The following is a 56,350-nucleotide window of genomic DNA, read 5'->3' as shown; positions in this document are numbered from 1 at the left end:
CTGGATCGGTATTCAATTCACGTGCATGCAGCTGGCTGGAAGCGTAAATGTAAAATTGCCCTCGTGATGCAATGTAGCTCCAGCCGTAAGATTCATTTAATGCAATCACTTCATCAGTAGGCTCATTCTCATTTTCTATCAAAATTCGGGATTTTTTAGAAATCGGTTCTAAGCGATAACGAATCGTGCAGGGTTTTGCTTTTTCAAAGATTGCAAGGCCGGCGAAGAATCCGTCTCTGCTTAAAAGGAATCCTTTTTTTGCCATATCAGAAAGCCAGCTTTCAGTTCCTTCTACATCATAATTCGGACAAGGTGGCAGGCGGTAAGTATATTTTTTTCTTTGTAAATTCTTGATTTTCATAGTTTCTCCTCGGTGGAATTCTCGCTTTCGGCATCTTCCAAGCATCGGCGCAGTCGAATGATTTCTGTCTGATATGCTGCGATCCCTATCTTTGTAATGTGGTAAGTTCGTTTGCGTCCAACAACTTCAGTTTCTCTTATATATTTTTCACTTTCAAATTTTCCTAAAATAGTGTATAAGGTTGCAGGACCAATTTGTAATTGCCCCTTTGTTTTTTGATCAATAAATGCGGCAACATCAATACCGCACATTGGTTTTTGATTGAAAGCCATGAGGACATAGAACATGGATTCTGTTAAACCTTCCAATGCCTTTCTTGGCATATTTATTCCTCCTGCTCTTACATTTTTTAATATCGTTATATGATATCAATTAATGATATTGTATGAAAGCATAGAGTCTTTGTCAATCTTTTTTTGCTGCTGAAATAATGGAGTTTCTCTCATTTTAGATTGCTCTAATGGTATTTTAACAAAACGATTTTAGCCGTTAGGCATGAAGTAAGGGAATCAGACATAGCATATAAAGAAAGAAGGTGAGTAGATAGAAATGGAAGAAAATCATCTTACAATTGGAATGAAGGCTCCTGATTTTTATGCAGATACGACAATGGGGCCGATGCAGATGTCTGATTATAAAGGAAGCTGGCTTGTTTTTTTCTCTCATCCCGGGGATTTTACTCCGGTATGTACTACTGAATTCATTGCATTCGCCAATGCAAATCCTGCATTTGAAAGCCGGAATACAAAGCTATTAGGTCTAAGTATTGACAGTAACCCGTCCCATTTGGCTTGGGTTTATTCGATTTTTGAAGATACAGGGATTGAGATACCATTCCCGGTTGTGGCAGACCGCATGGGGGATGTGGCAAGATTGTATGGTATGATCGCACCAGATGTCAGTGAAACGCAAACAGTGCGGAATGTGTTTATCATCGATCCGGATCAAATCGTTCGGGCGATACTTACTTACCCTTTAACAAATGGCAGAAACATTCCAGAAATTTTACGTTTGGTGGAGGCATTGCAGACAACTGATGAATACCAGGTAGTGACTCCCGCAAACTGGGTGCCTGGTCAGCCGGTCATGGTGCCGCCACCACGGACGTATGAGCAGCTATTGGAACGGGTTAACAATCCGGGCGGTATGGGTCTGACCTGTGAGGATTGGTGGTGGTGCTATAAGGACATAACAGAGTAAAACAGATTTCGTTACAGCTAGGGTTATATGTGTGTAAAAAATTTGCAAGTGCAGAAGCACCTGCAAATTTTTTTATGTGCTATGGATTACATAGGATTCAGGTTAAATAAGCGAAAGTATATTATTTTAAATAGTAGATTGATTCATAATTTCATAATATGACACACTGTTGTTTGGTTTTATTGGCTATAATAAAGATAGGCTGAAAAGCGCAGAAAAAATTAAATAAGTATCGATCTAAGGGACCGGACGACCGTGGAGTAAAACGAGATACGGTTGTGGCTGCTGAAAGGAGGCTTAGGCATGGCATTTGATTTTAAAAAAGAATATAAAGAATTTTATATTCCGCCGAAGAAGCCGGTTATTGTGGAAATTCCGAAAATGAATTATATTGCGGTAAGAGGGAAGGGAAATCCGAATGAAGAAATCAGTAAATACCAAGAAGCAGTGGAAATGCTGTACGGAATTGCTTATACGATTAAAATGAGCAAAAAGAGTCCATATGAGATAGAAGGCTATTTTGAATACGTTGTACCACCGCTAGAAGGTCTTTGGTGGCAGGAGGGCGTTTCGGGAGTTGATTTTTTGCAGAAAGAGAGATTTCAGTGGATCTCTATGATTCGTCTGCCTGATTTTGTGGACAAGCAAGATTTTGATTGGGCAGTTAAAGAAGCAGGAAATAAAAAGAAAAAAGATTTTTCCGAAGCAGAATATTTTACCTATGACGAAGGCATTTGTGTCCAGTGCATGCATATAGGCTCTTATGACGAAGAGACAAAAACGATACAGGGAATGACGCAAATTAAAAACAGTTTTGCGGCATCCGATTAAAAAGGCAAAAAAATAAATAATAAAATATTTTTTAGAATAGGAGACTATTAAATGAATCATAGATATATTAATTTAACAGAAGAAAACCTTGAAAACGAGCATGTTTGCTGTGCGATTTCGGATAAAAAGCATCAATGTGGTGTCTCTGTAAAAAAACAATGGTTGAGGGAACGCTTTGACGAAGGACATGTTTTTAGAAAGCTCGATGCAAAGGGAAAAGTCTTCATTGAATATGCGCCACTTGAAACCGCATGGGTTCCGGTTGAGGGGAAGAATTATATCTACATTTACTGCTTATGGGTTTCCGGAAGTTTCAAAGGGCAGGGATGCGGACAGGAGCTTTTAGAGTATTGCATAGAGGATGCAAAGAAGCAAGGAAAATCCGGGGTATGTATCATCAGTTCGAAAAAGAAAAAACCATACCTTTCTGACAAAAAATTTATGCAAAAATATGGCTTTCAGGTGGCTGATACGATAGGAGATATGTATGAACTCTTAGCATTGTCATTTGAAGGGACGAAGCCAAATTTTACAGAAAGCGCAAAGGCACAAGCAATTAAAAGTAAAAGGCTTACTATTTATTATAGCAAACAATGCCCTTTCATTTTAAATTGCATCGAGCAGGTTACAGCATATTGCAAAAAGAATGAGATCCCTCTTGACATGATTGAGGTAGATACACTTGAGAAAGCAAAGCATGTTCCCAGTGTATTCAATAATTGGGCTATTTTTTATAGAGGGAAATTTGAAAGTGTCCAACTGATGAACGAAGGCAGCTTAAAAAAACTGCTTCATAGCTTAGAAGAAAATTAAGTAAAATGCATACAGCGTGAAAGAATCCTCAGGTACGGATTGAAGCAAATATGGGATCAAGAATAAAGAAATTTCTAAGAAATGGATAAGTAATTGAACCCGAGGTGGCAGAATGTTATTATTATAACAAAGAGAGGGAGGGGCGGCTGTATGATAAAATTTGAGACCATATTAAATGCTATGGATGAAGGCGTTCTTATCGTCAATCAAGAAAACAAAATTGTGTATTTTAATCGTGCTTACGGCGATTTTATCGGCCATACTTTAGAAGAAGTAAAGGGCTCGGTTTTGACAAAAATTCGTCCGGGAGCAAGAATGCCTCAGGTTTTAAGAAAAGGAAAGCCGATGGAAGTCGTCTTTCGGGAGGAAAAGGGGGAGGAATATTTTGCAAACATTTATCCGATCTTTGAGGATGGAACTCTGAGAGGCGGAGTTTCAACGGTTACTTTCTTAAGAAATGCACAATTTATTATGGATACGTTAAAAGAGCTTGAAAAAAAGCAATCGGATTTGAAAGAAAGAATGAGACATACAAATGGGACAAGATATGAGTTTCAGGATATCATTTGTCAAAGTGCGGCTTCTTTAAAATGCATAGAAGATGCTAAGAAAATTGCAAAGTCGGATATTTCTGTGCTCATTGATGGAGAAAGCGGCTGCGGCAAAGAGTTATATGCGCAGGCAATTCATAATGAAAGTCTGAGACAAGAATATCCTTTTGTAGCGATTAATTGTGCAGCTCTTAACGGAAACATACTGGAGAGTGAGCTTTTTGGATATGAGGGCGGTGCCTTTACCGGAGCAAATAAGAACGGAAAACCGGGTATTTTTGAAATTGCAGAAAAAGGAACCATTTTTTTAGATGAAGTTTCTGAATTGGATTATAATCTTCAGGCAAAACTACTTCGGGTTATTCAGGAAAGGAAAATAAGACGCGTAGGAGGAACTTCCGAAATCGGGATTGATGTGAGACTCATATGTGCCTGTAATGTTGATTTGATAAAATATATAGAAGAGAAAAAGTTCAGAAAGGATTTGTATTATCGGATTTCCACGTTTCCTCTGCACCTCCCCCCTCTCAGAGAGCGCAGGGAAGATATTATTCCCCTTGTGGAAAAGCATCTTGGGGTACTTGGAATTCAACAGAAGAGAAACCTTTCCATCAGTGCAGAGGCAAAAGGAATTCTCTATAAATATAACTGGCCGGGGAATGTAAGAGAGTTAAACAATGTGTTGGAATACAGCGCAGTAGTCTGCCACGACAATGAAATCGGAGTTTCAAGTCTGCCTCCTTCCGTACTAGAGGACTTAAATCAAAGTGATTACTATTTTAAGCCGCTGGCAGAGGCAGTACGGCTGTTTGAAAAGGAGCAGATAAAAAAAGCAGTTGAATTTTACGGAGAATCGGTAGAAGATAAAAAAAATGTCGCTGAGAAGCTTGGAATCTCACTGGCGACTCTTTATAATAAATTAAACGATCAATAAGAAACAGGACAATTTCTAAGAAATTAGAAATTGTCCTGTTTCTTTCTAATTCTTTAGAAACGCATAATTCTCATTGTTTGGGGTATTATTTTATAACGAATCGAATTATACTTTCTAATATTTTAGAAAGATATTGATAATTTTTTAATTAGCAGAGAGGGTAAATGGTAACATTTCAATGAATATACAGTTGGCATGCAAATTGCTATATATTATGGTACAAAGGTGAAAGCCCCAAAGGCCAAGGGGTTTCACTTGTAAATCGTATTACTTAGTAAAGAAAAGGAGAATGGTTTATGTCATTAGCGCTTATTGGATTTTTAACAATTGTCATAATGCTTACCTTGATTATGACGAAAAAGCTGCAGACACTTCTTGCACTTATCATTGTACCTATTATAGGCTGCCTGGTCGCGGGTCAGGGTTCCCAATTGGGGACTTTTATCACAGACGGGCTGAAAAATATTGCTCCTACCGGTGTAATGTTTATTTTTGCTATTCTGTTTTTTGGCGTCCTGTCAGATGCAGGCACATTTGATCCGATTGTGAAGGGGATTTTAAAAGTAGTGGGAAAAGACCCGGTTAAAATCTGTATCGGCACTTTCCTGCTTGCAGCGATTGTTCATTTAGATGGTTCGGGAGCAGTTACGTTTTTAATTGCGATTCCGGCATTGCTGCCTTTGTATCAGAAATTGGGGATGCGTGCAACGACACTTGCAACATTGGTTGCGCTTGGTGCAGGTATTATGAACATGCTCCCGTGGGGTGGCCCTACGTTAAGAGCGATAACCGCATTAAAATCTGATATTAATGGTATTTTTAATCCGATGCTCATTCCAATGATTTGCGGATTTATTACAATACTAATCATCGCGGTATTCTTAGGAAGAGCGGAGAAGAAAAGACTGGGAGATACGTTGAACGACATTCATTTGGATGAGTCGGAGAGTGAAGAAACTCCAGAACAGGCAGAGTTAAAAAGGCCAAAGCTGTTTATCGTCAATCTTATTTTAATTATTGCTGCGGTTGCCGTTATGCTGAAATCAATCCTGCCGCCTGCCGCTGTATTTATGATTGGAACTGCATTGGTATTACTGATAAATTATCCGGATATTAAAATGCAGAAAGAAAGAGTGGATTCTCACGCAAAGGCTGCGCTGATGATGGCATCGATGTTATTTGCGGCCGGTTCCTTTATTGGAATCATGCAGGGTTCTGGCATGCTTACTGCTTTGGCAGAAGCCATTGTGACCTTTATACCGACATCTTTAGGTGGGTTTATACCAGTTTTGGTTGGTATATTAGGTGTTCCTTTGAGCTTGGTATTCGATCCGGATTCCTATTACTATGGAGTGCTTCCGGTATTATCTCAGGCTGTAGAGATGATGGGAGGAGACCCACTATCCATTGCAAGAGCATCCATCGCAGGCCAGATGACTTTAGGATTCCCGATCAGCCCGCTGACCGGAGCGACTTTCCTTCTTACCGGTCTTACAGGACTCGATTTGGCGGAACATCAGAGAAAAACGTTGCCATTAGCCTGGGGTGTATCTATAGTAGTCGTAATTGTTGCAGCAGTAACTGGTGCAATTGCTTTTTAATAAATGTAGCTGGCGTGAGTATATTTTACCAGCAGTGAATGAGGAGATGGTATAGAAATGAAGAAGATTAGAATCGGGAGCGGAGCCGGATATGCCGGTGACCGTATTGAACCGGCAGTTGAATTGATGGAAAAAGGAAATTTGGATTACATCATGTTTGAGTGTCTTGCGGAACGAACGATTGCAATCGGACAGCAGGACAAAATGAAAGATCCGAAAAAAGGCTACAATCAGCTGCTGGAAGCAAGAATGAGAAAAATTCTTCCCTTAGCGAAAAAAAATGGAATCAAAGTAATCACAAATATGGGTTCAGCGAACCCTCTTGCGGCTGCAGAAGTAACCGTTGCATTGGCGAAGGAACTAGGGGTAAGCGGATTGAAAATAGCAGCAGTAACCGGTGATGATATTTTTGATGACATAAAAAAGTACTATGACAATCATGTATTGGAGTTAGATTGTTCTTTAGGAGAGATTCAAGAATCGATCTTATCCACAAATGTATACTGTGGAGCCGATGGAATTATCGAAGCACTCAAAAATGAAGCGGATATTATTATTACAGGAAGAGTGTCAGATCCCGCACTTGCGATTGGACCATTGGTGCATGAATTCGGATGGAATCTGGAAAAGAATCCGGAACAAATGGGGCAGGCCGTGTTGGTAGGGCATCTGCTGGAGTGCGGAGGCCAGGTCACCGGAGGATATTATGCAGACCCGGGATATAAGGATGTTCCGAATTTGGAACGTTTGGGATTTCCGTTGATAGAAATTGATGAAACAGGTGAAATTATCGTGACTAAGGTAGAAGGCTCCGGTGGAATCGTGAGCACGGATACCTGTAAGGAACAGATGATTTATGAAATTCATAATCCGCAAAAGTATATGACACCGGATGTAATCGCTGATTTTTCTCATGTTACGTTTACACAAGTAGGAAAAGACAGAGTAAAAGCGATGCATGCTACTTCCCATGGAAAGCCGGAAACATTGAAAGTAAGTGTTGGATATAAGGATTGCTTTATCGGAGAAGGAGAAATCAGCTACGGCGGATCGAATTGTATGAATCGAGCGAAGCTGGCTGCGGAAATTGTTGAAAAACGGCTTCAGTTGATAGGCGTTGAGATGGAAGAATACAGAACCGATTTTATTGGCTATAACTCCTTATATAAAAGCGAGATTTCAGATCAATTTGCTCCCGATCATTTTTCGGAAATCAGAGTTAGATGCTCGGGCAGGACAAAAGACAGACACAATGCGGAATTGATTGCCAATGAAGTGGAAGCACTTTATACTAACGGACCGGCAGGAGGAGCAGGGGCAACTAAGAAAGTTTCCGAAGTCGTTTCAATCTGTTCCATTTTCGTTCCAAGGGAAATTGTGGACATAAAAGTTTCATATCAGGAGGTGTAAAAAATGAAATTAAAAGATATAGCACATTCTCGAACCGGAGATAAAGGAGATATTTCAAACATTTCGCTGATCCCGTATGATGAAAAAGATTATGCGATGTTAAAAGAGAAAATTACACCGGAAAGAGTAAAGAAGTATTTTGGTGAGATTTGTAAGGGAGAAGTTGTACGATACGATATAGACAGCATTTGTGCCATGAATTTTGTTCTGGATAAAACCTTAGGGGGAGGAGTTACCAGATCTTTGGCACAGGATAAACATGGGAAAGCTCTTTGCATGGCTCTCATGGAGATGGAAATTTAACCGTTTTATAATAGAAAGCCGCTGCATCCTTGTTGATTGGATGCAGCGGCTTTTTTTATCAGATAGAAAAAGTCGTTTGACACAACTTTATTTTATTAAGTCTTTTACGACTTCACTTGCAAGGATCAATCCGGCTGTGGACGGAACGTAAGCAATGCTTCCGGGAATTTGACGTTTTCCGGTTTCTTCGGATACCGCTGGTTTTAATGCTTCCTCTTTGGAATACACAACCTTCACATCTTTAATTTTCCGTTTTCGTAATTCCGAACGAATGACCTTTGCGAGGGGACAGACAGAAGTTTTAGCAATATCTGTAACTTCAAATCGTGTCGGGTCCAGTTTGTTTCCTGCTCCCATAGAGCAGATGATGGGTATGTCTGCATTTTTTGCACATTCAATTAAAAGCAGTTTAGAAGCTACGGTATCAATCGCATCTACGATATAGGAATAATGAGACAAATCAAATTCGTCTGCGTTATCCGCAGTAAAAAAGACGGAATGTATCTTTACATCCGCTTTTGGATTAATCTCTAAAATCCGCTCTTTCATCACCTCAACCTTTAGTCTTCCCAGTGTTTTGTGGGTTGCAATAATCTGTCGGTTTATATTTGTAAGCGATACGGTATCGTTGTCAAATAAAGTGAAATGACCGATTCCACTTCTTGCCAGACTTTCTGCGACATAACCTCCGACTCCTCCGACCCCAAAGATAGCGACAGAAGCGTGGCTGAGCCGGTCGATGGCTTCTTCTCCAATCAAAAGTGCGGTTCTTGAAAACTCATGTAACATAAAATTCTCCCAATCTATTTATCATATAAGATATTGTATCAAATAATAAAAAGGATCGCAATAAATTAATGAAAAACAGTATATTTTTATTGAAAAACGATAAATATATATTGACAATTGATATATTTTTTTTTATGATAGGTAGGAAAGGATATTTATGGTATAAATGGATGAGAGAATCATTAACGATCTCTACGAGATGGATACAAAAAAACTTTAAATGAAAATTTTGATTTGTCGTTTGATCCTTTCTAAAAAATCAAGATGAAAGAATAGGGGAGAAGAAATTATATGTGGAATGCAGTGAAATCAGTAAACCTTTCCTCAATTTGCACAAAGGTGGTTATGGCGCTTATTGTCTTGTTTGGTGTGGGAGCGCCTCGCCTCATCAAGCTGTACATGGCTTATACTGCGAAGAATCCGGACTTGATTGTACCACTTTTAATGACAGTGTATGCGTGTTGTGTACCGTCTTTGACCGCACTTTACTGCTTAAATCGTCTTTTAGACAACATAAAGAGAGATTACGTTTTTATTGATAAAAATGTGCAGTATCTCCGAGCGATTTCTTGGTGTTGTTTTGCTGTGGCGGGGATATTATTCCTGTCAGGCTACTATTATCTCTTATTTTTAATAGTTGCTGCTGCGGCGGTTTTCTTTGGATTGATTTTAAGGGTGGTGAAGAATGTAATTGAACAGGCAGTTAAATTAAAACGAGAAAATGAATTGACAATTTGAAGGGAGGAACAATATGGCAATCATCGTGAACTTAGATGTTGTGATGGCAAGAAGAAAAATGTCTGCCGGAGAGCTTTCTGAACGTATTGGCATTACTCCTGCAAATTTGTCTATTTTAAAAAACAATAAGGCAAAGGCGATCCGTTTTTCTACTTTAGAGGAAATTTGCAAAGCTTTGGAATGTCAACCGGGAGATATTTTGGAATACGTGAAGGATTAACTTCTTAGATGAACTACATGAAAAAGGGGATAAAAGGTAATTGATAAAATAGGTTAGCGTTTGAGAGATTAGAGTATAGGGGGAAAAGATGGACGAAATATTGAAAGTAAAGGAAGAGGTTCGGGTGCTTACAGAAGTAAAACCTAAAAAATTTGAAGGAAAAGACATAGGATTTGCATTATTTATGCCAGTGATCGGGTTCTTATACTGGCACTGGATTGGATTTTCCGATTTGGGATTAAGTGTGACTTGTTTTGTTCTGTTATTCTGTTTGAGCGTGGGATTATATATGTACAAAAGTGGATTTCCTCAGACGAAGCAGAGCATTCCATACTTGATATTGACACTCATTAGCGCATTGCCGTTTTTCTTATTTGATAATCTATTTTTAAAGCTGTTGAACGTATTATTTGTCACGATCCTTGCGGTGTACTGGGTTTGTGTGACAACAAAGCGAAGATTGGAAGGCCGGTTATCTGTGTACATTCTTTGGGATTTAATAACACAGTTCTTCTTTATACCGTTTTCCAACTTTACGTGCCAATTTGCAGGATTGAAGCAGATGGGAAAAAAGAGTCAAAGGGGAAGGAATCTTTTTATGGCAGCCTTAGGCCTTCTCTTTTTTACGCCGATTCTGATTTGGGTTATGCAGCTTTTGATGAATGCGGATGCAGTTTTCGAGGCGATGATCGGGAAATTATCGTTTACGTTTTTTAATCATTTTTTAAACTATTTAGTTCAGTTTTTACTTGGGATACCGGTAAGCTGTTATTTATATGGTTTGCTTTATGGAGATGCGACTGGCAGATCTCTAGAAGAATACTCTACGGAATCGGTTAAAGAATCGATCTTATTGTTTCAATTTGCACCAAGTGCTGCTATTTTTACGGCATTAACGGCTTTAAATGCAATTTATCTTTTATTCTTCTTTTCGCAAGGTACATATCTTTTATCGGCATTTGACAATATATTACCGCAATCGATGACTTATGCAGAATATGCACGCAGAGGTTTTTTTGAGTTGTGCACCGTTTCTGGAATTAATCTAATGACTATTGCTGTTGCATATTTAATTATGAAGCGAAGCACTTCGGATGAAGCAGTAAAGGGAGAAGAAACTAAAAAAGATAAAGAAAATAGAAGCGGGCTGGGCTTGAAAATTGAGATATCCATACTTTCTGTTTTTACTTTACTGCTGATTTTAACGGCGATCAGTAAAATGGGTATGTACATTCATTATTATGGATTGACCTTACTTCGGGTGTATACAACGTGGTTTATGATTTTACTATTTGCTTTTTTCTGTATCATTTTACTGCGACAATTTATTCGATTTGAAGCAGGAAAAGCCATGGTCATTTCTTTCATCGTGTGCTTTCTCATTCTTTCATTTGGGAATGTAGATGGACAGATTGCGAAATACAATATTGAACGGTATCAGCAGGGAACATTGGAACGCTTAGATATAGCGAGCTTTTACCGCTTATCTTCTGCCACCGCGCCGTATTTAAGTGATTTATATTTAAAGGAAGAAGACACCAGGGTAAAATGGCAGATCCGAAAGATACTGATGAACCAGCCTTGGGATAGTCAGAAGGGATATAAATTGACTTTGCAAAATTATAATTATCAACTTGAACAAGCTCGAAAGGAGTTTGAAAAGCTGGGGATTTAGAGAAATACGAATTGTTATTAGGCGAAAGCTTTGTGTTATGATAGGCTGTCAGCATCAAAACTGACAGCCTATCATGATTGCGGGGCAATAGGAATTGTGATGAGAGAAAGCAGAAGACAGTGTATGCAGGTTATGGTATACTAAACTGGTAGCAAAACAGAAACAATACATTGACGATTAACGATGGTGTAAAATACAGGCCGTGAATTTCAACCTTTGTGAGTATTGATTTGTTTTTATATTATGTAGATAAAACGCAGAAGATCGTATGGGGAATAACCGTTATTTCCATTTTTTTATGAGTGTTTGAAAGGAAGATAAAATTGAATTTAGGTGAAGAATATAAAGTACAAATCATTGATATGGGAACAGAGGGTGCAGGCATCGGAAGAGTAGAGGGCATGACTGTTTTTGTCGAAGGCGCCATTACGGGCGACTATGCGGAGGTAGAAATTACACAGGTGAAAAAGAGCTTTGCGAAGGGACGAGTCTTGGAGCTGATTCAGGAATCACCACATCGTATTTCACCGGAATGTTCTTATGCAAAGGAATGTGGAGGCTGTTTATTTCAAAGTATGGATTATGAGGGACAGCTGGAGTTGAAGCAAAAATGGGTCTCAGACCGTTTGCAGAGAATCGGCGGGATTACTGATATAGTGGTAAAACCAACTTTAGGAATGAAAGAACCTTACCGTTACCGAAATAAAGCACAGTTTCCGATTCAGGCAGGGCGCCTAATAAAAAATCATGAAGGTAAACTGAGAAATAACAAACCATGCAGCATTGGTTTTTATAAGCCAAGGACACATGATGTCGTTCATTGCGAACATTGTATGATCCAGGCGGAACCTGCGGAGGTCCTTGCAGGTGCAGTAAAAAAATTTGTAGAAGAGCAAGGAATTAGTGTTTATGATTCCCAAAATGGAATGGGGATATTACGCCATTTAATCGTGAAGTCAGGATTTTCTACAGGGGAAGTTATGGCGATTGTGGTTGTGAACGGGACACATCTGAAGAAGGCAGAACGCCTTGTTGAACTGATGGATGATGCGGTGAATTCTCTGCCCATGGATGAATTGGGGCAGCAGCGCTGGTCTTTGGAAAGCGTTGTTTTAAATATAAATAAGCACAAAGGAAGCCAGATTTTAGGCAAGGAATGTATCACGCTTGCCGGAAAACCAACGATTACAGATCGAGTGGGTAATTTGTCTTTTGAAATTTCACCGCAGTCCTTTTATCAGGTAAACCCAGTTCAGATGAAGGTGTTATATGATAAAGTGGTTGAATTTGCGGATTTGACCGGAAAAGAAACCGTTCTTGACTTGTATTGCGGAGTCGGAACAATCGGTCTGTATTGTGCATCCAAAGCAAAACGAGTCATCGGAATTGAGAGTGAAAAATCCGCTGTGCTTGATGCGAATCGGAATGCAGTGATTAATGGAATTGTAAATGCCGAATATATTTACGGTAAAAGTGAGGAAGTTTTACCGAAACGCTTAAGAGATGTAAAGGCGGATGTCGTAATTTTAGATCCACCACGCTCTGGATGTGATGCTGCGCTTTTGGATGCTGTGCTCAAACTGAACCCGGAACGTATCGTATATGTATCCTGCGATCCAGCTACACTTGCGCGAGACATCAAAACACTCGGTGAAGGTGGGTATGCGGTGAAGGAAGTGCAGCCTGTCGATATGTTCCCTTGGACCGGACATGTTGAAGCAGTGATAATGATGACGTATTGTGGTTCGGACAAGAAAAATAGGAGTTAGACCACAATATATTGTGGTTTTTGGCTCGAAAATGACCGGTTTCAGAGCTCAAAAAATGCGATTTTTGACCCCGTTTTTTTGCCCCTTCCACAGATGACATAGATGATTTTAAGAAAATTCGATAGTTTTGGGTTAAGAGAAGGTAGCTAAAAAAACCGGGATAATATTCTTCGTAAGGGTGTCATACGACCATAATAAGATGATGAAATTACAAGACGGTTCAGAGCTTACACAACTATGAAATGAAATTTTATATTGATTTGCAGAAGTGAATATATTATCAGTTGAAAATTAAGAGGCTAAGGTTCAGGTCAACTTTAATGACCTGCAGACTTAGCCTCTTTTTTGTTCCCATTTTTTATGACACAGAAACTATAAAATGTAGGAGGTCAAATTCATCATGAGCAAAATTTTTTCTATCATTGGTCTGGAAACCAATACAGGAATTCGCGATGCTGGAATTATGAGCGGTATTCCGGAGGTAGATGACATACAACGGTCCAATCTATACACGGAGCTTCTTGAGGACTGTGGTGCATCCGAGTACATCGCCGTGATCGTAAAATCTTTTCGTTATGGGCACGGTCCTCCCAAACCTGCTGGTGCGGAGGATTTAAGTTGGATTGCTCTGCATCGTGAAATGATTGAAACTGGTGAAGTGGTAGAGCTGCAAACCTCTCGCCTCGCCATTCTCTATCCCGATCAAGGGATGCAACTCAATATGTAGCACCCATCAGTATGAATTGAAACAGAAGGGTGCTTTTTTTATTTCAGAGAAAGAGTGCAAGTCGTTGATTAGACTATCAGGTAGAGGATATTAAAGATATGCCTGAAAAAGCTCACCTTCGATTTCGATGATCGCTTCAATCGGTATCTTTGTCCCATCCATCATGAGAAGAACTCTCTCGTATTCATCTATTTTCTTTATTGTACCGATTGCATTGATATATGCGCCGCCGCCTTTTTTCGCATCGGCTTGGAAGTAAGTGATCTCGACCTTCGGATGGTTAAAAAGTTCATTCGACAGAATACGTAGCTTCATTTCCAAAGCAGCCTTGGAGTCCTCATCCAGCTCTACCTGTTCATCCGTCAGCCGAGCAGTTTCTTTGACTGCTGCTTCATAACCAGTCAGAGCGGCAAAGGGAGAAAACTGTGCTGCGCGGTCGAGGGCAAGCATATGGGGACGGGTCGCAGAAACATGATGAGGTAAATTGATAATATCGTCATAAGAATTCTTCATGCCTTATGCCCTCCAATCTGGTTATTTCGGTCTATGGTCGTTGCACCTTCCTCCAGGTTGGTGCCTTTCAGGATTGCATTCTTTCCAAACTTTTTTTTGATCGCCAGCATCGCACTCTGCATTTTCTTTTCCCGTTGGAGCTCGGTTTCTTCTTCGGCTTGCCTTTCACGGACTGCTTCATAGTCCGTAAATAAATCAAGCTGCTCAAAGGCATCGGGTTTTGGCATTGACGCTTCATCAATCACATGGTTGGCAGTGATGTTGATTCTTCTGATCAGAAGTTTTTTGTCAACGATGCGGTCAAACAGTTCCATAACAGCCTTCATGATCAGTTTTGTCGAGGAGGTGTGTTTACCAAGATTGCCTGTGCCATGGGCGTGCTTTGGTATGACGCGACCATAATGATCTGTGGTTACCTCGCCATGATAGGACTTCCTCAAATCCGGGTCCTGAAGGTTTTGAATGTCATAACCTATTGTTAAAACCAGCTGGTCGGTCACAAGCCCTTTGTCAACCAGATCCAGTACCAGCAGCTCGGTCATTTCACGAACAATCAGTTTTGCCTTGTCAAAGGAATAAGGACAATGCAGTACCTGACCAGATCCAATGCTGTTTGTGCTGGGCTTATATGCCTTGACGTCGGCAATGGTGCATGGCTCCCACCCCCAGGCATGATCGATCAGCAATTCCGCATTGATGCCGAACAGTTTATATAACAAGGCTTCATTGTAGTAATCAGTAGATTTACCAATGGAACATCGTGCAACATCGCCCATTGTATAGAGTCCATGTTCCTCAAGTTTTTTTGCATAGCCTCTCCCCACACGCCAGAAGTCAGTAAGAGGACGATGCGTCCATAGGGAGCGGCGGTAAGCCATCTCATCCAGTTCCGCAATCCGAACACCGTTTTTATCTGCCTGGATATGCTTTGCCCCAATGTCCATTGCAATTTTACAGAGGTAGAGGTTTGTCCCAATACCAGCGGTTGCTGTGATGCCAGTGGTGTCCAGGACATCAAGAATGATCTTCATGGCAAGCTCATGCGCTGTGAGCTGATAGGTATTTAAATATGCTGTAACGTCCATGAACACCTCATCGATGGAGTAAACATGGATGTCCTCGGGTGCAATGTACTTAAGATAAACATTGTAAATGCTTGTGCTATATTCCATATACAGAGCCATACGTGGAGGCGCAACGATATAATCAAGGGAGAGAGTAGGTGATGCTTTCAGTTCGGCATCATGATAAGATGCGCCAGTAAAACTGCGGCCAGATACTTTCTGTTGTCTTCGAGCATTGGCTTCCTTTACTTTTTGTACGACCTCAAACAGCCTGGCTCTTCCCGGAATGCCATATGCTTTCAGAGAAGGAGAAACCGCAAGGCAAATTGTCTTTTCTGTCCGGCTGGCATCAGCGACCACAAGGTTTGTGGTCATTGGATTAAGATTGCGTTCAATACACTCTACGGAGGCATAGAACGACTTCAGGTCGATAGCAATATAGGTTCTATTTTCTGACTTCATCGTTCATTACCTCCTTTTAGTGTTTATCTGCGCCGATTAAAATTAACCTGTTTTCATTGCTCTCGATTCCCTGTAAACATCCTGCAATGCCTTCATAACTGTATGTTTATCCTGCTCAGACAAAGTATCGCCAGCAAATAAACTGGCTAATCCGTCAATGATCTCCTGCGCTTGCTTCATGCCCCGGCTTCCATACTGCTCAGTGGCAACGACAGTAAGCTCCTGATCTTCGGACAGCAGGTAGTTAACATCCACTCCGAAAAAGCCGGCAATCTTTTTATAGGCATCTCTGGAGCGGGGAAACGAGATCCCGGTTTCATATCGTGTGATCATGCGGCGGTTAATTTGCAGACCGTCTGCTGTTTCCTGTTGTGTTAAGCCAAGCCTGCTTCTTTCCTGCTTGAATTTATCCCCGAAGGTCATCCTGATGATCACTCCTTATACAATAAGAACACTGAACTGCTACAGCTTTCATTGAGCAGTTCAACTGCTCGTATTGTACGCAATATTTCGCTTTTTGTAAAGCGGTAACATTTGCATAGGATGTATGAACCTATGTTATCGTTAATGATTTCGCTGCGAGAACCCAAAGGTGCAGTGGAACACATCTCAATATGTAGCGCCTTTTTAGTTTCACCTGAAACTGAGAGGGGCTTTTTCTTTTTTCCGAATCAACTATCATTAACAGAATAAGAAAACATGAGGCATCGTCTTTGGAAAAAGGCGGCGCCTTTTTTGTTTTCAACGAAAGGAGCATAAATCATGAATCAAAAAGCAAATCCATTAGAAAAGCCGGGTGCGGGAGCAACCAGTCCACCAAAACGTTATGGCGTTCCACTGCCAGCCGAGCGTTCCCGGTGCGAGGGCTGTCCTTATCCCCGTGTCGGTTTCATTTGCTGGAGTCCGGATGGAACATGTATGAAAACGGATGTTGATGCCATCAACCGCCGCAGTAAAGGCAGGTGAAAAAATGAACAGCATCATCAGCTGGGTGGGTGGAAAAAAAGCATTGCGGGAGCTAATCTATCAGCGGATGCCCAAAGAGTTCGGGCGGTATATTGAGGTTTTCGGCGGCGGTGGATGGGTGCTGTTTGGTCGGCCGGTTGATACCGCCATGGAGGTGTACAACGATTTTAACTACGACCTCACGAACATGTTCCGGTGTGCTAAGGAGCAAACCCTTGCACTGATTCAGGAACTGAATTTCCTGCCGCTGAATGGGCGAGATGAGTTTGGTGTGCTTCGCAGATATTTGGAGAAGCAGGAATTCACTAGTGAGTATCTCGCAAAGGAGTTAGAACTTGCCGAGCGATATATCTCCCCACTTGAGTACGAAGACATCCGGCAGATTCTTACAGAAAAGGCAGTCATGAATGATGTCAAGCGTGCCGCCGCCTTCTATAAACTCATTCGATACAGTTACGGAAGCGGATGCACCAGCTTCGGCTGTCAGCCCTTTGATATCCGGAAAGCCTTTCACCTGCTCTGGCAGGCAAATGTTCGTTTAAAGGATACGGTCATAGAGAACAAGGACTTTGAAGACCTCATCCGACAGTACGACAGAGAAAATGCTTTCATTTATTGCGATCCTCCCTACTATCAGACAGAAGGACATTACGCTGTTGAATTCAGAAAGGAGGATCATTACCGTTTGCGGGATACGCTGACAGCCTGCAAGGGTAAGTTTCTGGTCAGCTACAATGACTGCGAATTCATTCGGGAGCTGTATAAAGACTTTCAGATTGAATCGGTCAGCCGTCTTAATAATCTGGCACAGCGCTATGACAATGGCAGTGAGTACGCCGAGGTGCTGATTTCCAACTATGATACCGGCGAAAGGTTGCTGGATATGCCATCACAGCTCAATCTTTTTGACGCCGGTTTTTTCTTTGACCAATAACCCAACTCCCGCAAGGGATATTTATGAAGGAGGAAACATCCTATGAAAATTATGAAAACAAAAGCGGTCGTCGATACCCATGGACTTCTGACGCTTCCTGCTATTCCCGCAGGACTGATGCCCGGTGAACAGGTCGATGTCATTCTTGCATCCCAGGCGGAGGAATCAGCACCTTTGCTTTTACTTACCCAATCCGGCATCGAGGTTGCCGTACCATTGTGTGCTTTGTCGGATGCACCGGAGGATGAGGATGAATCAGATGACGAGAACAGTTTGAATCTACCAGCAGAGCTGCTGGAGGATGCAGGGATTTCCACCGACAGTGATCTGGAAATCATCTGTGGGGACGGTGCCATTGTCATTTTTGCCTCAGATATTTTGAATCAGCTGCCAGAGGATCTGACCGGGCTTTTTCAAGAGCTTGGTATTCACCCCGATACCGTTCGGGAGGTTATGAGAAAGGAGGGTTACTTTGTATGAACGCTAAAAACACATACCGCATTATCGACAGTAAGGGCAGAGTACTGATTCCCAAGGACATGCGCTCTGCATCCGGATTGGACTACGGCGATATCGTGAAGCTGAATGTCCGTCAGGGTGCAGTCAGCATTCAGAAGGTGGCGCTTATCGAGGTAGGCGACCAGTCGCCTGAAGCGGTGGAAGCCTATGTTCGTGCTGCCATTAAGCGTATGCCGGATGAAACTCAGCTTAGCCTCATCACCGATTTAACGGAGCTGCTCAAGCAAAGGAAGGAGAATTAATTCGTGGAAGATAAAAAGCTTTTCACTTCGCAAGACTGCCGGCAGACAGGATATGATCTCTCACTGGAGGGAAAGGTGGTTGTACTGAGCGCAGCCGCACTGCCTGAATCCCATCGCAGTGCAGATCATCAGCTGTATTTCTGTACCGGTGGCTTTGGCAGCAAGCAAAATCCCAGTGGACGTGCAGTCTTTGCCGTATCTCTGGCAGATGGCGAACAGATACGCTGGAACCGCAGTGACATTCTCGGCATTGCGAAGCCTGAAATTCTTACGGATCATGCCAGACTCCAGCTGTCACAGATTCGTCCGGCAGGAGCGCTGGACTTGAAAAATCATGAGCCTCAGTACAGCGGTTATTGCTTTCTGCCGGATGACCGCTATACCTCCGGTGTGTGGCTTTGCAGCCCCAAGGAGGTGCAGGACTACATCGACCTGCAGAAGGAATATCAGCATCGAATCATGGTCTGCGACCGGGATGATTTCTGCGTTTTTGATATGGTGGATGGTAAACTCATCTATCCAACGCAGGAGATACTGGATGCACATCGCAAAGAACAGGAACAAAATAGCGGCATGGAGCTGAAGCTGTAACGCGTTGCAGACTTTGGCTCCTTTTATAAAAAATTGAAAGGAAGGTATTCTCATGGCAGAAAAGAAAAAGAGAAGGGTTGGCATAATCGTCATCCTCATTCTCCTCCTGCTGCTGATCGGCGGCGGGATTTTTGTTTTTATGGAACAGCGTCCCGATTTGTTTATCCCGGAGGATGAGATCCTAACCCGTGGTGAATTCGCTACTATTATGGTGCGGGATATCCCGCTGGACACAAAGGACGTGGAGAAAGACCCGGCCAGTTTCCCTGATATTGACGGACATTGGTCGGAAAAGTACATTGAGGCGCTGATTGATGCAGGCATCATTGATCCTGCGGACTATCCGGATGGCTTCCATCCCGATGATTCGATCACCCGTGCCGAAATCATCAAGATGCTGGTGCGTATCAGCGGAAAGAATGAGGAAGCGAAAAACACCCAGGGACACAGCGGCTATGACGATGACAAGGACATCAAGGATGGCGACAAGGGCTATATCATCATCGGAAAAGAGGATGGTATTACCGGAGAAAATTCTGACGGAAAATTGAAGCCGAATGATCCGGTTACCAAGGGTGAGGCCAAGGATCTGATTGATAAAACGAAACCTCTTCCAACACCTACCCCCACACCGGAAATACCCAAGCCAACACCCGCACCTAATGCGCCTGATCCTGTGAAGCCAACACCGACACCCGGCGGAAATTCGGATGACGATGATGATTCAGGAAGCTCCGGCGGCGGCTCCGGTGGTAGTTCAGGGGGAGGTTCCTATTCCTACCCGGATGCGCAGGTGCGTTTTGAACTTCCCGAAACTACACATACCGATACTGAAATCAAGATTATGCCGGTATGGAAATATATGCAGAGCTTTACATGGACGTTGAGTAAAACTGCCGTGGACGGCTCAGAACAGCCGGCAGAACTGACAGATGCCGGCACGCTCAGTCTGGAGGGCGGTATACTCCAGTTTAAGGAGCCGGGTAAATATACCCTGACCGCAACAGCGAAAAACGTCAGAGGAAAGGAAACCGTGCTATCCAAAACGGTGACGGTCTACCCGGTGGTTGACCTGACCTTCGCCCTGCCGGAAACCACTCACACAGACAAATCGGTTACGCTGTCGTATTCACCGGAAGCGCTCTATGGGCATGACATTGTGTGGACAGCAGAAAAAGACGGTGAAACAACAGCTCTTACCGATATGCTGGATGGTGCGCTTGGAAATGAGGGCGGCACCTTTGTGTTCAAGAGTTCCGGACAACAGACACTTACAGCATCCCTGACCGATGAAACTGGCCGCAGCTTTACCCATACGGAAAGTACAACAGTCTATCCCGTTGCAGAGATTACCTTTGGACTTCCTGAAGCAGCCCATACCGATACGGAGCTGGACATCTCTACCACACTGCTAAATGCAGATGATATGCCTGTGGTGTGGAGCCTTATGAAGAATGGAGAAACGGCTGAAATCGCAGAGGAACTGGAAGGCTCCCTGACCGATGAAGGCGGCAAAGTTCGTTTTAAGGACAAAGGCGTGTACCGTCTTACCGGAACGCTGACGGATGAAACTGGCAGAACCTTTGAAGCATCACAGGCTGTTACCATCTACCCGGTGGGCGCTGTTGGCTTCTATCTGCCGGAGATTTCCCATACAGACAAAAGTGTTCAGGTGCAGGCATCATTCCAACATCTTGGGACTGCTGAAATTCAGTGGTCATTGACCCGAAACGGTGAAGCGCTCACGCTCTCGGACTATGTGGAAGGAACTCTGACCGGTACCGAAAGCATCGTGCGCTTTAAGGAAAAGGGCGAATATGTGCTGAAGGCCGCCTTTACAGACCCTGCTGGCAGAAGCTACAGCTATACTGCACCTATTAAGGTCTATCCGGTACCGGGTATCACCTACAAGTTGCCGGAAACTGCCCATACGGATACCCCCGTATCCATTATTCCAGAAATCTTGGAATTGGGGGATCTAAAGGTGGAGTGGCTGTTGGAGAACAGCTTCGGATTCCAGGATCTTGCAACTTATCTAGACGGCACGCTTACAAACGGCGGCGGCACTATCCGGTTCAAGCATGCAGGAATCTATGAGCTTATTGCCCGGATTACCGACGAAACCGGTCGTGTGTTCCTGTATGAGGATGGCGGGAAAATTGAAGTCCTGCCGGTGCTGACGCTTTCTTTCGAGCTGCCGGACGCCACCCATACCGACCGCACCATTGATCTGCGTACCCGCGGCAATAACAATACACTGCCGGTAGAATGGGTGCTCACAAAAGATGGGGAACCGGTGGAACTTACCAATGCATTGGAAGGCAGTCTGAATGCTTACGGCGGGAAAATCCGCTTTCAGGATGTCGGAACCTACACCCTGACTGCTTCCATGACGGATGCGCTTGACCGTGTATTCTCGTACAAAGCAGCTACAACAGTCTACCCGGTACCATCTGTTACGCTGAATGTGCCGCAGGTATGGTATGCAGGAGAAGCTGGAGCGGTTAGCATTACCGGTACAGATCTGGATAACCTCGCTGCTTACTGGACAATCAGCAAGGACGCAGGCGAAGCCAAGCCTTATGCTGCTTATGCTTCCGGTACGTTGACAGAAGAAGGCGGCTCCCTCATTTTTCCTGCAAAGGGAACCTATGAGCTGACCCTGACCATGACGGACCCTGCCGGCCGTACCTACGAAAGAAAATGGAGCTTCACTGTCTATCCTATCCCAACTATGAACATCAGCGTTCCGGCATTGACCTACAGCGGGGATTCCATGGCAGTTACCGCTTCGGGTTCCGAGCTGGCGGAAATGGACATGGCATGGCTCCTTTCTGTCGATGGCGGAGCCGCCAGACCTTATACTGAGTATGCAACAGGTGCTCTGACCAAGAATGGTGGAAATCTGCATATCTCTACCAACAAAACGATCTCCGTTAAGTTGATTGCAGAAGCAACAGATACAAACGGCCGCAAGTTTACGTTTGTTTCAAATGCAGGAACAATTAAGCCTGTTGCCAGCTTCCCGTTTACCATTCCGTCCTCTGTTCATATCGGCGCTGGTTTTAATGTATCCCTGCCGGCAGCCACCGGACTGGATGGCAGAAATCTTGTGTGGGCGCTGACTAAGGGCGGCAGTCCGGCAGCTTACACCGGAAGTCTCACCAATAGTGGCGGCAATATCACCATCAGTGCCACAGGCAGCTATGTTCTGACTGCCAGTACCACAGACAGCACGGGGCGCGCCTTTAGTTACTCTCAAAATGTCACCATTACCAACAATGCACCGAACAAACCTACCGGAAGTGCTTCCGTTACCCGCACGGCTCAAAATGCCAAGCTGCGGGTGAATCTTACTGCATCGGCTACCGACCCGGATGGGGATACTGTCACACTGGAATACTCCGGCAACACCGCCGACGGCTATTATGCCGTGGGAACTCACACCGTGAAGGTCCGTGCCAAGGATGTATGGGGGTTATATTCTGACTGGACGAATATCACCTTCACTGTAAGCAATTCTGCACCCAGTACTCCGGTGATTACCCGCACACCGAATGGAAACAGCATAGCCCCGGGCGTGTCCATCACCATTACTGCTTCCAGCAGTGATCCGGATGGAGATGCCATCACCTATATTTGGGAAGGGCGTCCCGCACAAACAAGTACAGCTTATCCGCTTGGCAAGAACGTGGTTCGCGTGAAAGCTGTGGACTCCACCGGCGCCGAATCGCCCTGGGCCGCAATTGTTTTCTTTGTAGCCGACCCGAATCGCGGTGGTGGTATGACTTTGACAGGTCCGGAATCAGTTATTCTGGAGCAGGGTATCTCCGGTGCGACCATTACCAATTACACCTTCACAGTGCCGCCAGTTTCCGGGCATTCCGGCAGCGACTACGGACGTGTCCGCGGATATAATACCTTGACCAGACAGTGGGATCAGCTCGACTACGGAACTACCACTAACGGCATCACCTTCAGCCGTTCCCTTTCGCCCGGCATCTACAGTCAGTTGGAGTTTTACTATTACACAAATCACGACTGCATGTATAACAAGTCCAACATCACCTACAGTGTGGAGTTTTACTTCCAATAATCAGCCTCACCTGGAAAGGAGGGCTTTTCATGAGTAACATTCAGATTAAAAATAACCTCATTCTGTACTACGGAAACACGGCAGGCTATCTCTCCGGGGAAAATGCTGTGGTTGATCCTATGTTCCAAACCGACGAACTGAAATCCTATCTCACAGAAAAAAAGGGACTGGAAGTGGAATGGAGCCCTGGCACCTTCGAGCGTCTGGCGGCGGGAACCCTTGATCCGGAGGGCAACGCTGCACTGCTAAGGCGCTGCCGTGTGTGGCAGATTGCACCTGAAACGGATGTGATGATGAAATTCATCAGCTATGACGACTTTACAAGACGCTTCGGAGAACCGGACCCCGCCAGCTATCAAGTGGTGTACGACGGCGAGGTGGACACCAATGATCTGGAAGCACTCTATACCAAATTTAATGTCGACCACCCACCCGGCTATGAAGGGCACAGTCTGTCTATGTCAGATGTGCTGGAGCTGTATGATAAAAGCGGCAGCACCTTTCATTACTGTGATACCTTTGGTTTCAAGGAAATCTCATTTCAAGCGCCGGAGCAGGAACAAATTGAAGGGCCGCAAATGAATCTGTAGCCATAAACCACACAGCCATAGGGCTGTTTTTTTATTGCCTGAAAATGAAGGAGGAAAACACATGAACCAGCAATTAACATCCATCAGAATCGATGCCCGTATCAATACGATTCACTTGAATGGCAGAGTAAGAGCCTTTGCATCCATTACGCTGGCAGACTGCTTTGTTGTCCGGGGCGTGAAGGTCATCGAAACACCCACCGGTCTGTTTGCCGCTATGCCCAGCCGCAGAAGTACCTCCGGCGAGTACCGGGACACCTGCTTTCCTATCGTAAAAGAGCTTCGGGAGCAGATCAACGAAGTGGTACTGGAAGCATACCGACAGGCACTCTTGCAGGCCGGGGAGCAGACACTGCAAGTAGAAGAATCTGAAGAAGGAGGATTCCCCCATGAGTAAAACACAAACTGCACCGAAAGCCGTACCAACCGCCGCTGAACAGCCGCTCCCTATGAAGATCGATGTAAAAATCGGCTCCATTCGTCCGGATGGAAATGTCAGAGCGTATGCATCGGTCAACCTAAACGACTGCTTTGCTATCCGCAACGTTAAAATCGTGGACAGCACCAAGGGGCTGTTTATTGCCATGCCCAGCTATAAGGCGGGCAATGGCGAGTACAAGGATATCTGCTTCCCGGTCACCAAGGAGTTCCGCGAGCAGCTGAATCAAGCGGTTGTTGATGCCTACCAGCAGGCACTGACACAGAGTCAGACCCAGGGCAGACAGCTGATGGAACAGGCTTCCCAGCCGGAACAGCAGCCCGGTATGCAGATGGCAGGGCTGTAGTTTTGCCATGTCACCCATACACCAATATTAAAAACCAAATCAAATAAAATGGAGGTCATCTCAATGAAAAAATTCGTATCCAAGGTAAGCAATAAGCTCACCACAAAGGCGCTGGAAGCACAGGCTTTGCTCCGCAGAAAGGACGGGGAAAATTTCGTCGACACGGCAATTAAGATCCTTATGGCTGTTGTCATTGGGGCTCTGGTGCTGGCCGGACTGTATGCCCTGTTCGGGGAGACCGTCTTACCTACATTAAAACAGCGTATCGTTGATATGTTCAATTATGGTGGCTGATCCGTGGCTCCTGCTGCAGGGCGGCTTTTTTATTGTCCTGCTGACTGCGGTATCCGCTTGGGATATCCGCAAACGGATCGTCCCCGACCTGCTGTGCCTATGCATCGTCCTGACCGCTCTGCTTGATTTTACGCCGGAAAAACTGCTTGGACTGATTCCCAGCCTCGTCCTGCTCAGTGCCGCCCTGTTCTGGGGCGGCATGGGCGGCGGGGATATCAAGCTCATGGCGGCTTCCGGTCTGGTGCTGGGCTTTTACAACGGAATGACAGCGTTAGTGGCAGGACTTATCCTGCTTCTTCTGTTTCATAAGCTGTGTTTTATCATCCAAAAACTGCGGGGGAGGACTGTGCCAAGGGCATACCCCCTCGCGCCTTTTCTATCCATTGGCTGTCTTGCAGCCTATTTTTTATTTTGAAGGAGGACTATCCCATGAAAAAAACATTAGTTACTGTCGCTTGTGTTGCCGTTCCGGTTGCTGCAGTTGCAGCACTGCTTATCCGCAGATTCCGAAACCGCCGCTTTTTTTAATTCTAATCCGAATGTTAATAGAAAGAAGGAGGAATTGACTCTATGAGTTTTCTAAAAAACCGCACGATGCTGGGGGTACTCTGCATCGTGCTTTCGTTACTCATCTGCTTTGCGCTTACTCCGCTGTTTAACCAAAGCGTATCGCAGAAAACAAGTATTGTCCGGGTGGTAAAGGAGATCAAAGCCGGCGACCAGATCACAAAGGATACTGTGCAGACAGTGGAGGTGGGCGGATATAACCTGCCGGAGAACTTACTGCGCCAGCCTGATTCGGTGATTGGCAAATATGCCGAAGCGGACCTGTTTCCCGGAGATTATATCCTTACTGATAAGCTCTCAGACGTTCCAGCTGCTGAAAATGCATATCTGTACAGCTTAAATGGAGATAAACAGGCCATTTCGGTCAGCATCAAAAACTTTGCCCAGGGGCTTTCCGGCAAGCTCATCTCAGGCGATATTGTCTCGGTCATTGCACCGGACTATAAAAAGCAGGGAGCCACAGTCATCCCCCCGGAACTGACCTATGTAGAGGTGATCGGCGTCACGGCCAGCACTGGGTATGACACAGACACTGGAGAGATTTCTGAAGAGGAAGAGGAAAAGGAAAAGGAGCTTCCCTCTACTGTGACATTGCTGGTATCGCCCGAACAAGCAAAAATTCTTGCAGCGCTGGAAGCGGATGGAAAGCTTCACCTTTCACTTGTTTTCAGGGGTTCCAAGGAAAATGCCGTTCAGTTTACTAAGCTGCAGGATGAGGTTATCGCCAAGCTGTATCCCGTACCCGCAGTATCGGACGATACTCAGACAGCACAGCCTTCCGGCACAGAACCATCTGCTGAAACGGAGATGCCTGCCACAGAAGCAGGAGGTGAATAACATGCTGAACTTTATGAAGGGAAGCCTGTTCTCCCGAGAGAAAAAGGAAGCCCTGCCGGAGGAACCGGAACAGGATGTGCAGGTGCTGGCAGTATGGGGCAGCCCCGGCAGCGGAAAGACCACCGTCAGTGTGCGTCTTGCCAAATACCTTGCCGAACAAAAAAAGAATGTGGCGCTTTTGTTGTGTGATATGACCGCCCCCATGCTTCCCTGCATCTGCCCGCCCGGTGACTTGGAATGCGAACGCTCTCTTGGCAGTATCCTTGCCGCCACCCATGTAAGCAATCTGCTCATTGAACAGAACTGCGTGACCCATAAGAAAATCGGCAACCTGACCATGATCGGTATGCTCAAGGGAGAAAATGTGTTTACCTATCCGCCCTACAGCCAGGAGCTGGCGGCAGAACTGATCGACCACCTGCGAGACATCGCGCCTTACATCATCATCGACTGTGGCAGCTATATTGCTCACGACATTCTGTCAGCGGTTTCCCTGCTGGAGGCCGACTCCGTTCTTCGCCTGGTAAACTGCGACTTAAAATCCATCAGCTACCTATCCAGCCAATTGCCCCTGCTGAAGGATCAGAAATGGGATGCGGATAAGCAGTATAAGGTGGCATCCAATGTACGCTCCAATCAGGCAGGAGAGCATATTGAACAGGTGCTGGGCAATGTGGTGTTTCAGCTCCCGCATTCCGATGAGCTGGAAAATCTGGCTCTGTGCGGAAATCTATTTGGGGAGCTGAGCCTCAAGGATAGCCGGGGGTTTCGCAAGGAGATTGAAAAAATAGCAAAGGAGGTGTTTGGCGTATGAGCCGAAAGAAGCCTGGAAATGTAGACCGGAAGACGGTGTCTGCTCCGGTTATGAAAATAGATAAGACACGAACTGCGGCAGGCTCTCAGAGTCTGTTTTTTTCATCCTCAAATACCCGTGAATTTGGTTCCGTCCTCCGGGAGGTTCAGGCCCATATTTCCTCCCATTATGCGGGACTCATTACGGATGGCAGCAACGGTGAGCGAAAAGAGCAAATCAAACGGTATATTGCCAAGTACCTCCAGGATAACCGGGTAGCAGTAGCGGGAATGACCGAGGCACAGCTCACTGACGCACTTTATACCGAAATGGCCGAGTTTTCTTTTCTGACCAAGTACATCTTTGGGGAGGGCATTGAGGAAATTGACGTAAACGCCTGGGACGATGTGGAGGTCCAATATAGCAACGGCATCACCAAGAAGCTTACGGAACACTTTGAAAGTCCCGAACACGCAATCAATGTGGTGCGCCGCATGCTGCATGTCTCCGGCATGGTGTTAGATAATGCCAGCCCTACTGCACTTGGGCATTTAAGCAAGAATATCCGTATTGCGGTTCTAAAGTCTCCAGTGGTGGATGAAGATGTTGGCGTAGCCGCCTCTATCCGTATTGTAAACCCGCAGTCCATGCAAAAGGATGACTTTACCGGAGGCGGCACAGCCACCGAGCCGATGCTGGACTTTTTATCGGAATGCCTGCGATACGGCGTGTCCACCTGCGTGGCAGGAGCCACCAGCTCCGGCAAGACCACGCTGGCAGGATGGCTTCTGACCACTATCCCGGATGGAAAGCGCATCTTTACCATTGAAAACGGCTCCCGCGAGCTTGCATTGGTAAGGCGCAGGGATGGGCAAGTCGTAAACAGCGTCATCCACACCCTGACCCGCGACAGTGAAAATGAACGGCAGCGGATTACGCAGACCAGTCTTCTGGATATGTCTCTGCGCTTTAACCCGGATTATGTAGTGGTGGGAGAAATGCGAAGCGCCGAGGCAAACGCAGCCCAGGAAGCAGCCCGAACCGGTATCACGGTATTGACCACAATTCACTCTAACAGCTGTGAGGCCACATGGCGCAGAATGGTATCCCTGTGCAAGCGCGCGGTGGATATGTCTGATGAAACCCTCATGGCCTATGTGACAGAAGCCTATCCCCTTGTGGTGTTCTGCAAGCAGCTTGAGAATAAGGCTCGCCGCGTCATGGAAATCATGGAGTGCGAGATCCTGCCGGACGGCACAAGAAACTTCCGTCCGCTGTTCCAGTACCACATCACCGAAAACCGTATGGATAACGGAAAATTCATTATTGCTGGACACCATGAGATCGTACAGGGCATCTCAGGGAGCCTGCAGAGAAGGCTGCTGGAGAACGGCATGCCGCAAAGTACCTTGAAGCGCATTCTTGCGATGGGAGGTGCCGCATGACAGGAATCCTTTTAACTGCCTGCATCGGTTTGATTGCAGGTGCTTTTCTCATCCTCGGCCTTTCTCCTCTGGAATTTACAGATGGTCTGTTCGGGTTTCTGACCCGAAAGGATCAAAGCATCCGCGCGCAGATCAACGAAAGCACGAATCGGAAAAAGGCCCGTTTTCTGCGCAGGGAGATCATTGAAGTGCAGGAGATCTTAAAGCTTACTGGTCGTGCAAGCCGCTTTTCGATGGTGTGCGCGGTGTCGCTGTTACTTTTCGCGGCAGGGGCGGCCTTTGCTATTCTGCTAAACAATGTGTTTCTGGTGCCGGTGCTGGCGGCGGGGCTGATGTTCCTGCCCTTTTGGTACATCCGACTGACAGCAACTCATTACAAAAAAGCAGTGGCGGCTGAGCTGGAAACCGCGCTTTCCATTATCACCACATCTTACTTAAGAAATGAGGACATCCTCACCGCCGTGGAGGAAAGCGTACAGTACTTAAATCCGCCGGTAAAAAACGTGTTTACAGAATTTCTGGCACAAACCCAGCTCATTGACCCGGATGTGGAAGCTGCACTCCATGCCATGAAGCCAAAGATTCAGAACGATGTGTTCCACGAATGGGTGGATGCCATCAGCTCCTGCCGCTATGACAGAAGCCTAAAAACCACCCTGACGCCCATTGTATCAAAGCTCAGCGATATGCGGATTGTCAATGCGGAGCTGGAGTATCTGGTATCTGAGCCACGCAAGGAATTCATCATCATGGCGATGCTGGTGGTGGGCAATATCCCCATTATGTATATGCTGAACAGGGACTGGTATCATACGCTGATGCACTCCATGGTGGGACAGATTATTCTGGCAATTTGCGCTGCCGCTATCTTTATTTCTGCGGCATTTGTGATACGGCTGACCAAGCCTATTGAGTACAGGAGGTGACCGGGATGATGACACAGTTATTTTTTACCGGAATCCTTATTGCCGCGGGGTTATTTCTGATATTGGCAGATGTACTAAAGCTTCCCGCCATGGGAGCCGGAAAGGCCATGCTGGGTGCCGGCAAGGAAAATAAGAAAGCTGCTAAAACAGTGGAAGCGTGGTTAATGACAGGTGCGGTAAAGCTCTCGAAATACATCCGGATGGATGAGTACAAGCGAAGCCGGATGGCAAATATCCTGAAGGCTTCCGGCATTTCCATGACACCGGAGGTGTATACGGCCTATGCCATTACCAAATCCGGAGCCATAGCATTTGGTGCGCTGCCGTGCCTATTCCTGCTTCCGCTGCTGGCTCCGGTACTGTTGATTCTGGCAGTGCTGACCTATTTTCAGGAAACGAAACGTGCTGACGAGCAGCTTCGGGAAAAACGAGAACAGGTAGAAGGTGAGCTCCCCCGATTTGTGGCAACCATTGAGCAGACCCTAAAGGCCAGCCGGGATGTGCTGGGGATGATTGAAACCTACAAGAAGAATGCCGGACCTGCCTTTGCCCATGAACTGGATGTGCTAACAGCCGACATGCGCTCCTCCAGCTATGAAGCGGCGATGACCCGGTTTGAGTCAAGACTTAATTCGCCCATGCTTTCTGATGTGGTCAGAGGTCTCATTGGCGTACTGCGCGGCGATGACAGCGCTGTGTATTTTCAGATGCTGGCGCATGATTTTAAAGCGCTGGAGCTTCAGAGACTCAAGGGGCAGGCACAGAAGATCCCGCCGAAGATTCGGATATTCTCCTTTATTATGCTAATGTGCTTTCTTTTTACCTATCTCGCCATCATCGCCTTGGAGATTATAAATTCTCTTGGAACAATGTTTTAGATTGGAGGTGTAACTTTGGAAGACAAATATCAATCCCTGCTGTTTGACCGCCTGCAGGAGAATTACAATGCATTTACCGCAGAATGGGCAGCACTTGCACCGGAGGAACTGATTGAAAAAGCAGAGGAAATCTATGCGGTTCAGATGACAAAAAAACACCTCATGAGCTGTGTGGATGAGCAGCAGGCCGCATGGCTGCTGCGTTATGAAAATCCGCTGGAAATCATGCGTGACAGATGGATTGAAGAGAACGGCATGGGGATGGTGCATGATGAAGATTTCTCCCATGCGCTATGGGTGGTAATGGACAGCCAGGATACAGAAAAACTCTATGCGTTGTCAAAAGTCGCAGAACCGTCCACAAACCGGGATCGCCCTGTAACTGTTCGGGAGTTCATTGAAAAGCACCAAGGCGTTGCCTATGATATGATGACGCCAGGCGGATATGTGTATCTGACACCGGAAAAGGCACAACTTCTGCAGGATGGGCAGAGCACGAAGGGGCATCCGGGAAGCCCAGAGTATGCAGTGGAAATTCCTGCAGAAGAGCTGCTGGAACAGGAGGTTGTAAATGCCCGTTTCAGTGATGGTGCATGGCATCTGCTCAGTGATTACATTCATGAAATGGATATAGAGCAGGAGCAGACTCCCATGGAGGGGGTGACCCTGTGCTGAAGAAAATTCTGAAAAACAGGCGCGGTGAAGGTTATATTGACGTAGCCGTGCTGGTGTTGTGCGTGATGCTGGTCATCGCGGTGGCAGTCAGCGTCCTGCCTGTATTCGTTACAAAGAATAAGCTGGACACCTATGCCGCCGAGCTGTGCCGGGAAGCGGAAATCGCCGGATGTGTGGGAAGTGAAACAAACTTACGAGCGCAGGTATTGACCGAAAAGACCGGGCTTAATCCCAATATCTCATGGTCGAAAAGCGGAAAAATCCAGCTAAATCAGGATGTTACTGTGACAGTGACCGTGCAGACAGACCTTGGATTATTCGGCGGATTCGGGAGCTTTCCGGTTACGCTCAAAGCACAGGCCAGCGGGAAAAGCGAGGTGTATTGGAAGTGACAAATGGAAAAAAATATGCTATTCTAAAAGATAACAAAGGAACCTCGTTTCCCTTAATTATTGCAGTAGCCTTGGTGCTGCTGATGGTGCTGTGCGGAGCCGCCGAGTATATCCGACTTGCGATTATTGCCCAGGGCGTCCGGGACGCGGTTCAATCCGCTGTCATTTTTACCGTGAATGACAGCTATGACGATGTATATCACGGTGTCCGGGAAGGTTATGCCGGAGCGTATACACCATCTGCAGACGAATTTGAGGAAAGCCTTGACTACGGCGACATCTATGGGTATCTGGACGAGCTGTTGGGGCTGCGCTACGAAGGCGGATATCATGTGAAATATGCCGGAGATGGCTTGGAATTCAAACTCTCACGACTATCTGTAAACTTAGAAAATATGCCGCTGGCACCGGGCAGCCCAAACAACAGCCGTGGATTTCTGGCTGATGCAGTGATTCGATTGGAGGTTCCGGTACGGTTTGGGGGCAAACTGCTCCCACCGATGGTGATTAACCTCAAAACGCAGGCGAAATATATGCCTTTATTTTAGCTGTTTTCGGATTATCCATAGACTTCCGAAAACTTATGTAGTATGGTGTGTCATTGAAAAACATACCATCAACCATTCACGAAAAGGAGGTCATCCTACATGAAACTGACAGAAAAAACAAAACGCAGACTTACAGTTGCAGGACTCGGTGTTGTGGGCATCGCCCTTGTAATAGCAATTGCCTCACAGTTTAAAACAGAGGTTCCCAACGAACCGGAGATACTGCCAACGCAGGCGGTGTCCAGTGAGGTCACCCCTAGCGCAGATATTCCTGACCCTTCCACGCTGCCTTCGGAAACGCCGAAGATCAGCGTACCATCAATTGATCCGACAGAAACACCAGCTGTGACGGAGGGTGCGGATACCGGAAAATCCACTGGTACCGAGCAGAGCATCCAGGCAGAGCCTACGAAGCCACCTGCTCCTACAGAAGCACCTAAACCAAAGCCGGAAGCTTCCAAAGAAGAACAATCTGCCGCTAATCCAAGCAAGCCTCCTGAGAATAAGACGGAGGGCACGGTAAAGACAACGCCGCAGGAACCGGCAGGCGGAGAAAAGAAAGATGGGAAAATATATGTGCCGGGCTTTGGATGGATTGAAGATGAAGGTGGCGGTGTTAAACAGGAGACTGTGGGTAATGAGGGCGATGAGCTGACAGGAAATAAAGTGGGGCAGATGGATTAGCCCACAAAAAAGAATATAGCATAAAAAGCACCGATTATTCGGTGCTTTTTACTGTTTCAGGGAGGTATCATATGAAACGACATCTCAGTATTTTGCTTATACTGGTGCTGCTAGTTTCTGCGTTTTTGCCGAACACCGCCCATGCCGAAGGAGATGGAAACATTGATCATGGAGGTGGCGGCATGGGCAGCGGTACCAGCGAAAACTATTGGAATTCTGGCAATGAGGGTGTTAGAATTACCGTTGTTCGTGAAAGCGATAGAGCTACTGTAACAACCCCTATAGATTTCTCAAACAAAACCCCATCGGTCTCTGTGCATTTTGGAAAAGTCTCGAAAATTGCATATACCAACGGGCATGGGGTTTCGCCAACCACATCAACGTACACTTGCTTAAAACCAGCTCTTTCCATGCCTCGAATAATAAGTTCAGGCAGTGGGCAGGCAAGCATTGTACAAATTAAAAGTTATTTTACAGATGAACTTGTTATCCGATATATCGCTCAAGTTACCGGTATGAACTATGATGTATTAATTAACGGCGAATACAAGCTTCTACTGGAACCTATTGCCTATATTACATTTCAGGGTGTAAAAATGGCAATGACAGCCACCGAAGCAGCGCTTTACGATCAGAAGCTAGGTGGTGGACTGCGAAGCAAGATGGTTTCGCTTAGCCACAAAAACCTGCCCTTAGCAATGTTTTTAGAGGTATCGGATCTCGGTTATCCCGCATGGTCAGGCTCAAGAACATCAGCGGCTTCTAATGTTGATATCATTTCATCCCTGGGAATTGGTGTTGTCAGGTTTAAGGAAAAACCTAACAAACCACCCGAAGTGACTGCATGGGATTATGAGTACCGCGTTAATACCGATGTCATCACCGCAGTCACTGTTCGCGGTGGACAGTCCGATCCTGACCATCCGGTAACAGTCCGATTCAACATAGGTGGCAGAACTTATACCGTCAGTGGCGTGTACTACCCAGATGGAGATAGCCAACTGGTATGGGTACGCTGGAGGACACCCTCCACACCACAGACAATGACCATTGATGTGTCGGTATCGGGTAGTGGCTCCGCCAGCAAGGGTACCATTACAGCTAAAATCGTTGACCTATCCGGGAATGATCCGCCTAATCCTGTGGCAGATGACCGGAACGACGGCTATACCAAACCGTCCGTGACGAGCAAGGAACAGAAGACCTCGGCCTCTTGGGGTGTCTGGCGCCCGTGGTGGCATGAATATTGGGTTTGGCACAGCGGTGATGAAGATGAGGATGGATGGTGGGAAGACGAAGGATGGTGGGAGTTCGATTGGGACGCTTATCATGCCAGTCTTTCTGCAACCATGCGCATCACGCCAGATGCAAAGATACCGACTGCCTCGGGAAAAACCATGGGAAGTGGTTACGGCATCAATCAAAGCACCACTGCTAATGTCAGTACCAATCAATCTTCTGCGGTGACCGATGCGCAGAATGCCGTTACCTATTTTCCAGAATTTCAATATCAGACGTACTGGCGGCTTTTAGAGCGTACCCAATCCGGCTATAGCTCCAAGTTTGAATTTGCTGCCAACAAGTATTCTACCTACAAACGCAGAACCCACTTCACTCCCGTATGGATGCCAAACGGAAGCTACACTCCCTACACATGGCTGATAGATTGCTGGACGCCTTCGGGAATGCTTTCTATGAATCTGACCGACTCAGTAAACATCCAGGGAAGCGTTTGGGATGACTGGCACATTGCGCCTGTCAAACCGGATTGAGAGGTACAATATGGCATATGAACGCATTGAAAAACCGGAGGGCAGCCTATATCATTACACCAAAAAGGAACGGCTGGACAGCATTTTGCAGGACGGCAGAATACGCCGGTTTGGTGACCGGGAATGCTGGTTCTGCACTTCTCTTGAGGATACTCTGTCATTGATGGAAAGAACGGTCATGCAGGAAGGTAATCCGTATTATGATGTAAACGGTATACTCCAACGGTATCCAGCCTTTGTGCCGGAGGAATATGTGATTCTTAGACTCACACCCCGATACCAGAATGGTGAATGGGTCCGCTGGAATCAGGAGATACCCCACGGCAGTCCTCCCGAGCTGCTGGCGGCGGCAAAGGAATTCAGCAGGTTAAAGGTCGGTTTCCGTAGTGACTTTAAATTTCAGGCAAATCCGGAGGTGATAGAGGTTTCTCCTATGTTGGAGCAAAATCAGCAGCCCCGGCTTTCTATGTAGCAAACAACAGCAGAAAAACAACATGGCTGTGGAGTGAAGAACTTCACAGCCTTTTTTTCTGCCCCAAAACCAATAATGAAAGGTGGTAACCCTATGAAAATGAAACGAATCCTGTCTATGCTCTGTGTCATGCTGCTGATTATCGGACTGTTCGGTACGACAGCGTATGCGGCAGGTTCCGGCGATGTGGCGGGAGCGATTGAAGGAACATGGAACGATGCCTCCGGGCAAATCAAGACCGTGGTGAACAAGGTCGTTTTTCCTGCAATTGACCTGATTCTGGCGGTCTTTTTCTTTGCTAAACTTGCGATGGCGTACTTTGATTACCGTAAGCACGGGCAATTTGAGTGGGGTGCGACACGTTCCTAACTGAAAAGGTTAGGCACTAAATAATGAACGTGTAAATGTTCAGTTTAGGAGAACTGATATTCCGACAGGTGGAATGAGGGGGTAACGCCCTGAAATGCCTGCCTTGATACTCCGACGTGCAAAATGGCGTGTAATAGCTGTACTGTACGAAGCTCGGTGAAGTCGGCAGAGAGCAACCGTAAGCAGATAAGATATTTTGTCTGTACGAAAGCTGTTCAGAGGTGAATGGTGTTGCCTATATGCCGGAGGTCAATAAATTGCCTATGGTGAGTATGTGAAAAGTGGTTCACAGACGAACACCCGATATAAAAAGTCTAAACGAATAGTGCATAGAAATGTGCATACGCCAACACTGGCGGGTATGTGAGGTAAAGTAAAACACCATTTATGAAATACCTTATGCCGTTACAGGCGGCATCCAGCATACAGGCTTAGAGGGACACCTAAGGGCGATATGAAATGATAGGAATATCGGAACGTGGAAAGGTTGGAACGTGGAGCGGATTACAACGCTATGAGGCGTTTGCAGGGAAAGCGGTATCTAAAACCGTATAACCTACATTAATCCAACTGAAAGTAGAGCCGTGGTACCGATGAAGCGGTGATAATAAGCCGTGGAGGGACGGGCTCGAGTCGTTAAGAAATAAAATAAGTAAACACACAATCTCAAAGGTTCGAGTAAGACTAAGAAAAGCAAAATCCCCTGAAAGTGAGGATAATGCTGACTTTGACAAGAGCAAAACCGACAAAACGGTCTGCCCTGCGCAATGCGGAATATTACGATTTTCAAGATGTTTTAGACAAGCTGTACGCGGATAGCGAAAAAGGCTGTCAGTTTAAAAATCTGACTGAACTGATTTGTAGTCCTGAAAATATACTACTTGCTTTTCGGAATATCAAGAAAAACAGCGGAAGCAAAACCGCAGGAGTAGATAAAAAGACCATTACCCATTTACAGCAATGGGAAAACGAACAGCTTATAGCCTATATTCAGAAAAGACTAAGCAATTACATTCCTCAACCAGTACGCCGTGTGGAAATCCCAAAAGGCAACGGAAAAACCAGACCGCTTGGCATTCCGACTATTATGGACAGGCTGATACAGCAAGGTATTCTGCAAGTCCTTGAACCCATTTGTGAAGCAAAATTCTTCAAGCGAAGCAACGGTTTTCGCCCAAACAGGAGTGCGGAACATGCGATCTCCCAATCTTACAAATTTATTCAGGGGCAAAATCTTCATTTCGTGGTAGACATCGACATCAAAGGATTTTTCGATAATGTCAGTCACGGAAAACTGCTGAAACAGATGTGGTCGATTGGTATTCGGGATAAAAAGCTATTGTCTATTATTTCTGCAATGTTAAAAGCAGAGGTGGCGGGCATTGGCTTCCCCGAAAAGGGAACGCCGCAGGGAGGGATTATTTCTCCCCTGCTGTCAAACATCGTCCTGAATGAATTGGATTGGTGGGTGGCAAGCCAATGGGAAACTCTGCCTACACGGGTAGCGTATAAATGCAGGGTGATGAAAAACGGCACTCTGGATAAAAGCAATGTCTATGCGGAGCTTAGAAATACTGGGTTAAAGGAATGTTACATCGTAAGGTACGCCGATGATTTTAAAATCTTTTGTCGATACCGCAGTGACGCCCAAAAGATGTTCATGGCTGTAAAAGGCTGGCTACACGATAGATTGGGGCTTGAAATCAGCCCCGAAAAATCCAAGATAGTCAATCTAAAACGGCAGTATTCCGAATTCTTAGGGTTCAAAATGAAGGCGGTCAAGAAAGGCAAGAAGTCAAACGGTAAAACCAAATATGTTGTGAAATCCCATATTTCTGATAAGGCAAAAGAGAAAATCAAGCAAAGGGCTGTTTCTGCTGTAAATGAGTTGAAGAAAGTAGACGCAAAAGGAAATACCATTTTAAGATACAATGCATTGGTCATGGGCTGGCATAATTACTATCAATATGCAACACACGTCAGCCGTGATTTTAGTGAAATTGCTTTCTTGGTCAAATCGTCTGCAAAAGGCAAGCTCGAACAACAGATGAAGAAGAAAATCGCAAAACCTATTACCAGTCCGATTTACATTAAATATAGTAAAAGCAGAGAAATGAGGTTTGTTGGAGAAACGCCGATACTGCCAATCGCCTATGTGCGGCACAAAAATCCCATTGACAAAAAGCGTAGCATTAACAGCTATACTGTCGAAGGACGTGCTGAAATACACAAAAAGTTGGCAACTGTCAATGTGGCTATTCTCCATTATCTTATGCGGAATCCTGTCCGTGACAGGAGCGTGGAATACAACGACAACAGGCTGTCTCTGTACTGTTCTCAGCAAGGAAAATGTGCTGTCACAGGCAGATCCTTAGAAATCACCAGGATACATTGCCATCATAAAACGGCGACATATCTTGGCGGAGATGACAGCTATAGAAATCTAATCTTGATTGACGTTGATGTTCACATTCTCGTTCACGCCACGCAGGAGAATACTATCGGGAAATACCTTTCAACTCTGCAACTGGACGAAAAGCAACGGGAAAAGGTCAATAAATTGCGAGCTATTCTTTGTCTAAATGAAATATCCAAGTAACGGTTAAAGCTACTTGTAAATTGTGTAAATTACTTTAAAAACCTTAACGATGGAACGCCGTATGAGGGGAAACTCTCACGTACGGTGTGGAGTGGGGGAAAATCCTGCGATTACTTCAAGGGATTACCTATCACTATCCGCGCCCGCGATTCTGTTCGCCTGCCTCGTGTTTGCACTAACCTGTCCTCTGTACATCTGGACGATTTTAGGGATGTAGATACAGCAAGAGCCGTTGCATCTAAGTAAGGTGCAACGGCTCAATTTCGTGGCAAGTCAGATTTGATTGTGTAGGTGAACTTAGTCACCAACAGAGGGGTTTCTCATTTGGTTCGTTCAGAATATTCATGAAGTAAAATAGGCAATAATGCTTTGCTCCATTGATTTGATCAGAACAATCTTTTCCCATCTGAAATATCAATATCGAGCTCTTTCGCCACACTGTTTTGCTTAAATGGATTTATTTTTTCCACTACACCGTCACGTTTGAAAAGTGAGCCTGTATTCTTGAACCAAAAGGTTACATCTGCTTTTACGCATTGTTCACGGATATTAAGTACCCAATCATAATCGCACATACGGGCTTCTCGTCCTGTTTCGCCGCCAACAGTAACATGGTCTACTCCATGAAGATAGGGTGTTAAATCAATCGCTTCTAAAAGTGGGGAGCAAGCAATAAAACGCCGCTTTATCGGATAGGATAAAAAGAGTGGGAGTCTGTAATCGGCTAATTCTTGATTTTCGACAGTACAGCCAATATTCACATTGTCATAGCCCGACCCCCAATCAGACGGAAGCGATTGGGGGAAGCGGTCAATTCGCTTTGTCAAAATTAAAAAATCAATATCTGTTCTTTCCTTGATGATTGCCCAAACTTCTTTACGCCACTCATCCGCTTCGGGTAGGAAAAAGTCAGTCGCAAAGCAGGTTGCAAGAATTTTGTTTCCTTTGATATTGTATTCGCCCTTTGCATTTTTCCTTGTGGGCCAATCAAATTTATCTGTTTTTTGTATGGTGCTTTGACCGTAGCGTTTTGCATACGGCCCATAAAAATAGCAATTTGTACAGCCATCACTTATTTTATAACAGCCTGTCCATGGTTCCCAGTTCATAGTGTTCCTCCTCTTGGATGAGTGAAGCCGATGATAGAAGAAATGCAGCCGCTTGTCAAACGCAGCGTTTAAACGTCACCGTCTGTGCCTTCATGAAGATCTTACCCACCTCATAGCCGTAGGAGGGCAGTTCCTTCTTGAAGTTTAAAAAGGCATGGTCAATGGGAAAGCCCAGAATCTGTTCAATCTCGGCATAGGTCAGCGTGAAGCTGTTTTCCGTGCGTTGACCTATCGCCTTCCAGAGCGGCTCATATTTACTCATTCTCCCTCTCCTCCGATCTTGTTTGGAATAATATAGCGGCTTTGCTTCACCAAAGCCGCCGTGTATCACATACCAAAGCACAACGCATATTGCTTCACGACTTTAAGGGGAAACATAGTGTGCTTGGCCACTTCCTCAGCCGACATGCCCTGACTAAAAAAGCGTTTGATAACCGTATTCATATCCTCTGCAATCTCTACGATATGCTTATCGGGGTCATATACCCGAACGTCGCGCTGCCCCCACGGGTATTCCTTTATTTCATGCACCCATTGCAAGTTGGATATGCTTTTCATTTCGGCATACACTTTGTCTAAATCTTCTACTTCAAAATAAACTTGAAAGTTGTGTGATTGTTCTTTCACACTATCGACTGCTAATCCAACGAGTTCAGCATAACCTTGTTGCAGAGAAAATCCCTCAAAGGTTACATGTACGCCAATATCCATTACAGCGTTTTGATGAAGCACATTTTCATAAAAATGCTTAGAAGCGAGGATATCCTTAACCGCTAAAAGACAACCTTGATATTTCATTTTTCATTCCTCCTTTGAGAAAATTGTATCGTATATCTCTGTTCCGTCATAGTAAAAATCCGACATTGTTTTCAGATACTTTTGAGGGGTAACACCACTGATAGCCTTGAAATCTTTATCAAAATGGGCTTGGTCGAAGTATCCGGCTTGTTGCGACAATGCCGCAAAGAAGCAAGGCGATGTTTGAATATGTTTTAACACGTAGTTAAAGCGGGTTATACGCGCATAGCTTTTAATATTCATTCCGATTTGTGTAAGAAACAAGCGGTTTAACTGTCGCTCGCTATAACCGGATTGTCGCGCGACCTCTTTCACTTGTACTTGTCCATAACTATCAGAAATCACTGTAGTAGCTAATAACAAAGCGTCGGAAATAATGTGCTTTTCCATACGCCTGTATAAAACCTTCTCACAAATATTTGCCAAATCTGTTGCGGTTTTAGACATTACAAAGGCTTGATACAGCAAATGAAATAGCTCGTTGTCAATGTCCTCAAGAGAAAGGCGTTTGTCTGCAAACTCCGCTTGGCTTTGGCGTGTGATTTGATACAAACCATAGGGTGAAAGCTGGATAAGCATCAGGACATGATAACTATTTGGTTCCATTCCTAACAAAACAGGGGTTAGGGAGGCTCCCCATAGTTCAGCAATTACAGCGGTTCCATCAAAGGCAAGCGACAATGTTCCGCAAGCGTTAGGCATAAGCGTATAGTGTGCTGTAAACGTATCATTCGACGGAAATACTATGTTGTAGTATTGAATATATTTTCTCAGCCCCACATGGGAGGGGAACATATTAAATTGCTTGTCGTTTTTAATAATCAAATCGTTCCCCCTTATTTTCAAAGTAAAGTTTTCATTATGTTTATCCGCCGAATCTAAATCAAGCAAATATAAATACACCCCTTTGGGGCAATGTTTTCCTCACTGCCATTTCAAAAAAGTTTTACTCGGTAAATATATAAAATAAGTTTACCATAGCAAAATGGAAGTTTCAATCAATCAAATATAGACAATAGGGAGGAAAGTCGGTTCTATGAAAATTAAAATCCGTTCACCGTCTTTATGCAAGTATTGACTGGCAGATTCTTGGTATGTAAGCCTATGGAAATAAAATAAAAAGGAGGAAATTAAATTATGGGATGCTGGGGAATAACGGCCTTCGAGTCTGACACCGGATTGGATACAGTGGATTTCATCAGAAGTAAACTGCCGGAGAATGGAGTACTGGAGCTTGAAAAAATCATCGAAGAGATGAGACAGAAGGAATGGTGTGTACCCGAAGTCACGGATTTAGCATCTCACACCGGACCGATGGCATTGGCTGAAATGATTGTAAAATTCCAGGATGAGGATATCGGCGATATGGACTATGACGGGGAATGGGCGGCAAACCAAAACAAATTCAACAAGGTCAAATCCTTTGCCGCTACCGGGGAGTCCGTTCAATGGCTCCGGAATTATCTTGCTGACGCACTCGAATGTATCAAGGAGGAAGCGGAGCTGGCTGCCAATTCCGATAGAAAATGGGGTGGCTGGTTTGAGGAAGAAGACTGGAACGGCTGGCAGGAGCATATGTCCATGCTGATCAACCGTATGGATTCAATTCTTACGTCTCAGGAGGTTGAACTGATCCCGTCTGAGGAGCAGACGAGCGGTCCGGTTATGGGCGAGATAAGCTGATGAACGGTGGATGGCATTCGCTGTAGGCAATGCCAGACGAAACAGGCTCAAATTTTTATAACTGATATAAGGGCAGGACAGCCACTATAAAAGGTAGTTGTCCTGTTCTTTTGATTGGAGGAAAGATATGTTTTCCTCAAGGAATTAAATAAAAATCAGTAAAAAAGGTTTTCGTATTTTATGCGAGAGCTTTTTTTTATTGGAGGTGATGCCCATGTTCATATGGGATTTTGTAGCTGATACCGTGCTGGGTCAGATTCTTGATTGGATTTACGGTCAAATTATCGGCTTTCTAGGAAATTTCTTTTCCGCAATGGGCGGCATGGGAGCAGACCTGTTCGAAATGAGCTGGGTTCAGTCCATCGTCCTGTTTTTTGTTTATCTGGCTTGGGCGCTGTATGGAACCGGGCTGGTGGTGTCTGCTTTTGAGTGTGCCATCGAATACCAGTCCGGCCGGGGCAGCATCCGTGATGCCGCGCTGAATGCCATCAAGGGATTTATGGCAGTAGGGTTATTCTCCACCGTTCCTGTAGAACTTTACAAACTGTCCGTTTCACTGCAGAGTAGTCTGACGGCGGGAATCACTGGCTACGGAAGTGGCTTGGATACCCTTGCAGGTAATATCATCAACGAGCTATCCGCAGCCGGGAATTTAGAAAGCGCGGGTAGCTTGAACGTCTTTGGCGGGCTGGGAGTGATCACCAGTCCGATTATGATGCTGTTTATCCTGATTCTGATGGGCTACGCCGTAATTAAGGTGTTCTTTGCAAATCTCAAACGCGGCGGTATCCTGCTCATTCAAATCGCTGTGGGAAGCTTATATATGTTTTCCGTCCCCCGCGGCTACATGGACGGTTTCACCAGCTGGTGCAAGCAGATTATTGGGCTGTGTCTGACCGCCTTTTTACAAGCCACTATCCTCATAGCTGGACTGATGGTCGTGAAGGATCAGGCTTTGCTTGGGCTGGGGCTTATGCTGGCGGCGGGAGAAATCCCCCGAATCGCCGGAGCCTTCGGGCTGGATACTTCTACCCGTGCCAATTTTATGAGCGCCGTCTATGCCGGGCAGACTGCTATGAACATTACAAGAACAATTGTAAAGGCGGTGGCAGCAAAATGAAGCTGGTATATATCTGTTCCCCCTATGCAGGGGAAATTGAAAGAAATGTAAGGTTTGCGCAGGATGCCTGCCGCTATGCTATATCGCAGTGCAGTGCGCCGGTGGCTGTGCATCTGTTATACCCCCAACTGTTAAATGATGCTGTACCTGCAGAACGGGAAGCCGGTATTCAAATGGGGCTTCGGGTACTGGCGGCCTGCGAGGAATTATGGGTGTGCGGTTCCCGGATCAGCACTGGAATGGGCTGTGAGATTGCGGAAGCTGAGCGGTTGAGGATTCCGGTCAGACGGATATCCGCAGAACATATACAAGGAGGACATACCATGGAGAAATACGGAATATGGGCGCGCAGGAGTGCCGCCTCGGTGTGCGGGGCTGCGGAAGCCTGGGTAAAACAGGACGGAGAACCTCTGACTTTTGATACCTATGAGGAAGCAGCCTCTGAAGCCAGGCGGCTGATAGAAAATACCCGCACACCCAATGTAGCCTACTTTGCAAAAGGAATGGACATCACGCTGGAGGAAGCGCCTTTCTCTGGCATGAAACTGCAGTATTGACCGAACCGCTGACCCTCGGCAGCCTGTTTGACGGGATCGGCGGTTTTCCGCTGGCAGGCGTCGGACAGGGTTTTACGCCTGTCTGGGCCAGTGAAATTGAACCGTTCCCTATTGAGGTGACCCAGCTGCGCTTCCCTGAAATGTGCCATGTAGGCGACATTGCAAAACTTGACGGTGCGCAGCTTACGCCTGTGGATGTGGTCTGCGGGGGCTCACCCTGTCAGGATCTGAGCGTTGCGGGGAAGCGTGCCGGCTTACAGGGAGAGCGCTCCGGTCTGTTCATGGAGCAGGTCCGTGTAATCAAGGAGATGAGAGCCTATGATAAAGCAAACGGAAGGCCAGCTAACGCTGTTCGACCTCGGTATATGTGCTGGGAAAATGTCCCCGGAGCCTTTAGCTCCTCCGAATCAGAGGATTTCCGGGCGGTACTTGAAGAAACCTGCAGAATTGCGGACAGTACCGTATCTATACCTCGACCTCCGGGAGGGGTATGGAAATCTGCTGGGGCCATACTGGGAGATCAATTCTCCGTTGCTTGGCGAGTATACGATGCTCAATACTGGCCCCGCACCCCTCAGAGAAGAAAACGTATATACCTTGTCGCAGATTTTGGAGGCCACACCGCATCACAAATATTATTTGAGCAAGACCGCCTGTTTGGGGATTCTGCGCAGGGCGAGGAAACGCGGCAAGGAACTGCCGCCTGTTCTGAAACGAGCGCTGGAGATCCAGGCAGAAGCTCCGGAGCCGTTGGAGGAAGATCCGGAGAATGCCTGACACCATGGGATGTGCAAAGCCGCCGCATTTATGAAGGCAATGGTGTGTGGCCGTCACTGTATGGCGGCGAAGGTGGAGGACATGGGTATATAACAGAAGAAAAAAGTGAACCTGTAACGATTCCAATTAATACACAGATAGCCACTAGGCATGAGCGTATGGGAGAAGGAACAGGTCTTGGGATAGGAGCCGATGATGATCCCGCTTTTACTCTCCAGGCATCGCACTCCCATGCTGTATTTCATTCTGCACCAGAAAGCGAAACCATCGCCTTTGCCTGTAACCAGCGGGATGAGGTACGAAATCTAAATGATGTATCCGGGGCAATTCAAGCTCAACCCGGCATGAAACAGCAGACCTTTGTGGCGCAGTTTTGGGAAGAATCCGGCGTTCAGCAGCCAAATTGCCTGACCCCATGGGATACCCAGCAGGAACGGATCTTTACAGAGGACAGCATTGCACCAACACTGGCCGGTGCGGATGGCGGCGGTGGAAGAAATCCGGGCGGGCTGATGTTTTCGGCAGGTGTAGTTACCAAGGGAAATGGCGAATGCTTTCTGACCCCGGAACAGCACACATCCCTCACATCGGGCGGTGGGCAGGCCGGGCAGGGCTATCCCTGTGTTCTGACAGCTGGCTTCTGTGCGGGAGCCGGTCCTGCTGCGGGAGGGATTGGTTACAGTGAAGAAATTTCACCGACGCTGAAGGCAGCGGAGAGCGGAACCAATATGGTGCCCTCCATCCTTTGCCTGAACGACCAGGGCGGCGGGCAGATGTACTGCTCTGAAAACCAGACCGGTACGCTTCGAGCACAGGAACATGGGCACCAACCATTAATCCTGGACTCCCAGCCGGAGCTGTTTGAGAACCATGGCATTGATTCGCGCTATACCGGACCTCACCCAGTAGCTCCGACAATGTCTGCCCGTTATGGAACCGGTGGCAACAATGTTCCCCTGATTTCCCAGCCAGCTGTTCTTGCCGGAGAGTCCGGTGAAGCTTTGGTACATGATTCAACTTACTGTATTGCCGGAAATATCATTGATCGACAGGATCACAATGGGGGCAATGGACTTGGCGTTCAGCCGGACATCAGCTACACCGTGACATCCACAGACCGTCATTGCGTTTTTTCACAGCAGCGGAGCGATGAGTATGCGCCAAATGAAGTAGTCAGCACGCAAAGTGCCAGACAGTATAAGGATGCAACAGACCTTATATGCGAAGCGGATGTGGCCGGACTGGATTGCCGCAATGGAGTGGAAAACGGCGACTTAAGCGGAACACTGCAATCCAAAACGAATGGTGGCTATTCCCTCAACAATGTGCATCCCATCCGCATCGGTAAGCTGATCCGCAGGCTGACGCCTCTGGAATGCGAAAGACTCCAGGGGTATCCCGATTACTGGACGGATATCCCCGGCGCTTCAGACAGCGCAAGATATAAAGCTCTTGGCAATAGTGTGGCGATTCCCTGTGTGGTGCATGTGCTCCGGGGAATCGCTTATTTTTTACGCAAATTTAAATTGGAACAGGAGGAATCAGAATGTACATCTACCCCGACAACCTAAAATCGAAAGCTACACTGTGGCTTTGGCAGCTCCGGGATATCGGCATCATTGGCGTGGGGCTTTTAATCTCTGTGTTTGCGCTGGTGCAGCTGGGATTTCTGCTGCCCATTGTCATCACAGCCCTCTACGCTTTTTTGACCATACGGTTTGACGATACCAGTATCCTTGACTTTATCCAATATGCCTGCGCATTCTTTTTGACCAAGCAACAGGTATACGAATGGGGGTATCAGCCGAGATGAGTAAAACTGAAAAGAAAACAGAAAAACAGCGCAAGGTTACCCGTCAACTCATTGGAACCAGAGAAGTGACAGATTACAGCCTGGAAACCTATCGCGGCGACCGGCTTGTGTATTTTATGATTAAACCCACTAATATCTCTGTTCTATCTGAGGAAAGTATCTCAGCGCGGATATATGCACTGATGACAGTTCTAAAAGGCATGGCGGAGCTTGAATTTCTGTGCTTGAACAGCCGTGAAAGCTACGAGGATAATAAGCGGTTTTTGCGAAGCCGTATGGAACAAGAAGACAATACAGCTGTGCGAAAGCTGTTGGAGCAGGATATTCTTCATCTTGACCGTATTCAGGTGCAGATGGCTACGGCCAGGGAATTCCTCGTCATTATCCGGCTAAAAAATGAAAAGGACAGTGAGGTGTTCCCCTACTTAAGCCGTATCGAGAAAACCCTGCGGGAGCAGGGCTTCATTGCCAAGCGTTCCGGCAAGGAGGACATCAAGCGACTTCTGGCTGTCTACTTTGAGCAGAATGTCACAACGGAGAAGTTCGAAGACTTTGACGGTGAACGTTGGATCATATTTGGGGACTAAAGTCTGCCGGTTTTTGTTGGGTATTCCATCTAGACTTGTGCAAGGTATTCATTTATTGTCTTGTGTAATACACGGGAGGTGATGAACATGGAATATGAGGAAATCATGGATATAGTGATAGCGGAACTGAGTCAGCGTGCGCTTAGCAGGCAGCGTGAGGAGGATGAAGCACTGGACCAAAAGATACTGCGGCGCATTGAAGTGCGGGGAAGAATTGAACAGTGCATTTCTACTCTTAGTGAGCCGGAACAGCAACTTTTTCAGGAGTATTTTGAAATAACGTTGGATATCTCAGGGATGCAGGAAGGGTATCTTTATATGCAGGGAGCGAAAGATTGTGTGCGTTTTTTAAAAGACCTTGGGGTTCTATGACTCCAATTTTGCTGGTGAAAGAAAAACAAAATAGGAAGCCATGGATTGCACATAGCTTCCTATTTTGCTCATGCTGAGAATACCACAAACATGTTAAAATTGTGTAACTTAATTTTAAGAAGATAAGTTTTGTAAAAACGGATTACAAATCCTGAATTCTCTTTATAAGAAATAACATATTATTTTCAATCTGCTTTATAACCGTAATAAACTCGTCATCACATTTGCCGGTCGGATCATCAAGTCCCCAATCCTCTCGGTGCTTGCAGGGTAAAAAAGGACACTGAACATTGCAGCCCATAGTGATAACAATATCAACCGGAGGAATTTTCGAAAGCAGCTTGGAACGCTGTGTTTTCTCCATGTCAATGCCGTAAAGCTGTTTCACTAATCGAACAGCGTTCTGATTGATCTGCGGCTTTGTTTCTGTTCCAGCAGAATAGCTTTCAAACACATCAGCGGCAAGGTGTTTACCGAGTGCTTCCGCAATTTGGCTTCGGCAAGAGTTGTGAACACAAATAAATGCCACCTTGGGTTTGTTTATTTCCTTATTCATGAAAGACCTCCCTTTTTATAGCTCTCTTAGCTTATCGCCCTTTATATCATCTGCGTGCCAAGCGATTAAAGCAAAATTTCCACTTGTATGTTCCGCTATCTTGTTTATCCATGGAATTTCATTGCTGGCTTTTGCAGCTAACAGGGCGTTTGTTGTTTTTGTATGATAAAGAGAAGAATTCACAAGCCACCACTTTGTAGCAATATTGGCACGTTTCAAGTCTTCTTCCAGACGTAATACTTCGTAAACTGGAGTAGCTTCAGGCAAGGCTACAATAACGACTGCTGTTTCAGCACTTCGCAAACGTGGCAGCAGCTTTCTTACGGAATCGGGGATATTGCCTTGTGTCCTCTGAACCTCTTTATGATAGCTCAATGTAGAATCCAATAATAGGAGTGTATGCCCTGTAGGGGCGGTATCAATGACAACAATTTCATTTTCGGCACGCTCCACTACTTCCGCAAAGGCTCGGAATACGGCAATTTCTTGTGTACAAGGAGAACGCAGATCTTCTTCGATATAGGCAATATCTTCTTCCGACATGGTTTCCCGTGCCTTTGTTAAAACTTCCTCCTGATAGCGTGCCAGCTCCTTATGCTCGTCAATATGGCTCATGGTAATGCCGTTGTTTTCATTGAGAACAAATTTTAAGTGTGCTGCCGGGTCGGTGGTGGTTAGATGTACCTTTTCGCCTTTTTCGGAAAGCCCTAAAGCGATTGCGGCAGCAAGTGTGGTTTTTCCAACACCACCTTTTCCCATCGTGAAAATGACTTTTTTGCCGCTATGATACAGGTCATCAATGACATCTTTTAGCTGTGGAACATGCTCTGCTTTCATGGTTTCATCACTGATGATATATCCATCCTTCGTGAGTAGTGACCTGACATTCTTCATACCAGTAATGTTGTATGCCCTCAAGGGAACCATGTAGGATTTGATTGCCTGTAACGGTTTTGGCATATTTGCAAGAGCGCTTTGCTGTTTATTGTAAAGATTTTTAGAAATGGTGTCATCATAATCAGCCAACACCCCATTGATTACCATAGACTGATTGAGTACGCCAAGCTCCGCTAATTCGTAAGAAGCCCGCTCTATTTCTTTGAGGGGGGCTGTTTCGGGGCGGGTTACAAGAATTAAGGTTGTTTGTGCACCGTCTGTCAGTGTTTCAACCGCAGCTTTATACATTTCCTTTTTACTTTCAAGCCCGGATAACTGTCCCAAACAAGAGGCACCATGTGTACTTTCGTTGATGAAATTGCTCCACGCAGAGGGAAGCTGCAACATTCTAAGGGTATGCCCTGTAGGTGCGGTGTCAAAAAGAATGTGGTCGTATTTTTCTTCCATCTCTTTATTGGTAATGAAGTTGGAAAACTCATTAAAAGCGGCAATCTCCACTGTGCAGGAACCAGAAAGCTGTTCTTCCATATTGGTGAGGACTGATTCCGGAAGCTTACCACGATAAGGCGCAAGCACGCTTTCCTTGTATTCTGCCGCTGCCTGCATAGGGTCAAGGTTTGCCACATCCAGATTGGGTACCTCTGCAATGGGCGTGGCTTTCCCTGAAAGCGGGGTGTCAAACACATCCTGCAAGTTGGAAGCCGGGTCTGTGCTGACAAGAAGAACTCTTTTGCCGCTGTCAGCAAGATTTACCGCTGTTGCACACGCTACAGATGTTTTCCCGACACCACCTTTACCTGTGTAAAACAAGTATTTCGTTAAGGTGATTTTGTTTGGGTCAAAGATTTGCATTGAGGAACCTCCTTTCCCTTTTAGCAGCAGTTCCCGTCAGAACAGCAGCAACCGCCTTGCTTTGCCGATTTTGCTTCGGTCATATAGCTTGCGGGAACCTCCAGCAAAGAAACAAGTTCCTCATTGGTTGGATAGCGGCCAGTTATCACGATTTTTTCGTCGATCATAACAGCGGGCAGTTCCTCAACACCTTTTTCATTTATAAAGGCGTTGATCGTTTTGTTATTGACAAAAGCCATCGGCGAACTGCTTAGATTAAAGCGGTCAACTGCCACTCCGTTCTTTTTCAATGCATTCAAAACAGTAGAAATGCGGAGCAGCTCCGGGTCAACACTCACACCGCAAAGGCCTGTGTCACAGCACATGGCAGGTTCAAATATTTGCATTTTTTTCATGATAAGTCTCTCCTTCTATATAGTTATATTAAATTGCTTCTTTGTTCCATAAGAACGGTATTACGCCACTGTCCCAAACGGTCTTGCCCAATTCGTTCACGGAATCCCACTTGACGGAATCCGCATTTTTCATGTAAACGAATGCTTGCTTTGTTGTCAGCCATAATTCCCGATTGCAGTGTCCAGATACCAGCTTTTTCAGATTGCTTTGAGAGAAAGTTCAGCAGTTGGTTTCCTGTACCTTTTCCTCTATGGGTATCATGGATGTAAATACTGACTTCCGCCACGCCACGATAGACACAGCGGCTTGACACAGGAGTTAACGCTGCCCAACCGGCAATGACATCACCATCGGTGATTACAAAGCGGCATTGCTTGATATGGGACTGGTCAAATTCTTCATAAGTGGGGCATTCCGTTTGAAAGGTTGCAAGGTTGGTATCCATACCTTGCTGGTAGATTTCGCTGACTGATTTCCAGTCGCCTTTTTGCATTTCTCTAATTTTGTAATTCATTTTGAGGAAACCAGCCTTTCGTTTTATTCACAAATCTTACGAGCAAGAGCATCACAGGAACTTCAGTCAGCACACCGACTACGGTAGCGAGTGCGGCCGGTGAGGATGTGCCAAACAGAGCAATTGCCACAGCAACAGAAAGCTCAAAAAAATTGGAAGCGCCAATCATTCCGGCAGGAGCCGCAACGTTGTGAGGTAACTTGAGCCATTTACTTGCAAAATAAGCAATAAAGAAAATGAGGAATGTTTGAATGATCAACGGTACTGCAATCAGCACAATATGCAGCGGGTTATTGATAATGACATCTCCTTGAAAAGAGAATAAAAGCATTAATGTAAGCAATAATCCGATGCTGGTTGAATTATTAAATTTTCCAATAAAAGTATTCTCAAAATAATCAATACCCTTATGCTTTGTTACTAATGAACGAGTCAAAACGCCACCTACTAAAGGAATCACAACAAACAGAAGGACGGATAAAATCAGGGTGTCCCAAGGCACAGCCACATTGGAAACACCAAGCAAAAACTTTACAATTGGTACGAAAGCAACAAGGATGATGAGATCATTGGTCGCTACCTGCACCACCGTGTAGGCAGGGTTTCCTTTCGTCAGCGTGCTCCAAACAAACACCATTGCGGTACAAGGAGCCGCACCCAGCAGCACAGCGCCAGCCAGATATTCGGTGGCCAGCTCCGGTGTGATGAATGCTTTAAATATCACAAAGAAAAACAGTGAAGCAATGCCATACATGGTAAAGGGTTTGATTAGCCAGTTTGTCACCCATGTAACAAATAGCCCTTTGGGGTTTTTGCTTACATTTTTTATGCTTTGAAAATCAACTTTCATCATCATGGGGTAAATCATCACCCATATGAGTATGGCGACTGGAATGGATATTTGCGCATACTCAAAGCGATTTAAAAACTCAGGAATACCCGGCAGGAACTTACCGATTAAAATTCCAGCTGCCATACAGATCAGCACCCAAATTGTAAGGTATTTTTCAAAGAAGCCAATACCAGCGTTTTTCTCCTTACTCATTGTCATCACATCCTTTGCAGCAGCCCGTATCTTCTTTGCAGATGCAGTTTTCCTTATCAGAGGTGATGGAGCAGAAAAATTGTTTTGTTTTGCCGATGGTTTCCTCGTCCAAAGAGTAATACGTCCATTTGCCCTCGTTTCGGCCTTTGACAAGGCCACATTCACATAGAAGTTTCATGTGGTGGGACAGCGTAGATTGGGACATTTCAAATTTCTCTAAAATCATGCAGGCGCAAAGCTCTCCGCAAGAGAGCATATCAACAATCATAGCCCTTTTGGGGTCGCCCAGTGCCTTAAACACTTTTGTATTTTCCAAATAGTTTTCCATATTGGCACCTCACATTTATATTTTTCGATATGACTATTATATGCATCAAATCGAAAAGTGTCAATATGAAATTGATTTTATAATTAATAAAAACTTGATTTCCATTTCCTAATCACTATTTTTTAAGCCGTCACAAACTGTGGCGGCTTTTTCAATACCCAAATTCAAACTCAGAAAGGAAGATGCTCATGTCAAGAAAAGTGAAAACAAAAGCCCAGCCGCAGGAGGATGTGCGGATACAAGAATTTCTGGATATGATTGCCCCTTCGGTAATCAAGTTTAATACCGACCATTTCATCTGCGGCAATACCTACCGCTGTGTTTGGGCACTCCGGGAATATCCTACTGCAACCGATGAACGGGCTATCCTCCGGCACCTTGGGGAGAAGGATGGCGTTACCCTGCACCTTTATACCCGACATGTCACCCCAGTGGAAGAAAAGAAAATCATCACAAACGCTGCCAATAAAAACCGGATGCAGAGAACCAGTACACAGGATCTCCAGCAGACTGTGACCGCAGAGTCAAATCTACAGGACGTGGCCACCATTGTGGCACAAATGCATCGGAGCCGGGAGCCTCTGCTCCATGCCGCTGTATACATTGAGCTGACATCCCATGATTATGACCAGCTGAAGCTTCTGCAGACGGAAGTCCTGACAGAGTTGGTACGCTCCAAACTTAACGTGGATCGGCTGATGCTGCGCCAGCAGCAAGGTTTTATCTGCGTCATGCCCTCCGGCTGGAATGTGTTTGGGGATCAGTTTGAACGGGTGTTGCCTGCCAGTTCTGTCGCCAATCTGTATCCTTTTAATTACTCCGGAAAAACCGACCCCAATGGTTTCTACCTCGGCAGGGATAAGTTTGGAAGTAATATTCTGGCAGACTTCAACCGCCGCGCCGATGACAAGACCAACGCCAATATTCTAATCCTTGGCAACTCCGGTCAGGGTAAGAGTTACCTGCTAAAGTTGATTCTATGCAACCTGCGAGAATCCGGTATGCATATTATCGGGTTAGATCCGGAAATGGAGTATGAGGATCTGACCCTTAATCTCGGGGGCTGTTTTATCGACCTCATGTCCGGCGAGTTCATCATCAATGTGTTGGAGCCAAAAAGCTGGGATGAAACTGGTGATCCCAAAGATATGGACGCACCCCAGGCATTCCGTCAGACCAGCAAGCTCAGCCAGCATATCAGCTTTCTAAAGGATTTTTTCCGCACCTACAAGGACTTTACGGATCGGGAGATTGACACCATTGAAATCATGCTGGGAAAGCTCTATGAAAAATGGGGCATCACGGACCACAGCAATTTTGATCGCTTAAATCATTCAGATTACCCGATTTTATCTGATCTGTACGACCTCATTGAAAAGGAATATAAGGGCTTCGATGAAAGCCACCGCCAGCTCTATACAGCCGATTCTCTTCGAGAAATCTGCCTTGGACTTCACTCCATGTGTAAAGGAGCGGAGTCCAAGTTTTTTAACGGCCATACCAATATCACCAGCAATGATTTTATTACCTTCGGTGTCAAGGGTGTGCTAAATGCAAGCAAGAATTTGCGTAACGCCTTGTTGTTTAACGTGCTTTCCTACATGAGCAACGAGCTTTTGACTACCGGAAATACTGCGGCCAGCATCGACGAGCTATACCTGTTCCTGACGAATCTCACCGCCATTGAATACATCCGTAATTTTATGAAACGAGTCAGAAAAAAAGAAAGCGCCGTTATCCTGGCATCACAGAATTTGGAGGATTTCAACGTAGAGCATATCCGTGAGCTGACCAAGCCCTTGTTCTCCATTCCAACCCACCAGTTCCTGTTCAACGCAGGCTCTATTGATGCTAAGTTTTATATGGATACCCTCCAGCTGGAGAAATCAGAATATGAGCTGATCCGCTATCCCCAGCAGGGTGTGTGTCTTTATAAATGCGGCAATGAGCGGTACAACCTGATGGTTCATGCACCAGAGCATAAGGCAAAGCTGTTCGGAAAAGCCGGAGGTCGCTAATGACCACCCGAAACATAGGGCGAAGGGAGGATAGTCTATGGACATGAGAGAGCAGCGCTTCGGCATTGAGATAGAGATAACCGGCGTGACCCGTGAACAGGCGGCAAAGGTTGCTGCGGAATACTTTGGGACCGACAGCCACTATGACGGAACCTATTATAATACCTACTCTGCTTTGGATTCCCAGGGACGGAAGTGGAAGTTTATGAGCGATGCCAGTATCACGCCCCAGCGTAAATCCGGGCGTCAAACCATATCAGCTTCGGATGAATACAAAACCGAGATGGTCAGCCCGATCTGCCGCTGGGAGGATATCGAAACCGTGCAGGAGCTGATCCGCAAGCTGCGTGATGCCGGTGCCATTGCAAACTCCAGTTGCGGCATCCATGTGCATGTGGATGCCTCCCCCTTTGATGCCAATACACTGCGAAACATCACTAACATCATGGCTGCCAAGGAGGATATGATCTACAAGGCACTGCAGGTAACCGTAGCCAGACAGCACCGCTGGTGTAAGCCGGTGGACAATCGTTTTCTGGAAGAACTCAATCGCCGCAGACCCAAATCGCTGGAGCAGGTCAGCCGTATCTGGTATGACGGAGAGGATGGCCGCCACGAGCATTATCACGATAGTCGTTATCATTGCCTTAACCTCCATAGTGTGTTCCAGAAAGGTACGGTAGAGTTCCGTTTATTCAACAGCACCACCCATGCCGGTAAGATTAAGTCGTACATTCAGCTGTGTATGGCAATTTCCGCACAAGCCCTGAATCAGAAGTGCGCCAGCCGTACAAAGACCCAAAGCACTAATGAAAAATATACCTTTCGCACCTGGCTTCTGCGCCTTGGACTCATCGGGGATGAATTTAAGACTGCAAGGCTTCACCTGCTGGAACATTTGGATGGCTGTATTGCGTGGAAAGACCCTGCACAGGCTCAGCAGCAAAAGGAACGATTAAGACAGAAAAAAGAAAAGGCTCTGGAGGAAGCAGCTCATACACCCTCATCGCAATTAGAGCAAACAATTGAAAATGAGCAGGAACAGGCCGGGGTTGATGAGCAAAGCCCCGGCCTTTCTATGTCAATGTAAAAGGAGGTATTCAAATATGAAAAATGAAACCCTGTATATTGCCTATGGCAGTAACCTAAATCTGCCACAGATGTCTTTTCGGTGCCCTACTGCCAAGGTGGTGGGGGTAAGCGAAATCAAGGACTATGAACTATTATTCCGTGGCAGTCGGAGCAGTGCTGTTGCAACGGTGGAACCTCTTGCGGGGTCCAGCGTTCCTGTGCTTCTGTGGAAGGTTCGCCCCAAGGATGAGCTTGCACTTGACCGTTATGAGGGTTACCCGAATTTTTACCGCAAAGAGCTGTTTCCCGTGGAGCTTGGCGGCCGATCTGTTAATGCCATGGTGTATGTGATGAATGACGGTCATCCGCTGGGTGCGCCGTCAGATTACTATCTTAACACGATTCTGGAAGGCTACAAATCCGCAGGCTTTGATTCGGATTTTCTGGAACAGGCGGTGGAAAAGTCTATCCGTCTGGCACAGGAACAGCAGGAAGCCGAGCCGGAACAGGGCAATTTGTTTGGGCAGAGATGGTGGTAAAAAAACAAGCCGTACCTTTCGGTACGACCTGTTCTACTTCTCTTCCTTCTGCATTGCTTCCATAGTTGCGTACAGAATGCGCAACTGGCTTTCATTGCATTGTCGCATACGCCGCTCGGTTTTGCGAAAGACTTCATCCTCTCGTTCCGGGAAGAACAGAGCATCCAGCGAAAGGTTCAATGCCTGAACCAGACGATACAGCAAATCAATGGAAGGCTTACGGTGTTCACTCTCAATATGCTTTAAGTGCGTGGGGGTGATGCCAACCAGTTCGGACAGTGCTTCGTGGGTATAGTGCTGCTCCAGCCGTGCCGCACGGATCGCAGCGCCCAACGCCCCCTTCTCTAATTTAGTTTCCATCTCTATCAGCTCCTTTATTTATTAGCTTATAGTTTCCAATTCCACTTGAAAATAAGCTATAAGAGAATTATAATATCTCTTAAAGCTAACTAAAAGATATAAGAACGGAGGAAATAAGAGAATGACATCAAAGGAAAAAGCAAAGTTGATCAAGCAAGCAGGGCGGTTATACCTGCTGGGACACAAGGTGGAAAAGCACAGAAGTGAGCTGCGCAGACTGGTAGAACGAAAGGTACCCTATGATTCTCCGCAGATGGCAGATGCTCTTGCAAAATTTGAAGAGGCAGACAGTGAATGGAAACGTCTGGAACAGGAGCATTTAGACTTTCGCAGCCGGCTTGGTATTAAACAAGATCAATTAATTGAATGAGGAAAACACATATGCCCTCCGGGAATTCTCCGGAGGGCATATGTGTTTGAAAGGAGGTTATCCATGGCAGATCCTGCAACCATCACACTTGCAGTCAAAGCAGCAATTGCGGCCGCATCTAATAAACGAACATGGAAGGCGGTGGGTGTTCTCATCGCTACCATATTAACGCCCTTTATTCTGATCATCGTCATGATCACAAGTCTTTTATCAGGAACCGCAAACCACAACAATGCCGCTGTTGCACTTTCTTTTCATGGTGGCGTTATATCCGGTCAGGTGCCGGAGGACTACCGGCAGTACATTGAGGACATGCGACAAAGCTTCTCAGAGCTGGACACGGCAATCTCAGAAATCACTCCCCTGATAGAGGATGGAAGCCTTGACTCCACACAGGTCAAGGCCATTTTTTATGCTCTGTATTTCGGCGCAGATTCCCTGCGTGGGATGGATTACCAGGTATTTGCGGACTGCTTCGTCCGTTATGAAGAACGAACCCGCACCTGGACAGACGAGGATAAGGTGGAGCATAAGGAGACCTATACCGTAGCGGTTCCCCTTACCTCCCTGCCGGAAATTTATGCAAGACTGGAAGAAACGCTTGGTCTGTATATTTCCTACGAGAAGCAGGCGAATGCATCAGAAATCTATTA

The 56,350-nt window shown here is 45.8% G+C and carries 62 protein-coding genes and 3 pseudogenes (2 of these 65 running past the window's edge); 48 read left to right on the top strand and 17 right to left on the bottom strand.

Going from position 1 to position 56,350, the window contains the following annotated elements:
• Positions 1-361, bottom strand: partial view of a DUF2812 domain-containing protein gene (locus U5921_RS02810; protein WP_324824963.1) — the 5' end (the start) only. The gene continues 860 nt to the left of window position 1, outside the view; only the first 361 of its 1,221 coding nucleotides appear in the window; its start codon is at positions 359-361; the stop codon falls past the left edge of the window.
• Positions 358-684 (bottom strand): PadR family transcriptional regulator, encoded by a 327-nt coding sequence (locus U5921_RS02805; RefSeq protein ID WP_324824962.1) that lies wholly within the window; start codon positions 682-684, stop codon positions 358-360. Before U5921_RS02805 ends, U5921_RS02810 begins: the two co-directional genes overlap by 4 nt.
• A gap of 226 nt (positions 685-910) precedes the next feature.
• Between U5921_RS02805 and U5921_RS02800 the strand changes: the two genes are divergently transcribed.
• The 7 genes and pseudogenes from U5921_RS02800 to U5921_RS02770 all read left to right on the top strand — a co-directional run bounded on the left by U5921_RS02800 (position 911) and on the right by U5921_RS02770 (position 8,004).
• Positions 911-1,561 (top strand): peroxiredoxin, encoded by a 651-nt coding sequence (locus tag U5921_RS02800; protein WP_324824961.1) that lies wholly within the window; start codon positions 911-913, stop codon positions 1,559-1,561.
• Positions 1,562-1,864: 303 nt separating this feature from the next.
• A pseudogene (locus U5921_RS02795) lies at positions 1,865-2,356 on the top strand (GyrI-like domain-containing protein); the annotation flags it as partial.
• 87 nt (positions 2,357-2,443) lie between these two features.
• Positions 2,444-3,205, top strand: coding sequence for a GNAT family N-acetyltransferase (locus U5921_RS02790; protein ID WP_324824959.1), 762 nt, complete (start codon positions 2,444-2,446; stop codon positions 3,203-3,205).
• Positions 3,206-3,355: 150 nt separating this feature from the next.
• Positions 3,356-4,690 (top strand): sigma-54 interaction domain-containing protein, encoded by a 1,335-nt coding sequence (locus U5921_RS02785; RefSeq protein WP_324824958.1) that lies wholly within the window; start codon positions 3,356-3,358, stop codon positions 4,688-4,690.
• A gap of 296 nt (positions 4,691-4,986) precedes the next feature.
• Positions 4,987-6,291, top strand: a complete 1,305-nt coding sequence (locus tag U5921_RS02780) for a citrate:proton symporter (protein ID WP_324824957.1) — start codon at positions 4,987-4,989, stop codon at positions 6,289-6,291.
• 57 nt (positions 6,292-6,348) lie between these two features.
• Complete coding sequence (locus U5921_RS02775; protein WP_324824956.1) at positions 6,349-7,701, top strand: acyclic terpene utilization AtuA family protein; 1,353 nt, start codon at positions 6,349-6,351, stop codon at positions 7,699-7,701.
• A gap of 3 nt (positions 7,702-7,704) precedes the next feature.
• Positions 7,705-8,004, top strand: coding sequence for a hypothetical protein (locus tag U5921_RS02770; RefSeq protein WP_324824955.1), 300 nt, complete (start codon positions 7,705-7,707; stop codon positions 8,002-8,004).
• An 87-nt stretch (positions 8,005-8,091) separates the two neighbouring features.
• Here the strand turns inward: U5921_RS02770 and U5921_RS02765 are convergent, their stop codons facing one another.
• Complete coding sequence (locus tag U5921_RS02765) at positions 8,092-8,793, bottom strand: tRNA threonylcarbamoyladenosine dehydratase (RefSeq protein ID WP_324824954.1); 702 nt, start codon at positions 8,791-8,793, stop codon at positions 8,092-8,094.
• 291 nt (positions 8,794-9,084) lie between these two features.
• Between U5921_RS02765 and U5921_RS02760 the strand changes: the two genes are divergently transcribed.
• The 5 genes from U5921_RS02760 (at position 9,085) to U5921_RS02740 (ending at position 13,922) form a co-directional block, all read left to right on the top strand.
• Positions 9,085-9,531 (top strand): DUF2975 domain-containing protein, encoded by a 447-nt coding sequence (locus U5921_RS02760; protein WP_324824953.1) that lies wholly within the window; start codon positions 9,085-9,087, stop codon positions 9,529-9,531.
• A gap of 13 nt (positions 9,532-9,544) precedes the next feature.
• Positions 9,545-9,751, top strand: a complete 207-nt coding sequence (locus U5921_RS02755) for a helix-turn-helix transcriptional regulator (protein ID WP_324824952.1) — start codon at positions 9,545-9,547, stop codon at positions 9,749-9,751.
• Positions 9,752-9,839: 88 nt separating this feature from the next.
• On the top strand, positions 9,840-11,426 hold the full coding sequence (locus U5921_RS02750; protein WP_324824951.1) for a DUF4173 domain-containing protein: 1,587 nt from the start codon (positions 9,840-9,842) through the stop codon (positions 11,424-11,426).
• A gap of 323 nt (positions 11,427-11,749) precedes the next feature.
• On the top strand, positions 11,750-13,195 hold the full coding sequence (rlmD, locus tag U5921_RS02745; RefSeq protein WP_324824950.1) for a 23S rRNA (uracil(1939)-C(5))-methyltransferase RlmD: 1,446 nt from the start codon (positions 11,750-11,752) through the stop codon (positions 13,193-13,195).
• Between the two features lie 400 nt (positions 13,196-13,595).
• The gene (locus tag U5921_RS02740) at positions 13,596-13,922 is read left to right on the top strand and encodes a hypothetical protein (RefSeq protein ID WP_283673337.1); all 327 of its coding nucleotides are present in this window, start codon (positions 13,596-13,598) and stop codon (positions 13,920-13,922) included.
• 90 nt (positions 13,923-14,012) lie between these two features.
• Here the strand turns inward: U5921_RS02740 and U5921_RS02735 are convergent, their stop codons facing one another.
• Genes U5921_RS02735 through U5921_RS02725 form a run of 3 tightly spaced genes read right to left on the bottom strand, consistent with a single transcriptional unit; the run spans position 14,013 to position 16,384 of the window.
• Positions 14,013-14,435, bottom strand: coding sequence for a hypothetical protein (locus U5921_RS02735; protein WP_283673336.1), 423 nt, complete (start codon positions 14,433-14,435; stop codon positions 14,013-14,015).
• On the bottom strand, positions 14,432-15,961 hold the full coding sequence (locus U5921_RS02730; RefSeq protein WP_283673335.1) for a DNA methylase: 1,530 nt from the start codon (positions 15,959-15,961) through the stop codon (positions 14,432-14,434). Before U5921_RS02730 ends, U5921_RS02735 begins: the two co-directional genes overlap by 4 nt.
• 42 nt (positions 15,962-16,003) lie before the next feature.
• On the bottom strand, positions 16,004-16,384 hold the full coding sequence (locus tag U5921_RS02725; RefSeq protein WP_283673334.1) for a helix-turn-helix domain-containing protein: 381 nt from the start codon (positions 16,382-16,384) through the stop codon (positions 16,004-16,006).
• Between the two features lie 547 nt (positions 16,385-16,931).
• Between U5921_RS02725 and U5921_RS02720 the strand changes: the two genes are divergently transcribed.
• From U5921_RS02720 to U5921_RS02605, 24 genes and pseudogenes are all read left to right on the top strand, one after another.
• Positions 16,932-17,861 (top strand): DNA adenine methylase, encoded by a 930-nt coding sequence (locus tag U5921_RS02720; protein ID WP_283673332.1) that lies wholly within the window; start codon positions 16,932-16,934, stop codon positions 17,859-17,861.
• A 42-nt stretch (positions 17,862-17,903) separates the two neighbouring features.
• Positions 17,904-18,341, top strand: coding sequence for a hypothetical protein (locus tag U5921_RS02715; protein WP_283673331.1), 438 nt, complete (start codon positions 17,904-17,906; stop codon positions 18,339-18,341).
• On the top strand, positions 18,338-18,622 hold the full coding sequence (locus tag U5921_RS02710; RefSeq protein WP_283673330.1) for an AbrB/MazE/SpoVT family DNA-binding domain-containing protein: 285 nt from the start codon (positions 18,338-18,340) through the stop codon (positions 18,620-18,622). Before U5921_RS02715 ends, U5921_RS02710 begins: the two co-directional genes overlap by 4 nt.
• Before the next feature lie 3 nt (positions 18,623-18,625).
• Complete coding sequence (locus U5921_RS02705; protein WP_324824949.1) at positions 18,626-19,213, top strand: hypothetical protein; 588 nt, start codon at positions 18,626-18,628, stop codon at positions 19,211-19,213.
• 52 nt (positions 19,214-19,265) lie between these two features.
• Positions 19,266-23,309 (top strand): S-layer homology domain-containing protein, encoded by a 4,044-nt coding sequence (locus tag U5921_RS02700; RefSeq protein WP_324824948.1) that lies wholly within the window; start codon positions 19,266-19,268, stop codon positions 23,307-23,309.
• Between the two features lie 29 nt (positions 23,310-23,338).
• The gene (locus tag U5921_RS02695) at positions 23,339-23,899 is read left to right on the top strand and encodes a YodL domain-containing protein (protein ID WP_283673327.1); all 561 of its coding nucleotides are present in this window, start codon (positions 23,339-23,341) and stop codon (positions 23,897-23,899) included.
• A 61-nt stretch (positions 23,900-23,960) separates the two neighbouring features.
• Positions 23,961-24,296: a SpoVG family protein gene (locus U5921_RS02690; RefSeq protein ID WP_283673326.1), complete on the top strand. Its 336-nt coding sequence runs from the start codon at positions 23,961-23,963 to the stop codon at positions 24,294-24,296.
• Positions 24,289-24,684: a SpoVG family protein gene (locus tag U5921_RS02685; RefSeq protein ID WP_283673325.1), complete on the top strand. Its 396-nt coding sequence runs from the start codon at positions 24,289-24,291 to the stop codon at positions 24,682-24,684. The genes U5921_RS02690 and U5921_RS02685 overlap by 8 nt, the downstream gene beginning before the upstream one ends.
• 63 nt (positions 24,685-24,747) lie before the next feature.
• A complete protein-coding gene (locus tag U5921_RS02680; protein ID WP_024345959.1) occupies positions 24,748-24,978 on the top strand; it encodes a DUF6133 family protein in 231 nt (76 codons plus the stop codon).
• Positions 24,968-25,393, top strand: a complete 426-nt coding sequence (locus U5921_RS02675; RefSeq protein WP_324824947.1) for an A24 family peptidase — start codon at positions 24,968-24,970, stop codon at positions 25,391-25,393. The genes U5921_RS02680 and U5921_RS02675 overlap by 11 nt, the downstream gene beginning before the upstream one ends.
• 155 nt (positions 25,394-25,548) lie before the next feature.
• On the top strand, positions 25,549-26,382 hold the full coding sequence (gene cpaB, locus U5921_RS02670; RefSeq protein WP_324824946.1) for a Flp pilus assembly protein CpaB: 834 nt from the start codon (positions 25,549-25,551) through the stop codon (positions 26,380-26,382).
• Between the two features lies 1 nt (position 26,383).
• Complete coding sequence (locus U5921_RS02665; RefSeq protein ID WP_283673322.1) at positions 26,384-27,196, top strand: MinD/ParA family ATP-binding protein; 813 nt, start codon at positions 26,384-26,386, stop codon at positions 27,194-27,196.
• A complete protein-coding gene (locus U5921_RS02660; RefSeq protein ID WP_417765034.1) occupies positions 27,193-28,620 on the top strand; it encodes an ATPase, T2SS/T4P/T4SS family in 1,428 nt (475 codons plus the stop codon). The genes U5921_RS02665 and U5921_RS02660 overlap by 4 nt, the downstream gene beginning before the upstream one ends.
• Positions 28,617-29,546 carry a type II secretion system F family protein gene (locus U5921_RS02655; RefSeq protein ID WP_283673320.1) on the top strand — a complete coding sequence of 310 codons (930 nt, stop codon included), beginning with the start codon at positions 28,617-28,619 and terminating at the stop codon, positions 29,544-29,546. The genes U5921_RS02660 and U5921_RS02655 overlap by 4 nt, the downstream gene beginning before the upstream one ends.
• 8 nt (positions 29,547-29,554) lie before the next feature.
• Positions 29,555-30,424 (top strand): secretion protein F, encoded by an 870-nt coding sequence (locus U5921_RS02650; RefSeq protein WP_283673703.1) that lies wholly within the window; start codon positions 29,555-29,557, stop codon positions 30,422-30,424.
• A 15-nt stretch (positions 30,425-30,439) separates the two neighbouring features.
• Positions 30,440-31,099, top strand: coding sequence for a hypothetical protein (locus U5921_RS02645; RefSeq protein WP_283673319.1), 660 nt, complete (start codon positions 30,440-30,442; stop codon positions 31,097-31,099).
• Positions 31,096-31,491: a DUF4320 family protein gene (locus U5921_RS02640; RefSeq protein WP_283673702.1), complete on the top strand. Its 396-nt coding sequence runs from the start codon at positions 31,096-31,098 to the stop codon at positions 31,489-31,491. Before U5921_RS02645 ends, U5921_RS02640 begins: the two co-directional genes overlap by 4 nt.
• On the top strand, positions 31,488-32,039 hold the full coding sequence (locus U5921_RS02635) for a hypothetical protein (RefSeq protein WP_283673701.1): 552 nt from the start codon (positions 31,488-31,490) through the stop codon (positions 32,037-32,039). Before U5921_RS02640 ends, U5921_RS02635 begins: the two co-directional genes overlap by 4 nt.
• A 99-nt stretch (positions 32,040-32,138) precedes the next feature.
• Positions 32,139-32,723 (top strand): DUF6550 family protein, encoded by a 585-nt coding sequence (locus U5921_RS02630; protein WP_283673318.1) that lies wholly within the window; start codon positions 32,139-32,141, stop codon positions 32,721-32,723.
• Positions 32,724-32,794: 71 nt separating this feature from the next.
• A complete protein-coding gene (locus tag U5921_RS02625) occupies positions 32,795-34,495 on the top strand; it encodes a hypothetical protein (protein WP_283673317.1) in 1,701 nt (566 codons plus the stop codon).
• Entirely contained in the window at positions 34,461-34,967 is a 507-nt protein-coding gene (locus U5921_RS02620) for a hypothetical protein (RefSeq protein WP_417765033.1), read from the top strand. Before U5921_RS02625 ends, U5921_RS02620 begins: the two co-directional genes overlap by 35 nt.
• 93 nt (positions 34,968-35,060) lie before the next feature.
• Positions 35,061-35,324 (top strand): annotated as a pseudogene (locus U5921_RS02615) (DUF3852 domain-containing protein); the annotation flags it as partial.
• 739 nt (positions 35,325-36,063) lie between these two features.
• Complete coding sequence (ltrA, locus tag U5921_RS02610) at positions 36,064-37,935, top strand: group II intron reverse transcriptase/maturase (RefSeq protein WP_417765032.1); 1,872 nt, start codon at positions 36,064-36,066, stop codon at positions 37,933-37,935.
• A gap of 136 nt (positions 37,936-38,071) precedes the next feature.
• A pseudogene (locus U5921_RS02605) lies at positions 38,072-38,152 on the top strand (DUF3852 family protein); the annotation flags it as partial.
• A 169-nt stretch (positions 38,153-38,321) separates the two neighbouring features.
• Here the strand turns inward: U5921_RS02605 and U5921_RS02600 are convergent.
• The 4 genes from U5921_RS02600 to U5921_RS02585 all read right to left on the bottom strand — a co-directional run bounded on the left by U5921_RS02600 (position 38,322) and on the right by U5921_RS02585 (position 40,733).
• Positions 38,322-39,044 carry a DUF5131 family protein gene (locus tag U5921_RS02600; RefSeq protein ID WP_283675525.1) on the bottom strand — a complete coding sequence of 241 codons (723 nt, stop codon included), beginning with the start codon at positions 39,042-39,044 and terminating at the stop codon, positions 38,322-38,324.
• A 55-nt stretch (positions 39,045-39,099) separates the two neighbouring features.
• Positions 39,100-39,306, bottom strand: a complete 207-nt coding sequence (locus tag U5921_RS02595) for a hypothetical protein (RefSeq protein WP_154527348.1) — start codon at positions 39,304-39,306, stop codon at positions 39,100-39,102.
• Between the two features lie 65 nt (positions 39,307-39,371).
• A complete protein-coding gene (locus tag U5921_RS02590) occupies positions 39,372-39,842 on the bottom strand; it encodes a VOC family protein (RefSeq protein WP_283675524.1) in 471 nt (156 codons plus the stop codon).
• A 3-nt stretch (positions 39,843-39,845) separates the two neighbouring features.
• Positions 39,846-40,733, bottom strand: coding sequence for a helix-turn-helix domain-containing protein (locus tag U5921_RS02585; RefSeq protein WP_283675523.1), 888 nt, complete (start codon positions 40,731-40,733; stop codon positions 39,846-39,848).
• A 297-nt stretch (positions 40,734-41,030) separates the two neighbouring features.
• Here U5921_RS02585 and U5921_RS02580 point away from each other — a divergent pair, with 297 nt between their 5' ends.
• From U5921_RS02580 to U5921_RS02550, 7 genes are all read left to right on the top strand, one after another.
• Positions 41,031-41,525 carry a hypothetical protein gene (locus U5921_RS02580; protein WP_417765031.1) on the top strand — a complete coding sequence of 165 codons (495 nt, stop codon included), beginning with the start codon at positions 41,031-41,033 and terminating at the stop codon, positions 41,523-41,525.
• Between the two features lie 214 nt (positions 41,526-41,739).
• Positions 41,740-42,645: a conjugal transfer protein TrbL family protein gene (locus U5921_RS02575; RefSeq protein WP_324824944.1), complete on the top strand. Its 906-nt coding sequence runs from the start codon at positions 41,740-41,742 to the stop codon at positions 42,643-42,645.
• Positions 42,642-43,202 (top strand): DUF4406 domain-containing protein, encoded by a 561-nt coding sequence (locus U5921_RS02570; RefSeq protein ID WP_283675519.1) that lies wholly within the window; start codon positions 42,642-42,644, stop codon positions 43,200-43,202. The genes U5921_RS02575 and U5921_RS02570 overlap by 4 nt, the downstream gene beginning before the upstream one ends.
• Positions 43,199-45,550 carry a DNA cytosine methyltransferase gene (locus U5921_RS02565; protein ID WP_283675518.1) on the top strand — a complete coding sequence of 784 codons (2,352 nt, stop codon included), beginning with the start codon at positions 43,199-43,201 and terminating at the stop codon, positions 45,548-45,550. Before U5921_RS02570 ends, U5921_RS02565 begins: the two co-directional genes overlap by 4 nt.
• Entirely contained in the window at positions 45,526-45,792 is a 267-nt protein-coding gene (locus tag U5921_RS02560; RefSeq protein WP_283675516.1) for a hypothetical protein, read from the top strand. Before U5921_RS02565 ends, U5921_RS02560 begins: the two co-directional genes overlap by 25 nt.
• On the top strand, positions 45,789-46,379 hold the full coding sequence (locus tag U5921_RS02555) for a hypothetical protein (protein ID WP_283675514.1): 591 nt from the start codon (positions 45,789-45,791) through the stop codon (positions 46,377-46,379). Before U5921_RS02560 ends, U5921_RS02555 begins: the two co-directional genes overlap by 4 nt.
• An 87-nt stretch (positions 46,380-46,466) precedes the next feature.
• The gene (locus tag U5921_RS02550; RefSeq protein WP_283675513.1) at positions 46,467-46,751 is read left to right on the top strand and encodes a hypothetical protein; all 285 of its coding nucleotides are present in this window, start codon (positions 46,467-46,469) and stop codon (positions 46,749-46,751) included.
• 142 nt (positions 46,752-46,893) lie between these two features.
• On the opposite strand, the gene U5921_RS02545 is transcribed toward U5921_RS02550, so the two are convergent.
• From U5921_RS02545 to U5921_RS02520, 6 genes are read right to left on the bottom strand one after another with little or no spacing between them, the layout of a single operon-like run.
• Positions 46,894-47,307: an arsenate reductase ArsC gene (locus U5921_RS02545; RefSeq protein ID WP_283675512.1), complete on the bottom strand. Its 414-nt coding sequence runs from the start codon at positions 47,305-47,307 to the stop codon at positions 46,894-46,896.
• A 15-nt stretch (positions 47,308-47,322) separates the two neighbouring features.
• Entirely contained in the window at positions 47,323-49,056 is a 1,734-nt protein-coding gene (arsA, locus tag U5921_RS02540; RefSeq protein ID WP_324824943.1) for an arsenical pump-driving ATPase, read from the bottom strand.
• 20 nt (positions 49,057-49,076) lie between these two features.
• On the bottom strand, positions 49,077-49,451 hold the full coding sequence (gene arsD / locus U5921_RS02535) for an arsenite efflux transporter metallochaperone ArsD (protein ID WP_283675509.1): 375 nt from the start codon (positions 49,449-49,451) through the stop codon (positions 49,077-49,079).
• A 23-nt stretch (positions 49,452-49,474) separates the two neighbouring features.
• Complete coding sequence (locus U5921_RS02530) at positions 49,475-49,966, bottom strand: GNAT family N-acetyltransferase (protein ID WP_283675508.1); 492 nt, start codon at positions 49,964-49,966, stop codon at positions 49,475-49,477.
• On the bottom strand, positions 49,950-51,011 hold the full coding sequence (arsB, locus tag U5921_RS02525; protein WP_283675507.1) for an ACR3 family arsenite efflux transporter: 1,062 nt from the start codon (positions 51,009-51,011) through the stop codon (positions 49,950-49,952). The genes U5921_RS02530 and arsB overlap by 17 nt, the downstream gene beginning before the upstream one ends.
• Positions 51,004-51,339 (bottom strand): ArsR/SmtB family transcription factor, encoded by a 336-nt coding sequence (locus U5921_RS02520; RefSeq protein ID WP_024345932.1) that lies wholly within the window; start codon positions 51,337-51,339, stop codon positions 51,004-51,006. The genes arsB and U5921_RS02520 overlap by 8 nt, the downstream gene beginning before the upstream one ends.
• Before the next feature lie 188 nt (positions 51,340-51,527).
• Between U5921_RS02520 and U5921_RS02515 the strand changes: the two genes are divergently transcribed.
• Genes U5921_RS02515 through U5921_RS02505 form a run of 3 tightly spaced genes read left to right on the top strand, consistent with a single transcriptional unit; the run spans position 51,528 to position 54,967 of the window.
• Complete coding sequence (locus U5921_RS02515; RefSeq protein ID WP_283675506.1) at positions 51,528-53,357, top strand: VirB4 family type IV secretion system protein; 1,830 nt, start codon at positions 51,528-51,530, stop codon at positions 53,355-53,357.
• Between the two features lie 37 nt (positions 53,358-53,394).
• On the top strand, positions 53,395-54,447 hold the full coding sequence (locus U5921_RS02510) for an amidoligase family protein (protein WP_283675505.1): 1,053 nt from the start codon (positions 53,395-53,397) through the stop codon (positions 54,445-54,447).
• 16 nt (positions 54,448-54,463) lie between these two features.
• Positions 54,464-54,967 carry a gamma-glutamylcyclotransferase family protein gene (locus U5921_RS02505; RefSeq protein ID WP_154527370.1) on the top strand — a complete coding sequence of 168 codons (504 nt, stop codon included), beginning with the start codon at positions 54,464-54,466 and terminating at the stop codon, positions 54,965-54,967.
• A 33-nt stretch (positions 54,968-55,000) separates the two neighbouring features.
• On the opposite strand, the gene U5921_RS02500 is transcribed toward U5921_RS02505, so the two are convergent.
• A complete protein-coding gene (locus U5921_RS02500; protein WP_154527372.1) occupies positions 55,001-55,327 on the bottom strand; it encodes a helix-turn-helix transcriptional regulator in 327 nt (108 codons plus the stop codon).
• Positions 55,328-55,448: 121 nt separating this feature from the next.
• Between U5921_RS02500 and U5921_RS02495 the strand changes: the two genes are divergently transcribed.
• Entirely contained in the window at positions 55,449-55,697 is a 249-nt protein-coding gene (locus U5921_RS02495) for a hypothetical protein (RefSeq protein ID WP_283675504.1), read from the top strand.
• Positions 55,698-55,838: 141 nt separating this feature from the next.
• Positions 55,839-56,350: the start of a peptidoglycan DD-metalloendopeptidase family protein gene (locus U5921_RS02490; protein ID WP_417765067.1), read on the top strand. Its footprint extends 919 nt past the window's final position; only the first 512 of its 1,431 coding nucleotides appear in the window; it begins with the start codon at positions 55,839-55,841; its stop codon lies off the right edge, out of view.

Origin of the sequence: Sinanaerobacter sp. ZZT-01 (assembly GCF_035621135.1) — a bacterium.
Taxonomy (GTDB): domain Bacteria; phylum Bacillota; class Clostridia; order Peptostreptococcales; family Anaerovoracaceae; genus IOR16.
Note: the sequence above shows the minus strand (reverse complement) of the source record. Positions and strands in the feature narration are given on the sequence as shown.

What these genes read in the sequence shown, in the direction of transcription:
- U5921_RS02570 (WP_283675519.1), top strand. Translation starts at nt 42,642, where the DNA reads ATGAAGCTGGTATATATCTGTTCCCCCTATGCAGGGGAAATTGAAAGA.
- U5921_RS02725 (WP_283673334.1), bottom strand. Translation starts at nt 16,384, where the DNA reads ATGACCTTCGGGGATAAATTCAAGCAGGAAAGAAGCAGGCTTGGCTTA.
- U5921_RS02760 (WP_324824953.1), top strand. Translation starts at nt 9,085, where the DNA reads ATGTGGAATGCAGTGAAATCAGTAAACCTTTCCTCAATTTGCACAAAG.
- U5921_RS02780 (WP_324824957.1), top strand. Translation starts at nt 4,987, where the DNA reads ATGTCATTAGCGCTTATTGGATTTTTAACAATTGTCATAATGCTTACC.
- U5921_RS02800 (WP_324824961.1), top strand. Translation starts at nt 911, where the DNA reads ATGGAAGAAAATCATCTTACAATTGGAATGAAGGCTCCTGATTTTTAT.
- U5921_RS02625 (WP_283673317.1), top strand. Translation starts at nt 32,795, where the DNA reads ATGAAACGACATCTCAGTATTTTGCTTATACTGGTGCTGCTAGTTTCT.
- U5921_RS02560 (WP_283675516.1), top strand. Translation starts at nt 45,526, where the DNA reads ATGTACATCTACCCCGACAACCTAAAATCGAAAGCTACACTGTGGCTT.
- U5921_RS02660 (WP_417765034.1), top strand. Translation starts at nt 27,193, where the DNA reads ATGAGCCGAAAGAAGCCTGGAAATGTAGACCGGAAGACGGTGTCTGCT.
- U5921_RS02695 (WP_283673327.1), top strand. Translation starts at nt 23,339, where the DNA reads ATGAGTAACATTCAGATTAAAAATAACCTCATTCTGTACTACGGAAAC.
- U5921_RS02520 (WP_024345932.1), bottom strand. Translation starts at nt 51,339, where the DNA reads ATGGAAAACTATTTGGAAAATACAAAAGTGTTTAAGGCACTGGGCGAC.
- U5921_RS02515 (WP_283675506.1), top strand. Translation starts at nt 51,528, where the DNA reads ATGTCAAGAAAAGTGAAAACAAAAGCCCAGCCGCAGGAGGATGTGCGG.
- U5921_RS02495 (WP_283675504.1), top strand. Translation starts at nt 55,449, where the DNA reads ATGACATCAAAGGAAAAAGCAAAGTTGATCAAGCAAGCAGGGCGGTTA.
- U5921_RS02740 (WP_283673337.1), top strand. Translation starts at nt 13,596, where the DNA reads ATGAGCAAAATTTTTTCTATCATTGGTCTGGAAACCAATACAGGAATT.
- U5921_RS02500 (WP_154527372.1), bottom strand. Translation starts at nt 55,327, where the DNA reads ATGGAAACTAAATTAGAGAAGGGGGCGTTGGGCGCTGCGATCCGTGCG.
- cpaB (WP_324824946.1), top strand. Translation starts at nt 25,549, where the DNA reads ATGAGTTTTCTAAAAAACCGCACGATGCTGGGGGTACTCTGCATCGTG.
- U5921_RS02730 (WP_283673335.1), bottom strand. Translation starts at nt 15,961, where the DNA reads ATGAAGTCAGAAAATAGAACCTATATTGCTATCGACCTGAAGTCGTTC.
- U5921_RS02775 (WP_324824956.1), top strand. Translation starts at nt 6,349, where the DNA reads ATGAAGAAGATTAGAATCGGGAGCGGAGCCGGATATGCCGGTGACCGT.
- U5921_RS02715 (WP_283673331.1), top strand. Translation starts at nt 17,904, where the DNA reads ATGAAAATTATGAAAACAAAAGCGGTCGTCGATACCCATGGACTTCTG.
- U5921_RS02805 (WP_324824962.1), bottom strand. Translation starts at nt 684, where the DNA reads ATGCCAAGAAAGGCATTGGAAGGTTTAACAGAATCCATGTTCTATGTC.
- U5921_RS02650 (WP_283673703.1), top strand. Translation starts at nt 29,555, where the DNA reads ATGACACAGTTATTTTTTACCGGAATCCTTATTGCCGCGGGGTTATTT.
- U5921_RS02785 (WP_324824958.1), top strand. Translation starts at nt 3,356, where the DNA reads ATGATAAAATTTGAGACCATATTAAATGCTATGGATGAAGGCGTTCTT.
- U5921_RS02545 (WP_283675512.1), bottom strand. Translation starts at nt 47,307, where the DNA reads ATGAATAAGGAAATAAACAAACCCAAGGTGGCATTTATTTGTGTTCAC.
- U5921_RS02710 (WP_283673330.1), top strand. Translation starts at nt 18,338, where the DNA reads ATGAACGCTAAAAACACATACCGCATTATCGACAGTAAGGGCAGAGTA.
- U5921_RS02620 (WP_417765033.1), top strand. Translation starts at nt 34,461, where the DNA reads ATGACTGGCACATTGCGCCTGTCAAACCGGATTGAGAGGTACAATATG.
- U5921_RS02675 (WP_324824947.1), top strand. Translation starts at nt 24,968, where the DNA reads ATGGTGGCTGATCCGTGGCTCCTGCTGCAGGGCGGCTTTTTTATTGTC.
- U5921_RS02755 (WP_324824952.1), top strand. Translation starts at nt 9,545, where the DNA reads ATGGCAATCATCGTGAACTTAGATGTTGTGATGGCAAGAAGAAAAATG.
- U5921_RS02720 (WP_283673332.1), top strand. Translation starts at nt 16,932, where the DNA reads ATGAACAGCATCATCAGCTGGGTGGGTGGAAAAAAAGCATTGCGGGAG.
- U5921_RS02655 (WP_283673320.1), top strand. Translation starts at nt 28,617, where the DNA reads ATGACAGGAATCCTTTTAACTGCCTGCATCGGTTTGATTGCAGGTGCT.
- U5921_RS02685 (WP_283673325.1), top strand. Translation starts at nt 24,289, where the DNA reads ATGAGTAAAACACAAACTGCACCGAAAGCCGTACCAACCGCCGCTGAA.
- U5921_RS02770 (WP_324824955.1), top strand. Translation starts at nt 7,705, where the DNA reads ATGAAATTAAAAGATATAGCACATTCTCGAACCGGAGATAAAGGAGAT.
- U5921_RS02700 (WP_324824948.1), top strand. Translation starts at nt 19,266, where the DNA reads ATGGCAGAAAAGAAAAAGAGAAGGGTTGGCATAATCGTCATCCTCATT.
- U5921_RS02530 (WP_283675508.1), bottom strand. Translation starts at nt 49,966, where the DNA reads ATGAATTACAAAATTAGAGAAATGCAAAAAGGCGACTGGAAATCAGTC.
- U5921_RS02680 (WP_024345959.1), top strand. Translation starts at nt 24,748, where the DNA reads ATGAAAAAATTCGTATCCAAGGTAAGCAATAAGCTCACCACAAAGGCG.
- U5921_RS02765 (WP_324824954.1), bottom strand. Translation starts at nt 8,793, where the DNA reads ATGTTACATGAGTTTTCAAGAACCGCACTTTTGATTGGAGAAGAAGCC.
- U5921_RS02735 (WP_283673336.1), bottom strand. Translation starts at nt 14,435, where the DNA reads ATGAAGAATTCTTATGACGATATTATCAATTTACCTCATCATGTTTCT.
- arsB (WP_283675507.1), bottom strand. Translation starts at nt 51,011, where the DNA reads ATGAGTAAGGAGAAAAACGCTGGTATTGGCTTCTTTGAAAAATACCTT.
- U5921_RS02600 (WP_283675525.1), bottom strand. Translation starts at nt 39,044, where the DNA reads ATGAACTGGGAACCATGGACAGGCTGTTATAAAATAAGTGATGGCTGT.
- U5921_RS02665 (WP_283673322.1), top strand. Translation starts at nt 26,384, where the DNA reads ATGCTGAACTTTATGAAGGGAAGCCTGTTCTCCCGAGAGAAAAAGGAA.
- U5921_RS02750 (WP_324824951.1), top strand. Translation starts at nt 9,840, where the DNA reads ATGGACGAAATATTGAAAGTAAAGGAAGAGGTTCGGGTGCTTACAGAA.
- U5921_RS02595 (WP_154527348.1), bottom strand. Translation starts at nt 39,306, where the DNA reads ATGAGTAAATATGAGCCGCTCTGGAAGGCGATAGGTCAACGCACGGAA.
- U5921_RS02690 (WP_283673326.1), top strand. Translation starts at nt 23,961, where the DNA reads ATGAACCAGCAATTAACATCCATCAGAATCGATGCCCGTATCAATACG.
- U5921_RS02550 (WP_283675513.1), top strand. Translation starts at nt 46,467, where the DNA reads ATGGAATATGAGGAAATCATGGATATAGTGATAGCGGAACTGAGTCAG.
- arsA (WP_324824943.1), bottom strand. Translation starts at nt 49,056, where the DNA reads ATGCAAATCTTTGACCCAAACAAAATCACCTTAACGAAATACTTGTTT.
- U5921_RS02790 (WP_324824959.1), top strand. Translation starts at nt 2,444, where the DNA reads ATGAATCATAGATATATTAATTTAACAGAAGAAAACCTTGAAAACGAG.
- arsD (WP_283675509.1), bottom strand. Translation starts at nt 49,451, where the DNA reads ATGAAAAAAATGCAAATATTTGAACCTGCCATGTGCTGTGACACAGGC.
- U5921_RS02505 (WP_154527370.1), top strand. Translation starts at nt 54,464, where the DNA reads ATGAAAAATGAAACCCTGTATATTGCCTATGGCAGTAACCTAAATCTG.
- U5921_RS02630 (WP_283673318.1), top strand. Translation starts at nt 32,139, where the DNA reads ATGAAACTGACAGAAAAAACAAAACGCAGACTTACAGTTGCAGGACTC.
- U5921_RS02510 (WP_283675505.1), top strand. Translation starts at nt 53,395, where the DNA reads ATGGACATGAGAGAGCAGCGCTTCGGCATTGAGATAGAGATAACCGGC.
- U5921_RS02575 (WP_324824944.1), top strand. Translation starts at nt 41,740, where the DNA reads ATGTTCATATGGGATTTTGTAGCTGATACCGTGCTGGGTCAGATTCTT.
- U5921_RS02590 (WP_283675524.1), bottom strand. Translation starts at nt 39,842, where the DNA reads ATGAAATATCAAGGTTGTCTTTTAGCGGTTAAGGATATCCTCGCTTCT.
- U5921_RS02555 (WP_283675514.1), top strand. Translation starts at nt 45,789, where the DNA reads ATGAGTAAAACTGAAAAGAAAACAGAAAAACAGCGCAAGGTTACCCGT.